The following is a 52777-nucleotide window of genomic DNA, read 5'->3' as shown; positions in this document are numbered from 1 at the left end:
TGGTAGCGGGAGACCGCTGCATCGTAAAACCCACTATTGAAGAAGCGCTTTTTCGCTATCGGCGGCGATCAGTCGGGAGTGGTCACCTCTTCGAGGATCAATAAGTAAGGTAACGAGCGTCCTGGCAGCTTCTGATGAAAAGCCGGAGCCTCAGCCGGATCCAAACAGCCAGTCTTTCAACACAAATCGCCCTAACCCGACCCTTCCACACTGCGCTTCGCCGCCAACGAGATGGTGTCGTCTTTTCGCCGCTGTCACCAATGCTTGCATTGCTTTGGAGCGCAATCAAATCGGCAGCAGAGCGGCGCGCAACAGGGCATCAGGTCGATCGAGGCACTCACTGCGGCGACGCTCAGGATCGCATCATAGGCAACGATCCCCCACATCGAGATATCCGCGTCGCTGTTCTCGGTCGCGACGAAGCTCCTCTCCGGCCTCGCAGCAAAGTGGCTTTGCGCATGCCGGAGTTCGCTCTCCGCCTCGTCAAAGATCGATAAGATGCTTCAAGTCAATATCCCACAGCGTATTTAAGGTGTATTGAATACTCCGCTTGCAATCCTCCGTTTTCCGTCCTATTGTGCTGAAAAAGGGGACTTTGTGCGTGCTGATTGTTATTGGATCAGCAGTGCGCATGTAAAATCCAACTAGATTCGCATGACAACTGTGCGAGAGCAGTTGCGCGCTTCGTTGCGTGGCTCTGTAGAGCATTTCTTTGCGGTGTATTGTTAAGTGGTGAGCGTGACGGTCATGCGACTGGGTCAGTTTCGCTATCTCGGCATTGGATTTATTTTGTCTTTAAGCCTTTCTGGCTGCGTCGGCGCGCAAAATGTGCAAAGCGCGGAAGTCAAGGTATTCGGGTCCCCTGCCATCGATCCAAGGAGTTACGCAGGCAACGTCGAGTATGCGAAACGCCTGGCCGACGAGTATATGCGGCTGTCGGATCGAGCATCTTCGGCGCAAGATGCCGCCGCACTGGGCCTCATCGCGAGTGCAGGCGTGGCAGCTGGCGGATTACTGTATGGGGGAAGCACTGATTTGATCAAGGGCGCCGGGCTCGCTGCAGGGTCACTTGGAGCGACAACAACGTATTTCAGTCCCGGCAAGGCAAGTTCTGATCTATTGGACGCAGCAGAGCAGCTGCTATGTATAAGCAAGGTAAGCGACCCTCCGCCTTACGATCAGGTCACGGGCAGCGAGATCATAAGGCAAGGAGTTATGACGGTACGCTTAAATCTTCGAAAGAAACTTAACCATACCCTGCCAGACTACAAGCAGCTTGTAGAGACTTTGAAGACATCGATTTCTGAACAATCAGCGGCTATGCACATTACCAACCAGAAAGCTGTCACTCTTGAAGATCTTAAGGTTGATGTTAACAAGTGCGTGCTTTGACGAAGTATAGAAATTGAGAGTGTGATTGAAATTGATTAGACCGATGTATTTTGAAATAAAAACGATTGTGTTGTTTTGTGTTTATCGATTGTAACTGGGCTACGCTTTGCGCGGGAGCGAATCAGATGGCAATAACTGCAGCAGGAAGAAGCCTAATCAAGTATTTCGAGGGCCTTAGGCTCGATGCCTATGTCGATCCAGTGGGTGTATGGACGATTGGGTGGGGTCATACGGGTAACGTCACTCCCGGCATGACGATAACCCTCGCTCAAGCTGAAGAGTACCTGACGGCCGATCTAGCAGAATGCGAAGCTGACGTCGCAAACTTGATCGGCGCCCCGATAAACGACGACCAAGTGTCAGCACTCGTCTCATTCGTGTTCAACCTTGGCGCTGGCCGATTAAGCTCCTCCACGCTTCGCAAAAAGATCAATGCAAGGGATTACGACGGCGCGGCGGAGGAGTTTCCGCGCTGGGTATATGGGACTGTCAACGGAAAGAAAACGAAGCTTCCAGGATTGGTCCGCCGACGTGCCGCGGAGAAGGAGCTGTTCCTCAATGGAGACTTCGTCGCACCAAGAGGTCGATCGGATATCTCGGTCTGGTCGGCGTTCGACGACGAGTTGCGCGACATCAAAGGCGCCAGGATGGAGAGCAACGGAGCGCTCTCTGAATTCCTGGACGATGGAGGAGCACCTCTCTCCACGCTGGGCATCGACCGGGCCCTCGTCATCGATATTCAAACCGCCCTTGCCCGTCTTGGACTTCTCGACCCGCCGGCTGACGGCGCATTTGGACCTGTGACGACCTGGGCGCTGGAGGAGTTCTGCAAAATTAAGAACCTGAGCCTGAAGCAGGGGTTCACCCAAGAGATTGCCAACATACTGCTTTCGTCATCCGACATCTTCGCACCGATTTCCCGGAGCGGTACGTGGATCGACAGCGTCGTTGCCTACATGCTGGCGCAGGGTTACTGGATCGCCAGGCATCCTGAACAGAAAAACATCGTCTATGTGGAAGGCGCGAATACGGATGGTACGCTGAACAACGACGCTCCAAACATGTTCAACGATGTGCGTATCGTGTTTTCACTCTCAAACGACGGCGTCCCCCACTACCAGGCGTGGGAAGGTACTACGGAGCCAGGAACATACTGGACGATCCATCCCATGAATAAGAAGGGCGCTGCTCGCATCGCCTTCAACCAGTACAAATCTTGGTCGGTTGGCTACCATCACCCTACCAAGCCCAGCAAGCACGAAGCCCTTATCCAGGTCGCCTCGGTTGACGTCTTTCGCGACCTCAACCAGGACTACGAGCGAACGGGGGACAAGATCGACTCCGGGCTGTTTGCGATCAACCAGCACTGGGGATATGACATGCCAAAGAACGACCTCGGGAACTCCAGCGCGGGTTGTCTCGTCGGCCGTTCCAAAGCCGGACACCGGGATTTCATGGACCTGATCAAGCAGGATCCGCGGTACGGTGCCAGTTCCGCCTACAAGTTCATGACCGCCATTCTCCCAGGCGACCAGCTCGGCTTGCCCGCGCCTAAACGGGTGGCGCGTCGGGCAGCACCGAGAGTTGCTGCTGCAGGGGGTGGGGAAGCGGAAGAGTGAAATTCGTACGAGCCCGCCGAGGGGTAACGGCGGGCTTCAACGTCCGGCCCTCATGCCTCAAGGTCCTGGAAAGGCGCTGTCACAAGTGCATGCATAAGCCATCCGACTCTACTCAGGATCCATGCGCGCATTGCAGAGATCGGCGCCATCAGTAAAGGCCCAAACCCGTGCAGGCATTGGCGTGGGGCTTCGTAGCACTTATGCCAACCGATGCATCGTCGGAAACCGCGATCTGCCAATTGACCGATACCGAGACGCACTCGGACAGGATTCAGTAATGAACACTACGGGTTCAGAGTCAATTTCTCAATCTGGGGGCGAGTGCAGATGGGCGAAACTTTTTTCGGAGATTGTAACCTTATCCAGACGATTACCGCAGGCAGTTCACCGTCGGCTTGTCTAAGGAAGCTGCTGGTAGCATTGTGCGTGGCACTTTGCGCAAATGCTGCGTATGCTTCAAGCTCAACTTGTCCTGCTCTGACGCCCAACGGACATCGTCTACCGGCTCCTCCGGCGATGGAAGGGGTAGATGCAGCCCCAGATTTCTCGAGTCTCCCCGCTGAAGGCGTACCTGTCGAACTCGGTGATCAGGCGCGTGCGGTCGTCGCGATCTACGAGACCGGGAAGAGCGATGGATATGGAAACATCAGCGCCTTAGACATTTTGTCCGTCGGCATCAGCCAGTGGAACATCGGGATAGGCTCATTTTACGACGAGCTTCTCTCAGGAGTTCCTGTTTCGGCGTTCGACCTGGCCAACAGCAATTTGCGCGACGATCTACTAGCGATGAGAAACTTCCCCGCTCAGCGGGCCAGCATTGTCCATCGTTGGCAGAAACGCGCTTCGAACGACCCGTTGGTCGCTGGAATTCGCCGCTCAGTCTATCGAAGTCTTTCCGCGTGGCTTAGTAGTCCTCCAGTTGTAGAGACACAGAGGCGCTTGACCGAGAGAGACCTCAATTGGGCGTGGAAGAGATCCTTGGCATGGAGGAAGGCTGAGAAATCAAGCGCTCCGGTGAGCGCCGCGCTGTTGGCAACATTCTACGATCTGAAAGTATACAATGGCGGAGACCTCTCAGGTTTATGGTACGCGAACGTCGCTGAGTTTCGACAGACTCACGCGGATGCCACCGCTATCCTGTCTGAAGTGGCTAACTGGCTGGCTGTATGCGAAGGCATCTATCATCCGGAAAAAGCTGAGAAACATCGCAGGCTCTATTCAATAAAAGATCTGTCTCAGAGCGTTTCCTTCTGGCAGGCGCTCGCGCGAGACGAGCCGGCCCGATTTACGAACGATGTGAACAATCTCTTAGTATTCGGCTACCTGCGCGCGCAGCGCTCCGTCGGCAGCAACGGGACTGACGGATTTCCGGGAATCTATCAAGCCGACGTACTCCTTCGCAGAGGAACGGAGGCCGTGGGAGAAGGTTTTCGAGGGGAAAAGATTACTCTGTTCAACTAGGATTATGTTGTATGGTCATCTTCCCGTTGGGACTTGATCAGCAATATTCGACGGGGGAAATCGATGGCGAAAAGACAGAATATTTCCAAGGCAATAGCGGTTGGAAAGGCCCTCGCTGCAGCGACGCTCAAACGCCGCGCGAAGGCGGTTGGGAAACGACAGCGTGTGCTGGCAAAAGCAAAATTGAAAGTCGAGCCAACGGCAATGCCCATGCTGGCCAAGGCCCCGGTGACGCATGCCAGCATGGGTGTGCTGATCGCCGAGGGGGATTCGTGGTTTGATTATCCGTTTCACGATGTCCTAAGCGACCTTGAGGATAACTACGGGTTCGATGTGGAGTCGGCAGCCCACCGCGGCGACACAGTCGAGGATATGGCTTATTCGGGCGGACAACTCGACGATTTCTCGCGGCGGGTCGAAAAGGTTCTTCGTACGGGCGTCGAACCACGAGCGATCCTTCTGTCAGGAGGTGGCAATGACGTGGCGGGTGACGAGTTTGCTGTTCTGCTAAACCACGCGACATCAAGCATCGCCGGGCTCAATGAATCGATCGTTGCCGGCGTTATCGATCAGCGCATACGGGAGGCCTACATCACTATCCTGAGCGCAGTCACCGAAATCTGCAAAGGGCACCTTGGTCATCCGGTTCCTATCGTGATCCACGGTTATGACTATCCGGTACCTGACGGCCGGGGCTTCTGGGGCGGGGGTCTGTTTCCAGGTCCTTGGCTCGAGCCTGGCTTCCGCCGCAAAGGTTACATCGAGATGAGCAAGCGAAAGCAGATCTGTGTCAAGCTTATTGACCGTTTCAATGCGATGCTCGCGGCCCTCGCCGGCAAGCCTCCCTTCGAACACGTTAGATTTCTGAACTTGCGGAACACGCTTTTGACAGACGCAACTTACAAGACTTGGTGGGAAAATGAGTTGCACCCAACGCCAAAGGGTTTCGACGCAGTTGCGAAGAAATTTGCCGCCATTATTTGACAGTTCGCCGAAGGCGGTTGGTCAGGTGGGAGAATCACTTTGACACGACGTGTCGTAGCTTTGATGGTCAGCACCATGCTGAGCGCCCTTTCGGTCATTTCGCCGACGCGGTCGCAGGAGCCGGAGAAGATCGGTATGCTGCTTGCCGCCGGTGATATTTCGTGGTGTCCCGGCGAGGGCTGGACACGCGCCAAGGCGACGGGCGACATCATCCGCGACGTAATCAAGCAGGCGAAAGTCCCAGTCCGTGTCTTGGCTCTGGGGGATCTCGCCTACAGGCATGGGGAGAAAAGTCAGCTTGAGTGTTTCACTAAGAACTGGGCTGGCTTTGACGATGTCCTCCTGCCAATTCCAGGCAACCACGAGTATGACACTAAGGATGCGGCGCCGTTCTTCAGTCATTTCAAGGACAACCAGTTCGTGCACCAGAACGACGATCCGGAGCCCAATGAAGGACACAAAGGCGAGAACCCCCGCTGGGATAAGAAGGGCTATTTTTCACTCGACTTTCCAAGACAAGACGGGCCTTGGCTGATTGTAGGCCTGAACGACAACTTTCAGGAACCGGCCTATAAGCAAGACATGGCCGCCCAAATGAAGTGGATGGACAAAAGGCTCGACTCCTCTGCGCTGGGCGGCAAGACCTGCATCCTCGCATTCTGGCATGCGCCACTGTTCAGTTCTGGGCAGCACGGCCACGAGGGCTATAGTCATCCGAAAGCCGAAGCGCCACTCAGCCATGAACGGCCGATGCAAGCGATCTTCCGCGCCCTCTATGAACATGGTGCGTCCGTCGTGCTTTCCGGACACGACCATGACTACGAGCAGTTCGCCCCGCACGACGCCGATGGCAAGCCTGCAGCCGACGGCATTAGGTCGTTCGTCGTCGGCACTGGTGGCTCCAGACTTACCAAGGACTTCTACAAAAAACCGTTCGCCGCCACATCGGAAGGCGGCCCGTTCGGTAACGTGAAAGGAAACCAGGGTGTCCTGAAGATCGATTTATATGAAGATTACTACACCTGGGAATTCTTGCAGATTGCAAGCAACGGCCCGAAAAAAGACATTCCGGCCCTCCCCACAAGGCAGAACTGCAACAAGCCGAGATAACCTTTCGCCTGGGGCCCACGTCCTAAGAGCCCGAGTCGCAGGTCGATTCCCGACTGCAAGGCCACAACGTTGCCGCGCCAAGCGCGTTTTCAAGCGCGGAGGGTGGCCTGGCTGTCCCATCACGGAGTGCTCGATACTCCTGGCTAAATTAGAAACCTTTAGGCTTGCCAGTGGATATTCTTTCTCACGCGAAGATCGGCTGTGGGGTATGGACGTCGCATCATTGATCAATCGGGCCGCGGCGGACTGGACCTCACCGACCTTTAGGTCATAGGCCAAGCGAGCCCCCGAATCATCCGCGATGGTGCCGAGGCCGATGACTCCGTCGATACGGCCTTGGTACAGCGGGCCGAGCGCAAAGGCCACGTGGCTATGAGCCCTGAGCGGCCGAGATTGACCAGCGAGCGCCAATCGCATCGGCTTTGCGCTAAGCTCGTCCCCGCAACCAGTTTCGTCATAATACCCTTACCATCCCGGTCTAACCGGGGCGGTTTTTGCGTTTCAGGACTGGGGGTGTGCCCGCTATCCCCCAAATCCGACATCCAGCGCCAAGGTGTTGTACGTCCCTTATGAGACGGCCAGCGGATGGTCTGTTGAGGGAAGTAAATCCGAGGTCGCTTAGGCCTCCGGCATGCCCCCGTGCTTGCCCCTTCGGGGGCCGTTTTCTTAGAAACGAGAGTTGCGGAACTTCGCCACCTCACCACTGACTAGGGGCGCGTTCGCCGGCGCAAAATTGAAGGCCTCGTAGAGAGGCGTTAGGAGCTGAAGCAGAACCTCGTCGATGTTGTCTTCGAGAACCGAGGCTTGCGTCTTCCCCTGCATCCGCACCGAGTCGACCACGCATTCGCGTTCGTAGCTCAGGTACCGAGATGAAAAGATACTTTTCATCCTCCGGCCTTTGAGCCCGGTATATTCGATGCGGTATGCGACTTCTGGATCTTTTCCGAACAGCCGGCAAATCGTGCCACATAGAGCAGGGTCTCGCCGATGCGCCAGATGGGCATGGTTAGTTCAAAGGCGGTACCAGGTACGGCCTTCTCCGTGTAGTCCTCATCATGAGAGCGGATTTCGTACATGCAGCCAGCTCGGTTCACTCGCCAGAAGTCAGAATGTCTGCCGTCTCTTCCTTGCTCATCAGGATGACCAATCCATGCTTCGATTGCATCGCCGGCGGGCGTCGGGCCAATAGGCGCGCGATCGAGGTAGACGAACGGTCCCCAACCAGTAAGTTTGACCTCGCCAGCTTTGTACAGCCTATCGCGCAGTTCCTTAAGGTTCGCGGTAGGCTCCACGCCGACTAGCTCGAAAGACTGCTCGTAGAAGCCTCTCTTGAAGCGAGCTGGGTCATCCTTCGGCAACGGTTCGATGCGGCTCTGCCAGAGCTCGCGAGACTCATCGGTGAAGCCAAGTAGGCGGTCGATTTGCTCTTGAGCTGCTTGGGTAATCGGCTGCCCCTGCACAATCTGCCGGATGGCATCGAGCAGGTTGTCGCGGTTAGCGCGAACGCACCTGTCAAGCAGGGCTCGCCATTCCTCTGCCGTGAACGGCTCTTCACTCTTCGGCCCGGGCTTGCGGATATCCGGGCGCCGAAGGACCTGCTTAGTCGTCTCGAGCAGGCCGAAGTCGCCCGCGTCGGCCGTATGATGGCGGCCGAGCGCGGGCTGAGCTTCAGTCAGGCTAAACCCGGTGAATATGTCAGTGGTCGGCTTGCCGGTGCCGCTAAGCTCGCCTCCGGACGGTTCGCCATGATTGATGACGGTGTTGGCTTTCAGCTCGTGCCTTGGCAGCCGGCGCTCGACAAGCGCATCGGCCAGCACATCGGCGGGCTCGTCCGCGAAACCGGTGGGATCGAATGGAGCTTTGGCAGAAACGGGGGCTCGGGTTGTGAGGAGCGACAGGCCTATTTCGGGCTGACCGATTGTCGGGAACGCGCCATGGGCGGCCATGGGAATATGTCATTGGACGACAGAAGTGGGCCGTTTGCAGACAGGCGGCTTTTGTGTTCCTATCTGAGCTAGCTGACCTTCAACCGCCGAAAACCGGGTCCTGAATTGATCGAAGCAGATTAGGTTGTCCGGCCAGCTTACCAGGACGGAATCTCGCAGCCAGTCGTGTGTACAGGTTTCCTAAAGCTCGAGAGCGGTCCTGAAGATCGAGAAATCTTCATCTGTGATAGCGACCACGTGCTGCGCCTCGGGGTAGGCGCCGGTCTTGACGTTCGAGATGAACTCGCGATAGGCGGCGACACGCTCCCGCTGCAGCCGTTCATATTCCTCGGCGAAGTTCCGCTAGGTTTTGGCGTTGCGCGGTCTTGAGCCGGGCCGTGACATCCATATAGTCACCCTGACAATACGCGTCTGGCGCGCTTACTGCCGCCGAAGATCGGTGTTCACTCCGTCGACATGGCAGACGTCGGGCACAAGCTTATCGAGGTTTTGGAGAGCCGGATCGCCAATCCGCTCGAGCCGGTCGCGAGGGTCTTGCTGCAAGTCAGATTCGACCCGGCCGAATAAGTCCGCTTGATGACTGGCTAGCTATATGAGCATTACTGGCTGCGCCTCATGAGCGCGAAAGCGTCGGATGCCCCCATCATCCCGGAGCCAGGACGTTCACGGGATATCTCGCCGGACAATGAGATCAGAAAATCTGGCAGTGCATCTGATACACCACCGAAAATCTCGTTGACTTTACGATCTAATAATAAAACTCTCTGGTAGGGGGAACAAAGAATGTCGACGCAAGAGCGACACGACCGCATAGTCGCGAGAGTCGAAAGAGGGTTCATCGGAAGGGTGGCAGCTCTACGGCGAGCTTATAATATGCAACCTCCCTCAGTCTCCCCTAATGAAGGGGGCTACAAGCGGGAAGAGACCTACGTTCTCAACCTCGAATCAATTTCTCGTAGGTATCAACCGTCAAACATGTCCTCACAAGAGTACATGGCCGATATAGATAAACTATTGCCAAGTGAGTTTAGAGACGCGATCATAACATATTTCTACTCGGGATTGAGCGCTGGCGCCTCGGAAGCGTTGATGAACGCAGCCTTCCTTAGCGACACGCAGCTGAGCGTCATCGCGCAGACGCTTGTTTTCTGGGACAAGATGACCGACTCCTCGGTTTCCGATGTTGTGATATCCGGCCACGGAATGATTATCGAAACGCTTCAAGAGATCCTCCGCGATCAAAAATCTTTCTCAGACCCGATCCTTCAGGTGGCGTTCGGATCCACAAGCCACGACAAATACTCTGGCGACTTCCTAGCCTCGATATCCGAGTTCAAGTCCGCCCTTGCCACCTGCAAGGAGTCGTATGTTCATCTTTTAGGTCCGGACATATTCGAAATTTTGCGTAAAGCCCTGGAGCCGGAATTTGTACTGTCGCCTTTAGTTCTCGAACAATCGAGAGCAGTGGCGAAGAAGTGGGATATCGGCGCGCTTTTTCAGCAATGTTTGGAATTGCGTAAGAGTCGCAACCATCCAAATGATCGCAGCCTCATGCTGTCAGACCTCCTTCAAGACGCGTCGCTGCCGGTGTTCTCAGGGTCAATTCAAAAACTGAAGGCAATTCAAGCCAGCTGCGACGACATAGACAGCCGAGCGCTGACGGAGTGCGTGCTTGAGGCATACAATTTCGACGCCGAGGTCGTTGCGTGGATCGATTGGGATACAGTGTATGAATGTGTCGCTATTTCTGAGCGCTCAATCAGTTTGAAGGATGCGGCACTGCATCTTCTAATGGGGCAGCGACAGGTTCAAGAATGCTTTCCCTTAATAGCTTTGGCCGAGGGCGACGGAGCGTTTGCCAGTTCCCTGAGGGCGACAGTCCGCGAACGGCGCATAAAGGATTTGCGCTCGCTGACGGAGACGGTAGGGGAACTCTCTGGACGAAGTCGCGATCTTGTAGCTGGAGCCATCCTGCAGCATGATAACTCGCTCGAATTGACTGGGTTGATAGGTTACGACCCACCATGGGCCAAGCGGCTGATCCAGGCTAAGGCCTTGTCGTTCGACGCACGGGCAACAGCATTCCGGCACGACGCAGCCGATGCCTTTCTGGGAGCTAACATTATTACGAACGATCTCGCTCTCGAGATCAAAGCCGACGCAATCACGTCCCTCCGAGTCGCCTATCTTCGCGGCCGGCAGCAGAACGGTTTGGTGCATCTCAGGCTTGCCAAAATTACGCAGGATGTGGAACTGCTGTTAAGCGAGCCGACAACGCTCGTAAGGAGCATTATCTCCACATCCAATTTGGTGGACACGCGGACCTATAAGGCAAAGGTTATTACCACCCTGTCAAAAATGGTTGCGGATCACGTGTTGCTGCTTGGTCCTGACGCGCTGAAAACAACCATGAGTGACTCCCTCCGACATGGCCAGTTGCGAAATCGCTTTATGCAGGCGTTTGACGAGGCGTTGATGAGTACCAGTTTGTCGGTCACCGACACCCATCCATTCTACACCGAGATCGCTTCGCCATCGCATCCGCAGCATTGGATGCTGCTAGTGCGGCAGAAACTGCGCGATGCAATTCGAGATTTCAACGAGCGGCATCTCTCGGTTGACGAGAAGTCAGTCCTCTACGCCAGCATCCTCCAAGTAACCGCGTCTTTCTTAGAGTCGGTGCTGTTCACACCTGAGGAAAGATCGATTGACGTATGGCAGTCAGATGTGGAACGGGCATGCACGGAATTTCTGAGCAGCGCCCAAAAGGAGTTTGCGAAGGATTTTGCCAAACTTAGCGAAGGCCTGCGTCTAGAACGGGATGAAGCCTTCGTCAGATCCCTACAGAGCCAGAATCGCCGAATCAATGCGACGGCGTTCTACGAGGCACTGGTGCAGAATGTAAGCGTTGCGACTCAGGAATGCAGTGGCTGGATCGCAATTGCACGGGACGAAAACCTGGACATTAGCTTCCAAGACCTCGTGCAGCTATGTCTGGTAACGCATAGTCCAGGCAGCAGTGGGAAGTTTCAGGTGAAGGCGGTAGTATCGGAATATCGCCGTGAGGGTGTTGTGCAGCTCCGTAAAGAGCGTCTTCTGGCGGCAAGTCTATTTGAGCCTCTAGAAACAATTTGTAAAAACTTAATAAGTAATTGCTTCGAGCATAGCGGGCTAGGGCGGAATGTTAACATTGATCTTGAGCTAACTCTCGGAAAAAATCGCATTACAATTCACGCAAGAAATACCATCAGTGTCGCACGTCATCGGGCGTTGTCACAAAAACTTGGCGAGATGCAAGTCACCGCAAACGCCCCTTCGCTCCGTCGTGCCGGCGAGGACAAGTCATCTGGATTGGCGAAGATCGCCTGGGCATGCAATCGTTTTTTTGGGTCCATGCCCAACTTCAAGATTTCCCTTGGTCGAAGTCCATTTACTTTTAACGTTAGAGTCGATGTGAGAACCAAGAATGCCATCAGCGGTAGATAAGTCGGTCCTCCTCATCGAGGATTCTCGGGCTAAAGCACGGGCGATACGTGAGTGCGTGAAGGCGGCTTTCCCGACGGCCGAGATCGTGGAAACAGACACCATTGCTATAGCTGGCCAGCTTTTGGACCGCAGAGTGTACAGTGGAATTGTGTTGGATCTGGCATTCAACAAGTCTCAGCAGACTGTCGATCTTGGGGATCGGCCTTATCTGGCTGGGATTGAAATTTTGCAACAGCTCAATGAGATGCGATTGCCGTATCCGGTGATCGTCGCGACGCAACACTCGTCGTTTCAAAATACGCGATATGGCTCATTCGAAAGTGCCGCGAATCTAGCGACCATGCTGGGCACAGTCTTTCGGCGGAATTTCCGAGCGCTCGTCGAGGTCGATCTGGGTGACACCAAGTGGCGAGAAAATTTGCAGGACCTGATGCTGGAGCATTTTCGATGAAGCAGACCGTTAGAGTGCTATTGGTCGAAGATTTGCAGGCCAAGCGAGATGAGGTGATCGGGCGTCTCAAAGCCTACTGCAAAACTATCGACATAGCGTTCAAAGAGGCGGCGAACTACGAGGACGCTCGGGCGCTTCTGAAAACAGACACTTTCGACATCGTTATATTGGATCTGATGATACCTGCGGGTGACGACGACCCGTCTGAGAAATGGTCTAGAAAGCTTTTGAACGATATCGTCGAGGGGGTGTTGTGTTACCCAATGCACGTGTTTGGTCTCACCCAGCATGCGGAGCTTCTTCCGGAAGCCGAGCAGTATTATACGCGAAATATGTTCGGGTTGTTCCTCTTCGACTGGGATAATGACGCTTGGGCGAAGGGTATTAGTGATAAGATCGTCTACCTGGCTCGAGCCGTGGAAAACGGCTCGTCCTATCGGTTGAATTCGTACGACTTCGACGTTGCAATACTAACTGCGCGTTACGACAGCGAATTTGTGCCCGTGCGTGACTTTCTTTTTGGGGCTCGTGGCTCCGATAGACATCCGCTATGGCCCAGGGAGAACGGGGCTCATTTCGGCAGGCTAAAGGTCGGCAATGACAGGTTCACGCGTTGCGGCCTCATCTGTGTTGGTGAGACGGGTTTGGCACCTGCCGCGGTGGTCTCCACTCAAATGATTCAGACTCTCCGGCCCCGGTTGCTGGTGATGTTGGGAATGTGTGCCGGCTTTGCCTCTAAGGGGATGCGGTTGCTGGATATCATAGTCGCTCGCGAGACGGCCTGCTGGCAGGAAGGAAAGAGCACTGACATTGATGAGACTGAGAAGTTCGACACTAGGCAGAAGATCAGAGGCTGGTCTGGCGAAACGGGTGAGAAGATCGAGCGAGTACTGGAGGTGAGGGCAAAAGAGCTTGCTGCCGAACTTCAGACTCAGAAGGAAACGCTGGCCTATGAAAAGCTCAAGCAAAGGCACTCCGCCAACTTATCGACCAATCTGTCAATCCGCGCAGGGCTTCTGGTCTCCGGGTCTTCCGTTGTCGCCAGCACCAAGACTCAGGACGAGGTCATACGGCGCCACCCATCTGCACTCGGTCTTGAGATGGAGGCTTTCTCAGTTTACACAGCTGGGCACACAGCTATGGGCCTGAAGCCAGAGTTTTTGGTTATCAAAGGTGTCGCTGATCTCGCTGACGGCAACAAAGCTGATGATGCTCAAGCATTGGCGAGCGAGTTGTCAGCTCGCCTCTTCTCAAGCCTACTTTCTACGATTTGACCGCTAGTAATTCCGGATTGGCTGGTGACGAAAGAGAATGAGGCCAAGCGTTCCGGGTGAATGACTGATTCGCGCTTTTGGAGTTTTCAGAGGTAGTGTCTAACGGGTATAACTGGCAATACGTATTGAAGAAGCCGACGGCCCTTTCCGGCTGCTGGAACGGCTGAACCAACCCATTCAGCAGAATGCGGTCTAAACGACGATAATGCCAATAGATGCTGTCCCTTTGGTGCTCGCAGAACGAGTTCATGACCGCCCCCGCCTGCTATACCAGCAGCGGGATAGTAGCGGCTATCCTCGGTCCTTAACCATGGCTTCCCCTTGATATCCAGTGATCTTCGTCGGCCCCCTCGTCACGCTCGGGCGCATGGGATATCAAGGGCGAAGCCCTTGGCTAGTTGGTCTGCAACGGCAGGTGCACGGAGATCGTCGGATCACCCATCAGCTTTGCTGGGAAGTGGCTCCCAACAAAACTTTTGTTGACCGGCTCGACAACGGCGTGGAGCTTGCCGCCCGCGATCGTGGCCAGCGGCAGGTTGAAGTCGAAATGCGCGAATGCGTTGTTCACGCAGGTCTCGCATTTGTCTGGCTCGGCCGGCTGGAACATGAACTTGCTCGCCACCTGCTTTCCGTCCTTGACGAGATGGACCGCGAAGCTGCCCGGTATCTTCAGACGGTTGATGCCGCGGACGGTGACGGTGGCGCGCTGGGGATCGATCGAGCCTCTGCGGCTGATCCCCAGTTCGCGCGAGGTCTTGAGCGCGAAGGACATTGGCCGAGCTCCGGCGGCCGGCGGCCCATAGTCGATGCCGAGCGAGTTCACGGAGTCTATGACCTTGACGGTGTTGAGCGCGATCGCCTGCGTCGTGAACGGCGGCAGCGCCTGGAGCACGGAGACCGTGAAGATCTGATAGCTCGCCGCATCGGTCTGCTTGTTGATGGTCGACAGCAGGCCGTTGAGGTCGGTGGCGCCGAGGCTCTTCTGCCATTCCCACCAGAGACGGTCCCAGTTCGCATGGAAGAACCAGAAAACGGGATCGAAGGCCGCCACCGACTGGTCCGCCACGGTCGGTCCGATCGAGCCGTGGCCACCGTCATGCGCGGCGATGATCGTGTCATAGGGCGCACCGGACCAGAAGCCGTGGAAATCCTCCCAGTCGGTCTTGGTCAGGGCATTGTTGACGTCGTTGGTGACCCCGTACATGACCAGATTGCTCTGGATGGTCGCATAGTCGAAGCGCTGCGTAACGTAGCCTTTGTTGAATCCGCCGCCAACGTCCTTCGGCAGGGTGTATTTGTCGAACGGCGGCGACTTGAGGACGTCCGGGAACGGCGTAGTGATGTCCCAATAGGGCAGCGTGACATCCTCGCAACCGGGAACGGAGCGCATCGCGTTCTCGAAGCTGACCAGATAGGCTCTGTGCCACGGATTATAGGCGGGAACGTGGTGCTGACAGTACAGTGGCGGCGGAAGCCAGTGGTAGCCCGCCTGCACGAAGTAGCTGTTTTGATCGGAGGGATCCTTGGCGATTATCCCCTCGAAGGCCCGCTTCACTTTGTCGAGCTCGGCCGCGCTCAGGCTGTTCACGTCTTTCCTGATCCGCGACGCCGCGCTTGCCGCCAGCGCCGCCGCCGGTTTCGTCATTGACGGGATCCCTTTGGGATAGCCGTCAGTCATCCAGTTTAAGAAGGTCTCGATCATGTCGGTCGACCAGGGACTGCCGGGAGGCATGATCTGAGCCGAGACCTGGCCGTAGATCGCGCCTGCACTTGCCTGAACCTGTTCGTAGCTCGTGAGATCCAGCCCTTGCGGGGACATATGCGCGATGTCCGTCGACGTGAACATGTCACGGATGGTGTCGTACCAGGTCGGGTGCGCCACCGGGTAGGTCGTCGTCATCAAAGCCTCCTCTATCTGTCTTTCTTTTGGCTATCCTAGGTCATTACTCTTCGAGCATGAGGTACACGCTCAGCGAGGGCTGCCCTATCCGTTCGGACAGGGAAGGCTGTCCAGGTGGGATCGGATTGAGCGGCACGATCTCGACGCCCAACTTGCCGTCTCTCACGACATCGATAGGCAATCCAAAATCAAAATGGGCGAGCTGATCCGCGCCGCCGGACGAGGCGGGAACCGAGGGCTGGACGAAGAAGCGCGAAGCGATCCGCTGGCCGTTCTTGAGCAGGTGAACCTCGAATGAGCCGGGGATGCTCGAAGTGTCGACACCCTCGACGACGACATTCACTTCGTTGCTGTTGACCCTGACCGTCGCGGAGATCGGGACGGACCGGCGGACCTTCCCCGTATCGTTCATAGCGGCGAGGCCCGGAGATCGAACCGCTCGATCCGGATGTCGCGCGCACTGGGCGACGATCGACGCACCAGCTGCTCCTTGTTCCCAGATTTTACGCTCTTAGATTGTATCTAATCTCGCTTCGATCTCCAAGGCAATAGCGTCTCGCAAAGCAAAGACGGAACTGGCGCCGATCAACCGGGACTGTCCTAGTAGATATCATCTTTTCAACGTCCGCTTGCGCAGTCCCCCACACGTGCTAATCTTGACGCGTCAAGTTGGAGTGAACGCCATGGATTGGATCGAGAAGCTTATCGGGTCAAGTCCTGACGGAGGCGACGGATCGGCGGAGACCGCGATTATTCTCATATTACTCGCAGCGTCTATTGTCTGGCGGATCCCGTCGCTTCGCACGCAATTGAAATCTCTTTTTGTCGCATGGAAGCCGAAATAGTTGCTTCCAGATAACGGCCGCCGCTGCGCGACCATGCGAACTTGTGTTCTTGTCTGACTCAGCAGGAGAGGGTGCATGGCTCCGGTGACGAAGGAATCCGCGGCTTTCGCGTTTCGCGGAACCGTGAAGCAAAAAGCAGCCGCAAATCTGAAAGGCATCACCGACACCAGCCGGACTGCGGTGGTGACGGTCGATGAAATCGTGCGGTCCCCTCCGGCATTGGCGGGTTTTGCCGGCCATGACGTGACGGTCCAGCTTGCAGCCAACGAACAGGTTAGGAAGGGAGAGAGGGGCGTCTTCTACGCAACCGGCTTTGTCTTCGGGGAGACCCTTGCGGTGCAATCGGTCGGCCATGACACCGTTACGGCTGCTGGGCCGATGGTCGCGGCCAGCCTGAGGGCTGCGGACGGAGATCCGACGCGCGCCTTTCGGCAGACGAAGGCGCGGGAGCGCGCTGAGCAGGCTCCGGTGGTCGTTACCGGCAAGGTCGTCGCCGTCGGGCTGGCTGATTCCGAACCGACCCCGGTTACCGCAGCCGCGGTCACGTCGCGGCGCGTGAGCGAGCACGAGCCGTTCTGGCGGGAGGCCGTCGTCGAGGTCCAGGCCGTCCACAAAGGGGTAGTACCCTCGCAGCAGGTCGTGGTCCGTTTCCCCGGCAGCAGCGATGTCCGTTGGCACCTATCGCCGAAATTTCAGGCCGGCCAGGAAGGCGTGTTCTCCCTCCATACCGATCAGGTCAGCCTACGCCCCCAGTTGGGCCTGGCCGCAGCGACCATGGCGGCAACTGCCACTGCCTTCACGGCACTGAGCAGCGCCGACTTCCAGCCGGCCGACCACGAGGCGGAGGTTGCCGCGGTGCTTTCAGCGGCCGCTGCAACTGGCTGAACAACAGAGGATTTCTGGAATAGGGGAGTCAGCGATGGCTACACGGAAGAACGCCAGGGCCGAGGCAAGAGCCACGACCAAACCCAAGACAAAAGCCACGACCAAGGCCAAGGCGGCCAAGAAGGGGTCCGCCCGCAAGAGGGCGGTGCCGGGCGCGGGGGCAGTGGCGGCCGGCGCTGCCGGCGTTCTCCTGGTCAATGTCATTCCGAAATCGCTGAGTTCGGAGACGAACCAGGACAGCGAACCGATGATCGCGGTCAATCCTGCCAACACCAATCAGATCGTCGCCACAGCTTTCACGCCGGATCCCCTTGAGAGCGGATCGGCGCCGTATTTCTTCTCAAGCGATGGCGGCAACACGTGGACGCTGAATACGGTCGTGCCAGGCGGCGACATGACGGGCGATATCACGGTGGCTTTCAGCGGCACCGGCCCCGCTCTATACGCGGGTATCCTGCGACAGGACAGTCCCGACCAGTCGACGCGCATGGCGATCTTGCGCACCGCCGATTTCAGCGCAACGATACCGATGGACGTGCTCGACGACCGTCAGCAACCCGACCAGCCCTTTGCCCAGGCGGCAACGGTAGCCAACGGCTCGGCGGCCGGGAAGCAACGCGTCTATATCGGGAGCAATGACTTCGCCGGGGGCGGGAGGACGGCCACACTCGACTTCATGCTTGATGCGGCGGCCGCCCAACCTGGGTTTAAGAAAGTCCGGCTTGAACGCCGCTCCACGGGGACGGCGGGACAGGACGGCCCTCAGGTTCGCACCTCGATCCATGAGGACGGCACCGTGTATGCGACGTTCTACGGGTGGAGGTCGCAAACGGGCGACTTCGGCGCCAACACGCTCATGGTGAACGCCGACGTGGTCGTGGTCAGGGACGATGAGTGGGGAGATAGTCCCGCTCCCTTCGAGGATCTCAAGGACGCCGCCGATGGCGTCGTCGGGCAGCGCATCGTCAGGAATGTGACGATCTCGTTCAACCGAAACGGCCTGACGGCCAACGGTCAGCAGCGCATGGGCGGGACGCTGTCGATCGCGGTGGATCCGCGCAGTGGCGAGAGCGGCACCGTCTATATCGCCTGGGGCACGGACGAGGCCGCTACCGGTTTCACAATTCACGTCAGGAAGTCCACCAACCGTGGCGTTTCCTGGTCGGCCAGCGACATCTTGACGGTGCCGCGCGCGACCAATGCCGCGCTCGCGGTGAACTCCGATGGCGTCGTCGGCCTTCTGTATCAGCAGTTGACCGGAACTGGTCCCACTCGGCGATGGGAAACGCATCTACGTCGAAGCGCCAATGGCGGAAATACCTGGTCGGACCTCACGCTCGCAACCACTCCGGCGGCCACCCCAGTCAAGACCTTCGACCCGTATCTCGGCGACTACGACCATATGCTCGCCGTCAGCCGCGATTTCTATGGCATCTTCTCCGCGAGCAACGTGCCCGACATGGCGCATTTCCCCAACGGCGTGACGTTCCAGCGGAACGCGGATTTCAACACGCGCCGGCTGCTCGACGTCAACGGTCAGAATTCGGTCCCGCCCTCGATCGATCCATTCTTTTTCAAGGTGAGCGGGTGAGCGGGCACCCGCGGCGTCCGCAGCGGGGATGGCGGTGCGATCAGTCGTCGGTCGAGGAGCGTTTGACGACCGCGCGCACGCGCGCGGCGTCGCTTACCGGTAGCACGTCATCTTTCCGCGGCAGACTGAATGTGCTGATCGCAGATCCGGCGGCCTTGGCCTCGGCCTTCGGCGCGAGCACGTCCGGCTGCAGGATGAATACGCCGGACTTGCCGACTTCGAGTTTGGGATAGCGAAACCACATCACGTCGGTGGAGGTCGGGAAGCGTACAACGACCTGTTTTCCCGGCGGCTTCCCCTTGATCTCCTCGTCAACGTCGATGACGGCTTCGGCGATGGCGGGATCGTGCTCGGTTATCCGGACAGGGCCGGTTTTCTTTCCGGCGGCGGCTTTGCCCGACGGACGCACTTCGCGCACGTGCCCGACCACCACGACCGACGCGGACCGAATACGTGCAAGCAAGTCAGAATCGGCATCACCCGGCATGTTCGACAGCTTTCAGAAGCGTCCGACGCGGCTTCTCCAAGAGTGAGAAGAGGATAACACCTCGCGGACGGGGAGGGAATCCGCTTCTGTCGAAACAACAGATATGTGATGGGTTGTGAATAGCACCTTCGCCCCTGAGCGAGGCCATTGCATTTTGAGAACGATCCCAATGAAACACTTATGGGAGGACCGGCAAGAGGCACATGCATGAAACGACGAGAATTCTCCCGCGAGGAACTCTTCGCGTTAGTCTGGGAAAGGCCGACAAGCGAGGTCGCAAAGGAACTCGGTATTTCCGATGTGGCACTCGCCAAGCTTTGCAGGCGCCTGCAGGTCCCCAAACCACCTCGAGGCTATTGGGCCAAAATCCAGTCAGGACGAGGTCCTCGGCGCCCACCATTGGGTGCCTTCCGCGAGGAGATCGATCGGCGCCGGCGCGAAACCGCACGCATCGAAGCAGCCGGAACTCTCTCCAGTCTTCAACAGCAATTCTACAGCGCCGCGGTAGCTGACCTGAAGGCGCAAGGTGTCGACGCTGAGGTTACCGGAAACAGACTCGTGAAACTCGATCCGAACCTCGCGGCGCAACTTTTGCTGCTGATCCAGAACCGCGCTCACGAGTGGGTAAAGCAGGGAAAGATCGATGCCCGCTGGAGCCACTCACTGCAGGGAAGCGCTGCGAGTCTAGTCGGAAAGCTGCTTCCATTCGCTCAACCCCAGCTTCTCATGTTCGAGAGCGAGCATAGAAACCGGTGGTCGAGCGGGAACGGTCCCGCCGTTCTTGTCCGCCTGACCGTTCCCTTACAAGAGCGGATTGCCTCTCTGGTGCGCATGGTTCGCGAACACCAGCTCCACTATGTGGTGATGCCGCTGACGTCGGCTGACCATTCCTGGTCTGCCCGCTACATCCACACTCCGGATTCGCGCATGTTTCTAGACAGCACCCTCTGCATCTCAGCCTCGGAAATTTGGGTACAAAGCACGCGACGTGCCTGGCGCGAAGAAGAGCCCCCTGAGTGCATCGGCACCGCAAGGTTGGCGCTGCGTGAAATTATGCCAATCGACTACATGCCCACTCGTGAAGTACCTCTGCCTCCTTCCATCACTAGAGCGACTGTTGCGCCCTACCGCGATCGGCTCCGAGCACTAATAGACGCGGAGCAGGTATGCGAAATGCTGTCTGGAGCCGCGCGCGCGATGGAGCGAAACGTGCCGAACGATACCCTCGCGTTGGCCGACAGAATCTGGTTCGGCGCCGACCGCCCGTTTCGGTCGGCCCGAGATGCCTGGTCGCGGATCGAAGAGGAGCTGGAGCAATGGGAAACGGAGCTCGAGGTCGAGCGCTCGGCGGTGGCAAAATCAATCCTCGGGATCGAAATCGGTGATATCGTTACTGGGCAGGTTCAAGGTCGCAGCGTCCGCATCTCTGTAACGAGCACGGCCGTCTACTCTAGCGAGAAAGGTATCATCTTTGTGGTCGACGGAACTCGCTTCCGGAAGGATGGCACGCTCGGCAGGCAGCAGGACGCGATCAGGCTGTACTTTGCAAATGACGTGTAGATGGCCTTGCATCTTCAAGAAGGCAGCCCACCCGCTGTCGTGCACTGGTCGTGCTGCGGCAGCTGCTGTTATGATTGAAGCTCAGATACTTCTTCGTAGTTGAAGCTACGTCTCCAATGCCTCTTGACTGGTCTGACGAACAGAATGACGCAATCGTCGCGGGCTATTTCGTGATGCTGGGTCACGACGTCACTGGGCAGCCTTACAGTAAGGTCGGGCATAATCGCCTTCTCCAGGCGGCGATCGGCCGCCCGCGCGGTTCGATAGAGTACAAGCACCAGAATATTAGCGCGGTCCTCAAGGGACTCGGTGAAACCTGGATCCCCGGCTACAAGCCGGCCTATAATTTTCAGGCGTCGCTCGTCGACGCCGTGGTGAGATGGCTCGATCGTCACCCGGAGTGGCTTGCGCCCGCCGACCGCATCGAAATGCACCGCTTGCAGTCGGCCTTGCGGCAGGAGACGATGCTGTGGATCGGACCGCCGCCGTCGCGCAGCAATGCTCCGCCACCGGACGAGACCGAGCAGATGGCCGCTATCGCCCGCAAGTACGATGTCGCCCAGCGTGACGCTCAGAACCGGGCGCTCGGCCGCGCAGGAGAGGAGCGCATCCTCGCCCATGAGCGCGCTAGCCTGCTTGCTGCGGGACGCACTGACCTTGCCAATCACATCCGCTGGGTGTCACACGTCGACGGCGATGGGGCGGGCTATGACATTCGGAGCTTCGGCGTAGATGGCAGCGATCGTCTGATTGAGGTCAAGACGACAAATGGCTGGGAGCGCACACCGTTCCACATTACGCGAAACGAACTGGCGGCCTCCGATGGTCATCGCGACGACTGGCTACTGATGAGACTGTGGAACTTCGCTCGGGAGCCCCGGGCATTCGAACTGCGGCCACCGCTTGAAGCCCATGTGACTTTGATGGCGAGCACCTACCGAGCGAGCTTCCCGCCGTGACCGGGAGCAGCCACTCGATCGTTGGGCGGATCGCGCAGCACTTTCCCAGGGGGTGCGCGGTCATTCGGATTCCCTTCAGGGATTTTGACGCCGTTGAAAGAAGTGCCGTGAGTTCCGCAGCAGGCAGGCGAGTTGCCGAGATCCGTGAACGCCACATGGCCCGCTCTGGCGAATTCTTTGGCGGCGCCGAGCGCCCGGCTATCATTTGTCCGCAGCTTGGATGAAGCCGCTTTTGCCTTCGGGCTGTTGGCTCAGGACACCTTCCGGCATCAGCTGGTGCTCGATTTGATTGCGGTTTGAACCGCTCGCCCATAGGCAGCATTGCCAGTTGCTTCTGCCGAGCACACCGTGGGACGAGGAATGGACCACGGCGTTGCGCCGAGTCTCGATAGGCTGATCCGTGGCGCGAGACTAGTAGCGAATCAGGAGCAAGCGCGAGGCTTCAGTGAACAACTTTGCTATCCTCGCGCGAGCTCCGCTGAGAGGTCCAATGTCACGCTTGATTGTATCGTCGCCGAAGACGCTGATTAAAACAATTGCGGCCTGTGTCGAGAATGCCGAGCGTCTGCTTGCTGACGCTGACATGTTCGAGTTCGAGAAGCTGAAATCGACACGGCTCTACCTGATCCTGATCGCACAGGAAGAGCTTGCGAAAGCCTTCATGCTCATTCTGGTAACGATCGGCATCTTTCCGCTTTCGCGGCCGATCCTAAGGGCGATGAACGACCACTCATGCAAGCAGTTGGTCGGCATGCTCATGGACTACATGATCATGCATTGGGAAGACATCGAAGACGCCCGGCGAATGATCGCAGAGGACTTCGACATGGGCGATGATCATTTCCCGATCGACATTGCCAGCGCACTCGAATTGCTACGATATGAGAAAGTCGCTCGATGGGAAACCGGAATGGGCGGCTACGCGGATGGAGACCTTAACTACAGCCAGGCGGCTCGCAAGGTGGCATCTGGCAAGCATGATCGACGGAAACAGGATGCGCTATACGTCCGCGTCAATCCTGACGGGTCGATCGGTTGCACGCCCCACATAATTATGGATGCTGAGGTCAAGGACGAAGCCGAGCGCGCCAGTCGGTATTGCTACTTCGTCAAAGAGTCGATGGCTGGCAAAGCGTCAGGCATGCGGTATGAAAAGACCGTCGCGGCGCTAAGAATGCTCTTCGGCCATCGCCCACCGATCTAGACACGGCTGAATACCCAGATGGCAACACGCGACGAACTCTATGCGAAATTCGGGAAAGCAGCGGAAGCGGCGCAGCTATTCGAGACCGAGCTTGGTTCGCTGCTCCTATGCGCCCGTGGCCTTGAACGCGGTTGGCACCATGAGGTTGACCCCGATGATGCGCGAAAGGTCCTTGACCACATTGACCGCAGCACACTGGGCCAGTTGTTAGGCACATTGAAGAATTGTGTCAGCCTTGACTATGGTTTGGTGGATCGCTTCGCGTGTGCGCTCAAAGCTCGAAACAGGCTGGTCCATCGGTTCTATGAAACCCATGGCTTCAAAATTCAGACCGATGAAGGCCGCGATGCGATGGTGGCTGATCTTGAAGTTTTACATAGCGAACTTTTCAACGCATGGCAGGCCGCTAGCAAAATTACCGCTGTGGCGACAGCATTCCTTTTGGAGGCGAAGCGAGAACAGGAATAGGCTCGGCGTTCGTCAGGCGGCATTGCCGAGCATCCCGGCTCTTCAACGGAGCAAACCGGAGGCGAGGTGGACGACCACAAAAATGCGAGAATATCATTCGGCACCGATCGTGCGCAGCTTGTTTACGGGCTGAGGCCGGACGGCACCTTGGCGCATATCAGCGAGGTTCAGCGCGGCATTGCTTGCGGCTGCGATTGCCCTGCCTGTGGCGGTCGGTTGGTGGCTCGCAAGGGTGATGAGAACGTGCCGCACTTCGGGCACCACGGTGGCGACGCGTGCGGGGGCGGTCCTGAAACCGTTCTACATCTCCTTGCCAAGGAGGTGTTTCGAGCCGACCCGTCGCTACTCCTGCCGAAACGCCTTGGGCTCAATAAGGGCAACGTCGTGACGAAGCCGGGTCAGCAGGTCACGACGCAATTCCTCCGAATCGAGTTCACTGACGCGAAGAAGGTTATCCCGGACCTGTATGTTCGGGCGCTAGGGTATGACCTCTTTGTTGAAGTCGCGGTCACCCACGCGAGCGACGAGACCAAGATTGAACGTCTCCGGGAACACGGCGTCATGGCCGTCGAGATTGACCTGTCAAAGTTGCCCCGAGACTCGACACGTGAGCAGATCGCGGATGCGGTGCTTCGATCCGCGCCACGGTGTTGGCTCTATCATCCCGATATCGACAAAGCGATGGTGAAGAGCCGCGCCGACGAAGAGACATGGCAGGCTGCACAGGAAAAGCGGTTCGCCGACTATCAGGCCAGGCATGAGAACCGGGTTTACGACCTTACGCGCGCATATGTCGACGCAGTGAGACAACTGGCCGGAAAGAAGATTGTCGTTCCGCGTGATGCTGAACTTCAAGCGGTCGGACTAGCCGAACACGTCGGCATCGAGGTCGCCGGCTATGCATGTTTCACCGTCCCACCTGCGGTATGGCAGGCCGCAATCTTGGGGGAGGTCTTTCACGACAAGTGCCTTGGTGGCGCAGTTGCCAAGGCAGTGCCGATTGCCAAGCATTTGGAAAAGAATGCGCTGATACGACCGCAATTTCAGCGTGTCACTACCGAAGTGGCGAACGGTGTCGCTGTCGCCGAACCTCACTTCGCGCCCGCCTGGAAGGCGATCGACAACTATCTGCAAAACCTGCTCGGAAAGGGCGTTCTCGTTCAGCAAGGCTACGGAGTGACGCTGGAGAGGTCCCTTGCGGACAAGTGGACCGCGCGCACGCTGGCAGAAACACAGAGAACCGCTGTCGTGCATGCGGCAGTGCAAGCAGTCGATTGGATATTAGCCGAGCTTCCGGCCGAAGAGCGAGGGGACATGACCGGCGAGTCGTGGCTGGATTCTATCCACGCGGAGTCGAGCATGACATATCGGGCCGCGATCGAGTCTGATATCGAAGCGCCGAAGATCGCTGCCGAAATACACGCCGTTGTCGCGATGTTTGGCAAGAGCGGCGCGATCCCACATACGGCGTTGGGTTTGCCTATTCGAGGCGCAATCGAGCGCTGCAAGGCTCAGAGAGCAAAGCAGGCCGAAGGCCTACGGCAGAAACAGATCCAGGAAGCCAACCGACTTAGGCAATCGCGTCGGGACCGGCTATGCGTTGACGCTGAAACGGAACTGAGCGGCCCTAACCTTGGGGCCTTTCTGGACGCGAAACGCGACGATCTGAGCGGAATGACGCCGTTGGAAGCCGCGGAGGATAGCGAGTCGGGATTGACCAAGGCTCGGGGCGTGCTGTCCGCCGAGGTCCAGCGCAAGCGATATCAGGAGAAAATCACTGCCGATGCCAAGCAGTCTTTGTCAGCGAAGCATGTCGATACTTTCCTGAACGGCCGGGATGACGACTTAGAGCGGACAACGCCGCTCTTGTACGTCCGAGATGACGCCACCTATCGGAAGGCGCTCGGGAAGCTAGCTGAATGGCAGAGGGGGTTCGGCGGACCGTTTTGATCATAGGAGCACCACCGTAAAAAATCATAGCCGGGAGGAGTCCCGGTCACTTTTCTGCGCTCATTTCACCTGTGGGCAGTGACCGGCGCTAGGATTGAGTAGTCCGTCCTCGTACACTGCCGTAAGGCGGCGTAAATCAGCGTCAGCGGCGTGACCTAAAGGCTGTGACCACAGTCTGTATGGCAGCGATTGGATCATGCTGGGGAAGGAAGCTGGCTACGACCACTACATCAAGAGCATCAATGCCTTTCTGCGGATTGATTGTGAACTGTCAGACGACGCTTGTGACAAGATCTTCCGTCGCAACGCTATGCGCTTTCTGCCTCTCGAGCGTGGCAGTCGAGGCCGGAATCGCCTTCTTATGTACTATCGCAAAAATGGGCTTGATGACTTGATGAGTCTCGCTTGCCGACCGCGAGCCCGCGGCTCCTTGAAGAGCTTTTAGGCACTTAACTCGTCAGCTAGAAGGCTGACGCGGGTCGCCCGATCGACCGCTCTACAGCCATTCTTTGCAAACCGCTGCGACTGTCGCGGCTGGCCGGCGATGCACCGGCGATCAATCATCGAAACCTGGGACCACGCCAGCGAAAAGTGGCATCAGCCCGAGTCGCAGTTCCGAGCTCCTCCGCATGCGTGCGTGATAACCGTCGGTCGAGATTGAGCGCGGCAATTCGACTCCGTCCTGGATCCCAGCCATGAACAATGCGGCATCCAAGCCCGACGGCCCTATCTGCAGGCATCGTTCGATCAAAGCGCGCAACACCTCAGGTCGCTGGTCCGGGGGCAATTTTGTCAACTGAAGAAGGCGCTCACCCAACGCTGCATAGAATGCCTCTGCAGGCTGATCTGCGATGGTCGACAGATCGAACGGGGTGCCATCGATACCTACGCGCACCGCACGCCCCGTTAGAATCGCCGGCCGCAAAAGAGAGTTCTGCGCCGCGCGGTCCAATACGGCTTCCATGGCTTCGCGACGGCCAATTGCGCGCGCGAAGGCCAGCGACGCAAAGGTCCAGTTGTGGACGATGACTGGATTTGGTGTGGTCGGCATTGGCAGCGAGAATCCATTGAACAGCTGGGGCGAGGCGGCTGCCTTTTCCCAGAAGCCGTGCAGTGGTGCCTCGATTTCCGCCATGATTGACACCAGCGTCGGAGTTTCAATCCCCGCGTTCTTCGCGATCTCGTCATGTTGGGTACTCAATAACGTCAACGGCCGGTATGCATCGATTGCTGCGAAGCCACTACCGCCGCTCGCGACCGACGCCAAAAGTTTGCCCAATCCCGCTATTGCCGCTTCAACGCCGCGAACTCCCGAGATAGCGGGTGCGATCAGCAACGCCTGGGCGCAGCCGGAGGCCTCACTGGAGGCTACCATACCAGCTTTCTGGATTAGGCTTTCAACGACCTCGTCAAGGCGAGCTTGATCACTGGTGTCTTTCAAGATCCCGGGCTCGACGTCCCGAAGCCAATACATCAAGCGCTGTTGCTCGGCGCCCGTGTCCATAGATAGGCGAATAATTGCTCGAGCCAGCTGGCCGCCTAGCGCATTCGTATTATCCTTAGTCAGAGCAACAATCCGATCATTTCCAAGGAAATTTAGTGCGCTTCGCAAAAGCGGCGAGCCTTCTTGCGAACTGTTGGCGTCGCTGATTTTGTTGAGGACGAGTCCCACAAGCGCCTGGAGCGAGGAATAGCTGAATCGGTCCACATAAGCGTCGGCGGCGTCCAGCGCTTCAGTTATGGAATGCCAGCCCGCATTCCTGAAGCGATCTGCCAACATGTTGCCTACCGCTTCCGCGATGATAACCGAAAGCTCGGGCCGGTCTCTGCCGATAGTGCCTAAGGCTTTGGTCGCTTCAGTGCTTAGGCCGCTAACCGGACGCTTCGTTTGGTTAGGCTGTTGAGCAAAGCGAATGAGCAAATTCAACAAAGCTGTCGCGACGTCGATGCGTTCAGATGGCAGTACCTTCAGCCAGTTGCGAGCGAGGACGAGTATCACGCGCCGACGCTCAATTTCGGCGCCGGCATGCCTATTAGCATGTTGAACAGCGGCCTCGACTAATGGAAGTGTGACATAGGCCGCCACGACCTTAGGTTCCCAAAAAATTGTGTCCGCAGTCCGGTCACGGCCACTTTCAAGCAAGAGGCGAACGGCCATGAGGAATTCTTCCTCTAGAAAGTTCTTGCCGAACGCTGTCGTGAGGAAGTTGATGAGCGAACGCGCGTAGGACGCTTTTGTGTCGCGGCTCACTAGTGCCGAGCCGAGGGCTATCTGCCTACGCAGCACCGCCCAAAACCAGCGGTTGGAATCCTCTTGACGACCCTCTTGAGAGTTCGCGAGACCGTAACCGGGCTGATGTGCATTGATTAGCTGCGGTGCCAAAAGCACAGAACCGCGCTCGCCCTGAAACTCTAGATCACCGGCGGCCAAGTGGGCACCCATCGCGTCGAAACTGGCATTTAGAAGGGGAAGCGGATCGTTGCTCGGATGGCCGTCGATCAATTCGTCTAGCAGAGTGGCGGCGGCGCTGGGGCCGCGCGTTATCTGAACTGCTGCAGCGTACGACTGGCCAACGATTGTGCGCAGGGAAATGCCGAGTGATTCCCAACATGTTCCCGGTTTTATTCCAATTAGCTGACCAGCCCGTTGGTAGATGGCCTCTGAAGCTTCCCACCGGTCGACATCGGCAGCTAGATCGCCGAGATGCTTAAGCAATAGGGCCTTCACGGGCGATCCGTCGAATTCAGCGAGCTGCGCCTCAACGAAACTCAAATTCGCTGCATTGTTAGAAAGGCCAGCCGACAGCGCACTCATGGCGCTCACGATCGATCCGAGTCCTTCAACGCCTGCGATCTGATCGCTCCACTGTTCTATCCGCGCCAGGTCTCGATGACTTAGGACGAGAGCCGCCTTGAGGGCTGCGACGCTCTCGTTGGAGCTATCCTGTTGGTCACTTTCTAGTCCAATCGACTGGTCACCTTGCCAGACGATGCTTTGGAATAGCTGACTTAGTGCACGGGCCAGCGTCCCTCGCTTGGAGTGTGGCCGGTATGCCAGACTGGCCAAGGATGGCTGCCCCTCCGAAAGGTCGAATCGTGCGAGGTCGTCGAGGGTAATTTTGCCGCGGCCCCACCGCCGAACAATGGCTCCGAAGAGCTCAAGTACCAGCCCCGCCGGCAAAAAGTGCCGTACGACCAGCCATGCTGGTGCGTTGCGCTCGAAATCGTGTCGGCGACGGTCGACGTCATTCATGGCTCAACTCTCTCGATAAATTTCACCTTACCTGCTGCGTCATTCACGCCATCCCAGATTTCTATGCTGGTGAGCCGCGTCGCTTGCTCCCAAGGAGACACTTCGCGCAGAAGGCGATGAATGGTGAAGCCGAAAATCCTGCCGGCACCACTATATGAGGGATCTAGTGCAGCGATGAACCCTAGGGGAGACCACTTCGCTGAGATCGCCTCACCCGCCTCGGACCAGCGGTTATTCTTGTATCGTTTGCTCGGACGGCCCCACAGTGACACGGTTGTTTCCGGGCGGAAACTAAGTGGGGTTGGTGCCACTGGTAAGAAGACGCCTGAGAGACCAGCTGCGCTCGAGCGGTACTCGCGGAAGTTAGCGAGGACGATTGCTGCGAAATGATGGCGCGCACATGCCGGATCGCGCGCCGCCTCGAGGAACGCAGTCCGGAACAGGTCGTGCCAAATGCGAGGCTTTGAGCTGCCATTGCGCTGTCTTACGCTTTGCGGCGTACATGTGACGACCGAAACAATATCGATATGGTCGGGAGGCGCTTTTCCCAAACAATCGGCAAACCGATTGACGGCCTTCATAGGCGGATCCCGTCCCGAATCCGTCTCGAGCGGGAGGACATCAGAACATATTAGCGGTTGCAACGTGATCGTGCCGAGTTCCTTTCGCCGCGGCATTAGCGTGATCAAAGTCAGCAGATTTGCTTCCGCCATCGTTTGCCGTCGAGAAGAACTGATCTCGAACTTGGAACGAACGAGCTTGGGATGGAGACAAACTCTGGTGTGTCCATCCGCGTCGTTGAGAAAAAGACAACCAAGATTGAAGTAGTCGCGCGGATCCTGGTTCATCAGCCATAAGGTGAAGGGACGCAGATCTACCTTGGTCGTGGGCAGGATCGACGTGAGGTCGTCGACAAGTGCCTGCATTTCTGACGTGGAGAAAAGGTGGGGCCCGTTTTCATCGACACTCGCACGTAGACCAGTATGGACGCAGCCCGATGCTCCGAAGTTCTTAAACGCTTGAAGGGTATCACAAAGCGTTCCTGGTGTGATGAACGCTTCGGGGAAGGTGATAAGGTCAAAGCGACGGCTATTGAAGGTCGGAGCTCCCGCGTCATAGATGTCAAGCGGTCGACGAACTGGCTCTAGCATTGCGGTCAATGCAGCATTGAAAATTGCGGCATGTGAACTGGGGTGGTAGGCCGTTGGTTCGACCAGACGTACGCTGAACGGCCGCTTATCCCGGTCGAAGGGCCATCGCAGATGGGCGCCGCGGAAGCCAGGTTTTGTCACCGGTCATCCTTAGCTATTTCATCACACAGATCGATAATGGCGGTCAGGTTTGCGGATGACATGGGCCTATCTCGGCGGGCGACAATTGTTTAGACCTGCAGACGCATTAAGCGCATCCGCTAATCTCGCAACGCGTCGGTGCAAAGCGCGGTGCCTGCTAACCCCTCTAGTCCTCAAAGACAGTGACGGCGTTCGCTTCGCGCTGTTCCCTCCAATAACGCTCCGATTGCCTTGGTGGCGGAGGAGTCCCAATCCCGTCAGGGATAGCCTCGTCCCTCAAACCAATCGGCGCTGCGAATTTCCTTGAACCAGACGATGGGCGGTCCGGTGTGACTGAACGCTCAGTCGGCAAAGAGAGGTGAGACAGAAAGGTAGTCTCGCGAAATGGAAGCCCACGGCCGTTCCGTTGTCGACCCAGAGGTCGTATGTGCACGCCGGGGGTTCCTGAAGACGGGAGAGGCTCCAACACCGCCTGCGTCTGGACTTCGGTTTCTGCACTGGCGCTCACGGGGGCTAGGGGCAGCTGGACAGCGGTTCGACCGTAGCGCCCGCGGACCGTGGCAGGTCGCGCATAGACGAGGCGCTGAAGCGGTGTGCCATCGCTGCTCAGACCGAAGCCAGGATTGTCTTCTTGGCCAAAAATTGAGACCCATGTCGGCTCCGCGGGACTCAACCCCCGAAAAGCAAAATACGGGCCCAAAGGGGATGCGGCTCTGACATAAGCTTGCAGCGCCAAGTAAGATTCGTGAAACCTCTTCGTCTCATGGCGCCCGCGGTGAACCGCAGACATTGTGCGGTGAAGAAGTGCTGCGCCGATCGAGAAGATCGGCAGGCCACGGTCGAGAGCAACACCTATGCTTTTACGAATTTCGGTGTCCTTTGCACCTGTTGTCTGTGCCGCCAGCGTCGCTGAAAGGATTGCGCCGTCGGCAATTGCAGGAAACCAGTTCATCAGGTTCCTGACCCAGTCTGTGCGTTGGGCCAGTTTGTTGATTCGCAGAAGGAAATATCCCGCTGCAACCGCCGAGATGGGATCATTGATTTTCTCTTCCAAGAGGCGGTCCGCCATCTCCGGTATGTCAGCAAGCCGGTTCGCCTCAGTGACCGCGCCCCCCGAAAGGTACGCCAGAAGAATCTCATTGTCTGGCTGTTCACGGGATACCGTGACATCAATCGTGTCACCTTTCTCGCGTGCGCTTCGTGTCAACGCAACGCGCACCCGCTGGGCTGGCGGTAGGGTCACCAACCGCCAGCCGAACTCGTCTCCGCCGATTTGAAGCAAATGTGGGTTGTCAGGTACGGCAACAGTGATCTGCTGAACGCCGCTGCGATCACTCAGGCGATTTTCGGCATCAAGTGACCTGCTCTGCCATCGTCCGTCCAACAACGACCATAAGGTCATCCAAACCTTGCCGATCGGGCGGCGGCTCGCAATAACAGCCTGCGTGTTGCTGACCAGGTGATCCAACGGATGAAATGGCGTGACCCATTCAAGCCATTCCGTCGGCACTGTGCTCCTGATGTCGAAATGGACTTCGCCTTTGCCGCTCTTTAGCTCCACAATCTGCTGGGCGGTTTCCCCGCTAGGCGGCGTTATAAAGACGTGCACTCTGTCTAGCGGGCCGCGTTTGCCGTCTGCGAATGTCAAACTGCCAGGCCGGTTTGGCGAGGCAGTTCCCGAAGCGACTAGGTCACCGACGGCAGAATAAACGTCGACCGGGAAGGTTAGAAACCGATCGTCCTGGCTATTGGCGGTGATGTGAACTGTCAGATCTGTCACGTGATCCTCTCAGGACGAGACCGTAAAGCGGCGCCGGAATGCGGCCTGCGTCAGAAATTGCTTACTCAGGACCTGCTCTGGAAACGAAGTGGAATCAGTTGAGTTGGCGCCATAAGTCCACTCTCCTTGCTCCCGAACAAATTGGGCGGGACCGACTGCAAGTGGCTTAATATCGCGAGCTTGCGCGGTATCTTCCATGAAGGCCTGCGCCACGGGCCGAAAACCTAGCGGCACGACGTCCAATTCCAGCAAAATGGAAGGGCGCTTGGCTTGGATGTGCATTGGGACAGTCCAAGTGCCGTCACCCTCGGTGGCTCCAACCTTTTGACGATCGTCGCCGGCGTCCGGCTGCCCAAACTCCAAGAATGCTGAGATAGCTTCTCGCAGACTTGCAATCCCGACACCATAGCCGTTGCCACTTGGATGTTGAAGGCCACAATGCCCTTTAAGTGCCGCAAGAAGAGCTGCCGTAAACTTGGCGACACCGCCTTCGGGTGCGTAGGCTACGCGGTTGGCAGTGGTGGCGCGGAGGATCGCCCATTCATTCGTGGTGGGGGTACCGGTCCTTTTCCCACCTAAAAGAGCTCGTGGTGAGTCGATCTGGTTGATCATCTCTTCGCTGAGTTCCATGCAAGCGTCGATGAAATAGAAAAGACTCGCCCTGGCCTTTCGAATCGAGGCTTGGAGCGTATTCGTCAAGTGGAATACGGCATCCCAGGTATTGTTAAGATCTTCGCCGAGATCGTCTGCCACGAGATATTGTGTTAATCCGTCGCTGATGCCGTGACCGCAATAATAAAATACGCCGCGGCTGTCTGGATTGAGCGCGACCCGTTCTAGCCAGGCTAGGTACGCTGCTCTGATATTGGCGATTGTCGGTCTGGTGGGCGTGATGGAGCTGCCAAACGGCGTCACAAACGCATTGTTTGGTGATGTAAGCATCGCCACGGATCCAAGGGGCGCCTCGCTATTGAAGAATGCCTCGCTCGAATCTTTGGCTTGACCTGCGGGCAAGGCATCAACGCCGGTTAAAAACCAATTCGCGATGGCTTCCACCGAGAGCCTCGGCGACGACAGTGGCTTGAGGCTTCCGTATCCGGCCTTGGCGATGCTTGGGTACTCTCCACAGCCAATCAACAGTACATGCGTTGCGGCGGCAGTAGGGTCACCTTTGATAGCTTGTGATTCAAAAACCAGGCTCATCTAGGTTTCTCTACCGCGCGAGACGCATCCGCAAGCGTTTGTAGAAGCTCGGCCGGGCAAAGTATCCGCCATGGGCCTCGAGCATCCCATAGCCGGTGTCGTACTGAAAATCTTGCACACCCTGATAGATGCCTTCGGCACAGAATGAAAATACATCGTTTGTATCGAAGACGTTCAGCCACACCGCGACATTCGGGTTGGGCGAAATCCGATCTTTCTTCGGTTCTGTGGGCATTCCCGCCGGAAGCGCCCTGCCGAAGAGTGACATTTCTTCGAAAAGGCCGACTTGCGAGCCGACCGTTACGAGGTAGTCGACCTTAAGGTCTGGCGCAAAATAAGTCAGGATGTCGTAGACGATGACACCCCCGAGGCTATGACCTATAATTATCAGCTTGTCATCGCCAGCCTTCTTTGCTGCTTCGGCTGTTCGCAGCGCCCCAAGGACCTCATTGACGATCGGTCCGGGCACAGCAGCCGTGCCGCGGTTTTTGAGGTAGACGAACACATCCCCCAAGAACCGAGAAGCCTTTGTGTGCAGTGACTTCCTTGCGAGCGAGAGGGTGGCAGCCGTGATCGCGTCGCCGGGAGCCGAGCCCAGACGGGCCAATGCTTCCCGTGTCGACTGAAGCCAGCCACTCAAGCTGAGCGTTTCGAGTTTTGGATCGCCGTCGGGAAGTGCTTTTATCCCCTTCATGAGTTCGTCAACAAACTCGGCGTTCGATAGGGGCGGGGTTTTCATCGCCCATGCAGGCGCGGGGTTCGATTGCAGATAGCGCTGCGAGGCTTCATATGCAGCGGCGATCCTTTCGACATTTTGCGAGGCGTTTGATGTGGCAGAAGCAGTGTCCCACACCAAGTCGACTGCCTCCGCGAATCCTTTGGCGCGACTGAGATCGCCGAGATTGACGATGTCAGTTCCAGCCTGTTCACGGGCCTCCTGAAGTCGCAAGTCTATTTCGGCATTCGCTTGTCCGACGGCAAGGGCCTCCACACCACCACCACCAGGAAGGGAGGCCTGGTTCCATAAGAACTTCACCCCGTCGCCTCCCCAATAGGGAAAACTGATCGCAGTTTTTTCGACATCGAGGCCGAGCGGCCCAGCAAGCAGCGTCTTCAAATATTCTTGTTTGCGCGCTCGATCGTCTAGAAAATCGGCGTCCTCTTTGCGGTTGTTGACGCCATGAACAAAGACTATTGGCACCCCTGCATCCCCCTTGCCGTTGCCAGAATCAGCTGTAGGCCGGAGTTTGCCGTCTCACAACTGGAAAATGACAATAAAGTACAAGGAAGGGGAAGCGATTACACCATGTCGCTCTAAGACGGCTGACGAGATGGCGCGTCGGCAGACAATTACCGGCCGCTCACACCTTAACTTGTGATTTCTATGGTCCCGGAAGCTTTTCACCGGCGGCAACAGCTTGGTCCTACAACGAACCTGAATCGTGGCATGGGTTCAGCGATGGCGGTGGTAGTGAGTCAGTTTGAAACTGATGGCCGCATTCGTACCCGGACCTCGTCGGGCCGCGAGCATAGCGGTGGCACAGTGACAACTTCGGCTGGATGTCATAGTACGCCTAGCAATATGGGTCGGTCCAAGGCGAATTTTCGGCTCGATCCGTCGCGAAATTTAGGACCGAGCCAACCGGGCTGCTGCTCCGGCTCGCGCTAATAAAATCCCGAGTGCCGGATCAAAGGCTCGCATCATCAATATCAGCTCAGGCAATTCACTGATGGACGGGGGAGCCGGAATAGCGAAGGCTAGTCGTTCCAGCTTCTCCGCAAGCCAAGCACGGAGCGCGTGCTTGGTTGGCTGCGCACCGGCGCACTCAATGATCCGCCACGCGGCCTCGCTGGGGTGGCTGCTATTGGCCTCATCGGCAGAGAGCTCAATCACCGCATTGGCTATAGATTCGGCAAGGCTCGTGTCATGGTCGCGAGCGGCGATTTGAGAAAGCGTCGACAAGCCGTTGATCACGGGACGTTTGTCCGACGTTAGGCTCCCGCCTCGCAACCCCTCTAGCAACGATTTGATCGCCTCATGCCCCCGACGGGGAATGTTAAAGTGCATAAGCACATCCGTCAGCGGGTGGAACCTTTCCATGCTCGGCTCCTCGCAAAACTGATGGAACTTCTCCCCGATGCCACTTTCCGCGGGCATGTCCATGTAGGCTGCCTTCCGCTCTCCCTCCAGCAGTGAAGGAAGAAACATGGCAAATTCCATCCCTCGCTCCGAAATCGCCGCGCGGGCCTTCTCCGTATGCGGCTTCCATTTTGTGGCCCCATGGTTACGCACAGTGTGAACAGCATTGAGAGTTCGACCGACCATGTCGGCCACGAGGTAGCGTGGATCGATCCACTCTGGCCGCCACAAAGGCTGATCAAAAAAGCCCAAGAATACTGAGACGACAAACTCATTTCCGGACAGCCTCATAGCCCAAGGCACAATTTGATCGTAACGCAACTCCATTTTGGCGAAGGCCACAAAGATCGCGCTCGCATGTGCTGCGGCGGCGATCCTACGCCAATAGGCAGGCCGTTCTCTGAGTATCTCATGCTGCGCCAGGTAGGCAGTGGTGACGACGAACGCTGCCGCATAGACCCGACACGAATTCTCCAACCGGTTCATATCGCCAACCAGCTCGACGAGAAGCCTTTCACTAAGATCGGCAAACCGGCCTTGCGAAGCTGACAGTGAAGCGCAGACCTCAAACATCCCGACCAACGCGTACGGACTCGACCCAGGGATGTTGTCCGTTATGGCGACTGCAACGTCATCCGGGTCGGCGAGACTAAGTAACCCCACCGGCGTCAGTCGCGCAGATGCGCACGTTCCGATCAACGACTGAATGGCTCGACCAGGACTAACGCCAAGACGACGCCGCCACTCGTCTGTCAGTTCCGCTGCAACGTACTCACTCAAATTGCCCGCTTCCCGAGGTGCTGGGATCAGAGCATCCCAATAGCCGCAATGCTCAGGAAAAAAATCTTCTCGGGTAATATCTTCTCTCGCTTCAGCCTTCACCCGCAGTTCTTCCGCAAAAAGCTCCGGGCTTGCCGAGAACAGATCGACCGTTTCGACAAAAGCTTTCTCATCAAGCTTCGAGCGGGATAACCGAGCTCGAGCCTGGGCTTGCCCATCGGCGGGCAGTGAGAATCTCGACGCAAATTCGTCGAAGGCCGCCAGGCGCCGTACCTTTTTTGTCGCAAGAAGACTGGCGAAATTGAAACGGAAGCGATGCTGCGGCAACTCAACGATCATCGCGCCGTCACTCGCAAGGTTGAGTTTCGCGTCGACCTCCGTTCCCGACTGGTTTGTCAGCTTCACGCCCTTCTTCCCGTCCACGATCTTTCGAAACGCGCCAACAAGCTGTTCGAAGCTTACGACTTCCACGTCGCCGAGATGAACAGGCCGCTCAAGGGAAATACCGAAGACGCGGGCGAGTTCGCCATCGGCCAGGACGGCAGAGCGAATTGAGGTTGGAAGCTTTTGAAGGGCGTACATCGCCTTCATGCGCCGAAGCTTACTCGGAGAGATCGATATCACTACTCTCCTCCGAAATGGCCATCACGAATGTCTTAACGTGCTCGACGATGGCGTTATAAGTGCGCGGTGACCTTTCGTGCAGGCCGCCAACAACTTTCTTGTCAACCCATTTGAGATAATTGTTGAGTGCCGTGTCCGACAACTCGACGGGAATCAGGAGCCCGCTCATCATGGCCGTCTCGACAGCCGTGCTCCACCCCGGCGGGGGCTCTTTCCACCTGCCGATCCAATCATCCGGAACCGGCAAGGTCGCCAGCAGAGCGTCCGCGTACGATGAAGCGCGAGTTGGATCTGGCTCCACTTCCCATACCTGGATGATCGCGTGCTTGATCGCTGACCAGCAGCTTGCGAGCCAACGGATCTCGGCAGGGAACTGCGGCAACTCGCGCAGAATGGCAAGGTCAAGGCTTTCCCGGATCGCTCTGAACTCCGCGCCGTGACCAGGCCTGCCGTGCTGGACCGCAATCACCAGCTCCTCGGTATCGACCGGCACGAGACCGACACCTGCCTGGCGAAGTCTGTGTCGGCACAGGCGGCGCTCCCGATCGCTGATCGCGCCCCGCCGTTCCAAATCCGCTAGAATATCGAGCGTCGTCGCGACAGGACTCCTGTTTCCCTGCCTGTCGGCCGCGAATCCCTCTTTGTTTATTGCCCGATCGTCGATTACGACCGCATCGACGTCGCGCAGATCATGCAGCAGGTAGAAGGTGGACGAAGGCATGTCGTCGTCTTGTTCGTGTCGGCCCGGATTTCTCGCGCCGAACACAATTTTCCCTTGCAAATAAGCCCCGCGAATAGCGTGCCGGATCAGATTAATGAATTCGACTATCCGCTGGATGCCTTCTTCGGCATCGATAAGTGACTTGGCTTGCTGTTCAGTGGCAACATCGATGTAGGCTTGGTTGAACGCATCAAGGAAGGGCGCCAGGAGGTCGACGGTCATCAGATACGTCAACGACAGCCCGTCAATGAATATCGCTTTGCCAGTATCAGCCTTCGCGCCATTCGGCCATCGCTGGTCTTGCAGCCGGAAGAACTTGCGCGCGATACTTTCCGTCCCAGTATCAATCTTGCCTTGGTCGACCAACTCATCGAGCACCGAATGAAGGTCAATCAAATTTCGCTCATAGGCTGAAGCATCGAAAACCCGATTGTCTTCAAGCGACACCCGGCGGATCGGCGCCGGATGCAAAAGGACCCCTTCAAGGCGTTGGGCAGCTCGAAGCAGTCGAGCGACCTCTTCGCCCACGTCTTGCGTCAGAGAATCCGACGGATTGAGTCGGTCCTTCATAACTTTTAGCTGGTTTCGCGCGACCGCCTTTTCGATCGCCCGGGCTTCGACAATTCGTGACCGTTGCAGCTTATCGATGCGATTTTTCCCCGCAAACAACTCATGCAGCGCACCGGCCGGGATGATGGTCTGCTCGTAGGTTTCCAACACTTTTGGTAGCAAGCCGACCCATCCGAGAGTCAGCACAGCAGATAGATCGATCGCGATCCGCTTGACGTCTTCGAGGGGCGATGGGGGACGTGAGCCGCTGAAAAGCGGCAGAATTGATTTCCTCCGGCCATCGGGTTGTTCTGAGTTCTGGATCAGTCCACGAAGCGCGACATCTACGAGCGTGGTCCGCAGCCCCGGTGCGGCAATAAACAGCGGAAGATCGCCAGCCACCACCGACCCGGTGATGTTGCTCGTGCGCGCCGTCCATTCTCGCTGAGATGACAACAGCTCTTTGAGTTCAAAGCGCTTTACTGGCCCATCCGTACCGGACAAGTCGATTGCGCGCCGGAACCATTCTTGGGCTTCCGGCTTCTTGTTTTCCAGTCCGTTATCCAACACAAGAGAATACGCGCCGATCAGCACGTGCGCGTCATCAGGCGATCGTTCGATCGCGGCATCGATCAGGGCTTCTAAGTGCAAACCGCCGATCCCCTGCGCAAGATGCGCCGCACGAATGAGCTCCAGGCCACTATATCTGGATGACTGGGCGAGGTAGGCGCTGATCGGCGATGCCAGAGCCTCCCAGTCTCCCATTTCAATTGCTATGGCGACTTCAAGCTGTAAATCGCGTTCGCCTGGCAAGATGTTCACAAGCGAGTCGAGGGTTTGTCGAGCTTCCTTAAGCAAGCCGCCCCGGTATTGCACGATCGCAAAATTTCTTAGGAGTCTTCCGTCTTTGGTGACGATATCAGGATGGAGAACTGCCAGCCGCCTGAAGTTGGCTTCGTCACCGGATGCAGCGTATGCGACGAGAGCATTTCTGAGGTCTGTCGGATCGCCGGAAAGCTCGAACAGCTTCTCGGAAAATTCGCCGACCGCGCGGTCATCACTCTTCGCCATCAGCGCGTGAACAAAAGCACGAAGCGTTTCGCGGTTGGGATCGCGCTCATATGCCTTCTTATGCTCGGTAACCGGATCGGCTCCTTCCGCCTTCGCTATTTCAACTTCCAGCGCCTGCACGGTGGACTGATCCAGCCGTGCGCGCACTTGATCCAAGATCAAGCGAGCCGACGTGGCGTCGCCGGTTTTCGCAAGCGCTTGAATTTCCAGATTGGCAATGATTTCAGGCGAGAACAGCTCACCAAGTTGTTGCCGGAATTTCGCGACGACCTTCACCATTTGCGACGGATCGGCGGTGTGGAAGCTAAGGGTCAGGAGCGCGTTCAGGTCGTCGTCATCAAGTCCGCCAAACGCCTCGCGTTTTTCAAGATATGATCGAATCGGAGTTGGGTCGAAGACCGGATCGAATGCGAGGGCGAACGACAGAAACTGTACGGCAGTCCTGGGCTCTTCCATTTCACGTCGAAGGCGAGCAAGGGCGGCCTCCTTCAGAGTTGGATGCAGCATTTCGGCCCAGTAAATGTATCGATCAGCCACACCCAGGGCGTGCGTTAGTCCGAGGTCATGCAAATCCTTCCGAACAGCGCGGAAATCCGCCAACGCGAGATCGAGCTGCGTTGCGAACCCCGTGTCATCCCGGATCGGCAGCGCACCACGAATATCAAGTGGAACCCCCCTCGCGATGTGGATCTGATCCGCTTTTGGGAAGAGGAGCGCGAACCGAACGCACGCTCTCAAAAACAGGAGGTTCGGATCGAATTCGATTTGGCTGTCAGTTACCTCGGCGAGGTATCGTGCCGACTGTGCGAGGTCATGCTCGTTGATCGCTATCTCGATCAGCGTCTGAGCGCCGCCCGCAGATAACTCGGATACCGAAATCTTGGATCCATCGAACCACTTGCGTGCGTCGGCAGGACCTTGGGATGCAAGCAGAAGGTGGAGCAGGACGCCGCGACACTCAGGGTCAACTTCATCGCGTAGCAAGCGCACGGCTCCCGCAACATCGCCTCGTGCCGCCTGCAACCGCGCCTCCGCCGGCAAGATGGAATCCTCGCCCTTGGCCGTTCGACCTAATTCAAGAAACGTCTCCGCATCGTTTATCGCGCCGCGGACTGCTTGGCTTCGAGCAGCTCGCAGGAATATGCGACGCTTGAGCGCTGTGGACACCCATCGATTGCTCGCTTGCCGAAGATCGGTCGCCAGCAAAGCGAATTCATCGACCGACGCTGCTTCTACAAAGCCGCCCCGCCGGAGGGCGCGCATGTAGCGCGCGAAAAAGTCCCGCTCCAAAGCCTCTGCAAGGCTTGTCTGATTAGCAGCCGGATCAGTGAGAGCAGGTGGGCCAGCTCCTTCACCCGCTTCGGTGGGCGCGACACGGACACTGACGACATTGAGGATGCGATCAACCGAGCGCTGTAGGTCATCAACCTTGCGATCGACCGAAGCGAGAGCGACAAACCCGTAGTGTTTTTCTACTAGTTCGGGATACGTGGTCAGCCGGCGCTGAATTTCCTCCCAGCCCAGAACGTGAACTGAGAACAAACCGGCTTTGCGGTGCTCCTCGGTAATCTTGCGGGCGTGCCCCTGGAGGAGCTGGTCGTTCTCCGCTGTCGTCGCGATTGTGAATTCTGCTAGGGGCGGAGTGAATGACTTAGCCTTCTCGATCTCACTCGTGATCGACTCTTTGGTTAGTGGTGTGGGCGGCCAAACCTTCTTTCCTTTGCACTGCACACCAAGATGCGACCCCTCACGAGCGCCATAGATATCGACGCCATGTTGCCGTTGGCCCTGACGGCCGTGTCGCACTGTGTTGGGATCGTTCCACTCACGCGTAAACACATCCGCGCAGATATCCTCGAACTCGTCCCAGTTCTTTGGCGGTGGCAGTTGTGACGAGGGGATGGTGGGCATGATCTACTTGTCTGGTAAGGTTGCAGCCGTCCGTTCTGCAAGACCCTGCTCCACCAAATCCCCAACAAATCGGCTAAACGATGCAATATTTTGATGAATGTTGGCTTGTTGCGCACGCATTAGACCGGGCCGGGGCCACAGTCATTTCGCCATCGCGCTTGCAGCGAAGTTGCTGTTGTTCTGTCTCCATTCGGGCACCTGACTTGCAGAGATAGCGATACTGTTATCATCAGAAGCGTGGGAATTTAAGGGTGTTAGCATGACGAACCACGTAATTGGCTTGGCCCGCTTACAGTCCCTTGATCAACGGCGCGATGGCACGGTCGTGCTGGAGATGAGCACGCCGACCGACGCCAATGCGATCTTCGGCGTGCTCGAGCCCTATGCGCCGAGGCTGCATCTGGTCGGGTACGAGGCGACCGGATGGTCGGCCTGGCTGCATCGCGAACTCCAGGCGCGTGGCATGCCGATGGTGCTCCTGGAGATGCATCACGCGGCCCGAATGCTGGAGGCGCAGCGCGTGCTGACTCGCTTCAAGGGAAGCGATCTCATCAAGACCTGGGGGCTTAGGCTTGCGAAGACGAAATGCCACGCCAAGGCGCGTGTCGCGGTGGCGCGAAAACTCGCCGTCGTGATGCTGCGATGTGGGGTGACGGCACGTCCTACGTTGGCGACACGACGCGCGAACAGCATGACATCGACGCCCGGAATGCGCGAAAGGGGCGGCGCTTGAGCTACGCTAATTCATGGCGAGGTGATCCACACGGCCGTCCTGGAGACGGCACGAATGAGCTAGGAGCTCCGCGCGAGCGGATGAGAGATGGTACGGGCCTTGGAAACGGGAAGCACGATATTCTGCCTGCGGCCGGCGCTACCGGACCACGCACGAATGGCTGTGATGCTGCTCCGCAAATCCTATAGCGACATGTGCCGCGACGGTTCGAACACTGCTTATGTGCAATCCCACAGCCCCGTCGCAGAGCCCGGAAGAGTGCACGGCGTGCCTGATATCGAATGCTTCGCAGACCCTCGCGGCTCGGCGTGGAAAATCGGGCCTTTTACTGCTATGAAGGAGAAATGGCGATGGCGAATACTCGCACGAAATCGACCACAAATAGTACGGCCAAATAAGACGGCGAGATAAAAGGCCGCGAGGTGCGGCGTTGATCGGTCGTGTTGTTTCAGTGGGTTATCTGGGATTTCCGCGAGGTGCGGGCTTTCCCTGCACCTCCCAATATCGTCGATTTCCGTTCTTCGTCCGTAGCTTAGTGCGATGTGTGGTCCCCCGGCTGGCCGTAGTGGGGGCTGGGGCCGGGAAAGGAGGGCGGGGTCAGAGATTGTTCTTGAGGTGGCCGCTCGTCGTTAGATAACGAGCTGTTGGGTGGACTGCGTTAGCACCTCGCCGACCTAGCCTGAGGTGCCCGCGATCGGAGAACTGCCCGCTGCAGCAGAGAGGCGTCACTTCGGCCCGTGGAGCCGACGTCGCCAGCGCCGGCCGTAGGATGGCGGCCGAGCGCAGGCCTGTCGGCTGGCGCCATCCTCCGCATTGCAGATGCGTAGGCTTCACGCCCAGTGGAAGCGCGCCAGTCGCGACACGTCCGCCCTCAAATCCAAGGTTCCGTCGGAGTGTTCGTCGGGCACGGCATCCTATCCGAGATGCGGGCGCTACGCATCGTCCGGCCGCACTGGCTTTCGACTGCTTGGGTCTGCTGATCCTGACACGAATGCGCAAACCGTCGTGTTACGCTTCGATGGTTTTACGCCACTGGTGTGATGGCCATCAATGCAAATGGGAAAGGTTGCTATGTCTAGGATCAACCGTCGCGCCTTGCTCCTCCACTCCGGCAGCGTAGTCGTCGCCTCGTCGATGACGGCAACGGCGCTCGGTGCAGAGCCGCCGAGCCGAGACCAAGAACTGTCCAATAGTCTTCGAGCGCTGATTGAGGCGCACAAGACAGCCTATGCTGAGTTCGGCAAAGCCCTGCACGAGTTAGGCGGTGTCAGCGGCGACCCCGTCAGAGCCAGCCGGCAAGAGGAGAGGGCGCTGCTCGCCATCTGCGGCTATCCGGCTGTTGGGGAGCGGGATCGCCTGGCCAAGGCCCGATATCTTTTAGAGATCGAGGCACGCGGTGAACTCGACCTCGCAGAGCACATGCAGGCCGTTCTCCGGTCGACGATTTGGAAGGGATGATGCGACCGGCGCACGGACGACCAGGTGATGACTGTCTGGTGTGCGCCCAATCTCGGTCATTGACGTAACCTCTGCCGCGGTCTCAAAGCTGACATCGCGCACGTGGCGAACGACAGCAAACCAAATGGAGTACGGATGCCCAATGTCAAAGATGAGAGCGCTCTCAACAAGGAGCGCGCCAAAACAGAGAAGCTCCTTAAAAAGGTAGGATACACGGCGTTGAAGGAGGCTGGCGTGAAATCCAAGCGACCCGATCTCCCAAACCTAAAAATTGAAAAGCGAGGGAAGTAGCGCGGCCACTCGCGTGCTGACCTACTCGCAAACCTACGGAAGCCCCGGCCATTCTCTCATTTTGAGGAGTCGCCTGCAAATTGGATTTCACGGGGAGCGACGGGCTCGATGATCAGCGTTCGCGAGCGAACTGTCTACTTCCGGAATCAAAATCTCTGGATAGCAATGCGCCGCATGTTCGTCCTTCGATCGGCCGTTCGACAATCTTGAAAGCTGCCGTATATCACGACTGTTCGGCACCCCTACTTGCGCGCCGAGTGGTATTCGGATGGACTGACACTCCAAACTACGCCCAGCTGCCGCGGGACGCGTGTGCGGGTGCGCGAACTGCTGGGGTGCCACGACAGCGACACCCGTCGTGTGTCACTGATAAGATCCGCTGCGGGCGGAAGCAGTTGCTGGCGGCGATCGCACAGTCTCGGCTTGCAATTGGGCCTGTTACTGCAAGTTGCGTTATCACGATCTCGCCCGTAGGATTCGACTTCGATTTGGGTTAGACGAGCGACTATAACTGCTCTTGGGGAGGGAGTGCCATGGATTGCCGTAGCCCGACGAGATTGATGCGCAACGTCTGATGCCGCTTCCTCCTGCCGCAACCATCAGCGTCGTGGACACCCTAGCGATGCTCGACGGCCCCAAGCGCGCCTTGGCGGACGGTATCGCCAACGACCGCTACGTCTTCTGGCTGGGTTCCGGTATCTCCCGCGAGAAGATGCCCGACCTGTCGGATCTGGCGAAGAAGCTCCTGTGCACGTTGCAGGGCAGGATCGAGCAGGCCGATCCCAACTGCCGGTATCGAAAGGCGCTCGAAAGGGTCGTGTCACTGACCACGCCAAGCCCGGAGGAGTGGGTGGTCATAGACTGGGCGATCGCGCCCGACGCTTGGCCGGTCTACGACGCTATCGCTTCGCGACTCGTCAACAACTATGCTCGCATGCTCAACGTCCCTGTCGATGGCGAGGACGAGGATTTCATGCTCTGGGACGTCCTCGACGCCGCAACGATCTATTCCAATCCGGCCGCCGAGCCGGATGCCGAGCATCTCTGCCTCGCCGCGCTTATCTGCGAGGGCGTCGCGTCGCAAATGCCATCCGCGAACTGGGACCCCCTCGTGGAGAGGGCGATAGCTGTCCTTGCCGGCGGCCAACCGGTCTTGCGGGTGGCGATCGCCCCGGACGACGTGCGATCGAACAGTCGACGCGGGAACCTTTACAAGTTCCACGGATGCGCCCAGGCCGCGCACGACGACGGCCCGAATTATCGGCACCTGATGGTCGGCCGGCAGAGTCAGATCAATAGCTGGATCGCCGACAGCCCGGTAATGGCCAGCTTCCTGACCCACCTCATAGTCACCAAGCCCACGCTGATGCTGGGGCTATCGGCGCAGGACGCTAACATCCAGAGCCTGTTCGTCCACGCTCGCGTGCAGATGGCCTGGCCTTGGCCGTCGAGTCCGCCCGCCTATGCCTTTTCCGAGAACGCGCTTGGGGGCGACCAAGCCGGCCTTCTACAGAACGTCTATCGCGGCGCCTACACTGCCGTCACAAGGCCGCAGATCGAGGACGAGGCGCTGGTCAAGGCCTATGCGAAGCCATTGCTGCTATCGCTCTACCTGCACGTTTTCGTCGCCAAGCTCGAAGCCCTGCTGGCCCACTGTCTCGAAGGTCTGCCCGCAGTAGACCGCAACAAGCTTCTTGGCGGTCTTCAACATGCGCGCGATGCCGTCGCCGGCCACATGGCACCGACGCCTGAATTAGTTCGAAAGCTGATTGTGAACGTCGGCAGAACCATCTCAATGCTCCGTGGGGGCAGCCTTCCGACTCCGGCCAAAGGGCTCTATTCACCCTTGACGCCGGAGCCGGTCGACCGGATGCCGGCCGATCCCAACCTCGCCACGAGCGGTCTCGGAGAGTTCGCCGTTGCCTCGTCCTTGATCGGGCTAGGACTTCAGCGGGGCTTGTGGTCTTCAGAGGCTGCCGATCTCTCCGACGACGCGTCCGGCGCATTCGTAGTGCATGGTCGCAGTGGTCCCGCCAGGATCTATTTCGCCGCCGGTCCGCACGCAGCGATACGATTGGGCACGAATGGGCTAATAGCCGACAACGACGACGCTGTGATCGTGCATAGCCACGAGATCGCGCCACAGCAGGCCCGCACCCCCAGGCGGGCGCCCGGGCGGACGGGCCTGGCATCGCTGCGGGAGGTGAGCATCCAGGCACTCCTCGAAGAGGGCACCGAAGTGGAGGACCTGATGGAGCGTTTCCGCAGCAAGATCGCGCTATGACGCCGTCGCCGACGGAGCGCGTGGCCGAGCTACTGACCGGCCGGAGATACCGGAGGCTTTCCCAGCCGCTGCAGGTTGCGGGTTTGACCTTCGACGTCGCCGGCGCCTTCGTGGGCCTCGAGACCGCGGCCGATCTGGTCGTGATGGTCGATACCGCCACTCAGGGCGAGCGCAAGGCCCTGCAGCAGATCGAGGGCATCGCGAGGGCACTCGATGTCGTGCGGTCGCGCCGATCGCTCACGACAGTTATCGTCGGACCTAGGCCCGTCGGAAGATCGATGGAGTTGCTGTCCCAGGTGAGCCGCGTCCTACCCGTGGGGGAAGCGGCAGACGAAGCGGACCTCAAGGACCGGCTCGCGATCCTGCTGCCCCTAGTCGTTCCGGTGAGCAATCCGGCCTCCCACGATCTTGGCACTGCATCCGAAGCCGCACTCGCAAACGACCCCGTCGCCCTGGCGCTGATGAACGCCTCGGCATCGGGCGAGAACGCGGTGCGCGATCTCTTCCACGAGATGCTCGCCCAATCGCTGCGGGTCGCCGACGACGAGGATGCCGCAGATGCGTCTTAAATCGCTACATGTGAAGGATTTTCGGAGCATAGACGGCGAGGTCAGCGTCTCGCTAGACGCGCCGATCGTCCTAATCCATGGCCCGAACGGCGCAGGGAAGACGAGCCTGCTCTCCGCGTTGGAATTGGCGCTGACGGGATCGGTGCCGTCCTTGTCGCGGGCCGAACCGGATTATCTGAGGTTCCTGCCGCACAAGGATAGGCCGCATGGCCTAGTCCGGCTCGAAGTTGATCTTGCGGATGGCTCGACCGCGAACAGCGAGATAAAAGTCACGACAGGAGGCATCAGGGGCACTCCGATCCTCCGGGTGGACGACGCCACCTTCTTTAGCGAGCGCAGCTTCCTCGCGCAGTCTACGCTGGGTCGCCTGCTAGAGATGTATCAGCATTCGGAGAAGAAGTCCGATACGCCACTCACTCGCTTCGTCAAGGAGCTGCTGGGGCTCGACCGCATGGAAGCGGTGATTGAGGGGCTGCATTCTGCGGGCAACATCACTCGGCTCAAAGCGCCGGTGCCCGACTACGGCGCTGTCCGCGAGGAGATCGCCGGCGCCGAGGCCGAGATCGCCGATCTGGTCAGACAGGTTGAGGCCTCCGTAGCTCGCGGCGCCGAGTTGATCAAGCAACTCGAGGAGGTCTTCTCTTCGGCGCAGATTCCCCAGCCGATCTATTCGTCGCGCCATGAGATCGATACGGCGTTGGCCGGAAATTATGGCGAGGACATACTGAGGAATCTACTCGCCTTCTTGCGCGAGGTTGACGTGGCCGGCGCCGGCATTGTCGGCACGAGCGACGCCGACCCGTCTCTCGACAGGTCGGCCATCGAGAGGTCCAACCAGGACGCGCAGGCGGCCTCGAACGCGTGGGCCGCCGAGCATGCCGACGACATCGAGGCCGTGCTGGGCCGCGCGGAGGCCGGCTTCGCCGATGCATCGGCGACCTCCGGCGACTACTCGGAGCGAGGTCGCTTGATCTCCGTCCGACTAGGCCCGGAGTTGCAGAGGATATCGGATCTGCTGAGCAGGCACGAGCAGGCCGAAGCGGAACGGGCGCGGATGGAGCAGGCACTGGCGGAAGCCACGACGCGGTTGAAACGTCTCGACGAGCAGATCAATACGGCGGCCGGTGCCAACGAGGCGATGGCGCGCGCCCTCTCCGAGTTGAGTACTCACATCCACGGAGACATCTGTCCGGTCTGCGATCGCGATTTCTCTGACGTTGGCGAGGTTCCGCTCGCCACCCACATCGCCCACAAGGTCGGGGCTATAATCGACCATGCCGGCAGGCTGCAGGCGCTCACGCGCGATCGGTCGACAACGAACGCGTCAATCGCAGATCTCGAACGACAGCTGTCTGCCTTGGTCACCGCCATCATACCCGAGACCGAACTGTCCCAGCTCAAGTCGCGTGCCGCTGATTTCACTGAAATCAGGCAGCGACTGGAGGATCTGGCGCCGCAGATGCAGGTCGGAAATCGGCTGCGAAGCGCTGCGGCGGAGGCGGCGCGGCGGTTGTTCGTTCTCCAGAACGCCGATCATTCGATCGTGGTCCGGCGTCAGGCTATTGAGGATATTGCCCGGCGGGCGGGAATTTCGTTCGACGAGAATATGGCCACCGAGCCATTGCTGAGCGCGGTGCGCGATCGCATTCAGTTGCAGCACGACCAGGCGCGCCGACTCCAGGAGACACATCTGGGAGGAGCGCGCTTCGCCCAGCGTCTGCTTGCGGAGGACGACGCGCGGGACGCTCTCTTACGCCGACGGCAGGCTCTCGAGAACCGGCTCGCCTCGCTCCGGGAGCGCAAGGGAGCATCCGACAGGATCATCGACACCGCCAAGGATCTCGTCAGGAACACCCGCGAGGCGCGCGGGCAGGTCGTTCGCAAGGTGTTCAACGATGAGCTCAATGCGACGTGGCGGGATTTGTTTGTACGCTTGGCGCCTGAGGAGCCGTTCATCCCTGCATTCGCCATTCCCGACGGTACCAGCGGCGATATTGAGGCGGTGCTGGAGACGCACCACAGGCGAGGGGGTAAAGGCGGCAACCCCAGGGCGATGCTGAGCTCGGGCAATCTCAACACTGCGGCGCTGACCCTGTTTCTGTCTCTCCACCTGTCGGTGAAGGCCAGGCTTCCTTGGTTGGTCATCGACGATCCGGTCCAGAGCATGGACGAGGTCCATATTGCCCAGTTCGCCGCCTTGCTACGGATGGTCTCCAAGCAGATGAAGCGTCAGGTCATCATTGCGGTTCACGAGCGTTCGCTGTTCGATTACCTTGCGTTGGAGCTCAGTCCGGCTTTCGAGGGCGATCGGCTCAATGTGATCGAACTGGGCCGAAATGCCATGGGGCAGACGACGGGCCGATGGGATCCGCGACTGTTCGTCGAGGACAAGGCGGTTGCCGCCTAGCAGGTGCAGGCTGCAAGCGCGGCGCGCTCAAGCGCAGCTGTCTGATGTGCAAGGCGACAGCATGAATGCCGCGGCGGGATGCAGGTCTGCTGTGGACCAATCTAACGACAGACTGCCGGTTGGTTATGTGTCGGTAACGGAACGACCGCTTTCTGCAATATCCGTCGTTAATTAGACGATCTGCTGTCGGCCCCGTTGCGGCCATTTCGCAACTCGTCTGATTGGCCGCCACGCGTCTCGCCACAGTCACGGTCGCCGCAACCTCACGCCCGGATGATTGCCATTCGTAAATTCAACACCCTCGGCCTCAAGAACAGCACGAATTTTGTCTTGGGTTTCATCGGAAACGACGGCGGCGCGCCCACTGTCGCTCTCACAACGTTTTACCGTCGGAATAGAAACACCAGCCCTACGGGCAAGCTCCGATTGTGAGAGAGCTATCAACGCTCGAGCCGCTCGCATTTGTGCTGCTGTCACCAATTTCTATTTGATCCCTTTAGATCATTGCGTTATGATCCAAAGGTATCAGTGGATACCCTTGGCCGTTGGTCTGGGGCGCGGCTAGACGCGGTGTTGACGCACCATGCCTAGCCTGACCACGCCTAAGCTTCTGGGAGCTCGGATCATGGCTGATTCCGACAATAACACGACTTTGCCTTTCGTCACCCGCAGGAAGGTGCTTTCGGGAACAGCAACCGCAATGGCGGCGACGCAGACTACATCGTTTGCTCGCATCGACTTGGAGGGTGATGACGCCATTGATCCTGCGGTGGCGGTGTGGAAACGATGGCAGGCGGCTTGGGAAGAGGCTGAAAGGCTTTGCAATCAGCAGCAGCGGCTGGAGAGGGTACTTATCGAGAGTGTTGGCTTCCCTTGCACGACAGTTACCTTGTCCGACGGAGAGAGCGTGACAGTTCACTCCGTTGAAGCCCTCCAGGAATTGCTCGGTGTTCGTCCGGCTAACACAGTGGCCCGTACCCAGGCTGAAGCTGAAATCGTAGCCAATCAGGCGCGCTGGGATGCCGCCGCTAGGGAGATTGGCTATTCGACAGCCTTACTTGCTGAGCGCGAAGCTGGCGAGCGGGCGAAGGAATTACTCGAAGCCTTATCCCAAGTTCCTGCAACGTCGCTCGCCGGTATAGCCGCCAAGCTAAATGCAGCGCTTAGGGAAGGGGAGTATTCGCTACATGACAGTGAGCCGCCGTGGCCACAGATCCGCTCGGCGTTAGACGATATAACTCGGATTAGAGAGCAGAAAGTCTCGAGCTGAAATTCGGCAATAAGGTACCGAAAACGCGATCATTCGTCGGTTTGGTGATTTTCGCGGGGGCTTACCGAGACAAACTCTCTACACATGGAGCGACTGATGCAGTTCCGAAAAGCATTTGCGGAGCCAGGGCGCCGCAGCGTCTTCAACGCACCGGTAAACGATGGAATCGAGGGTGGTCCGCACCCTGCTGATCAATATGTGGGCAGGCAGATCGCCGCGGTTCGCGTGCAGTCGGACGTATCGCAGGCCCAGCTTGCCCGATCTATAGGCATCAGTTTTCAGCAGCTTCAAAAATATGAGAACGCTAGAAACCGCGTGAGCGCTTCCATGCTCTACGAGATCGCTAGTTCACTAGGTGTTCCGGTCGGCCGCTTCTTCGAAGGCTTGCCGGGCAATGAGACCGATCGTGATCCTCCTCCGCTGCCGGTCGACGAACGCATTAATTTTATTGCCAGCGCGGAAGGTCGACGCCTGATTGAAAGGCTTGTGCATCTCCATCCGCGAGTGCGAGGTCGGGTGTCGTCTTTAATCGCAGCATTAGGAGAGGAACTGGCAGTCATCGACCCAAAGCAGGAGAGCGCAAGGTCCAGCGAACCCATGCCGGTCGAATGCAGGCCGGCTTGACCGGCAGTTATGGCAAAGCTCAACGAGTTCCCTTCGACGGCTGGAATGGCGAAGTTCGCGCTGTCGCTTCGATCCGCACCGCCAAGGAGGGGATGGTCGAGCGAGTGTTTCCCGAAGAGACCTCGACAACGGCTACATCGCCGCAGGCAGGGAAAAAGTGGCCCTGTCGTTGCCTATGGCGATGACGGGAGCGTTGCATGAAAAAGCTTCCGAACGCATCCCAAGTTCCTGCCATAGGCTTCCCAGCAGCACGGCTGCAGCCCGTGCGATCTAGATTCGCCAGTTCGGCGACTATCCGATTTCCGCGACGAAGGGTCCCAAGTGCACGATCGAAGGGGTGTGCCCCTTTTATCGCCGGTCGTGTTAGTGATGCTCGGCTTCGTGAAGTCGGCACGACACAGACGCGATGGTGGATTGCTGCGCGAAACCGCCCCAGCGGTAACGCCGGAGGAGCTTCGCACAGCCATGCTTAAGTTTGTCGAAGCACTCGCCATCGCCGATGCCAGAGGCGATCATCTCAAATCCGTCGGCGCTTCGGCTGGCCGAAATGCTGCCATGGATGCAGATCGCTGCAAGAAGAAGGCTTCCGACACATGAGGCGGGCCGCTGTCTACGCACGCTTTTCGACCGAGCTGCAGAACGAAAAATCCACTGAAGACCAGATTGCTCTGTGCCGTGCTTACGCAGCGCGCAACGGTCTGGCTATCGTTGCGGTCTACGAGGACAAGGCGCGCTCCGGCTCATCTATATTGGGTCGCGACGCGCTGATGCGCCTGATGGAAGCTGCGGGCCAGAACGCGTTCGACATCGTCGTCGTCGAGGCGCTCGATCGCCTATCGCGCGACATGGCGGATCTCGCAGGTCTTCACAAACGTCTTTCTTTTCTCGACATTGAAATCCAGGCTGTTCATGACGGTATCGCCGATGCGGTGCTGATTGGTATTCGTGGACTTGTCGGTCAGATGCAGAGGGAGGATGGCGCAAAGAAAGTCCGTAGGGGTATGGCTGGAGTCGTCCGTGATGGACGTCATGCCGGAGGCCGGGCCTATGGCTATCGACCGGTCTTGGGCCATCCTGGCGAACTCGAGATCGTCCAAGAGGAGGCAGACGTTATCCGGCGTATTTTTGCCGCTTATTCGGCCGGTCGCGCTCCACGTGACCTAGCCGGTGACCTCAACCGGGATGGGATAGCGCCACCGCGGGGGATACGGTGGAACGGTTCCACCATCAACGGAAATGCACAGCGCGGCGTAGGTCTGCTCTTCAACGAGCTCTATGTCGGTCGGATCGTCTGGAACAAGGTCCGAATGGTGAAGAACCCCGATACTGGCAAGCGTGTCTCCAGGCCAAATCCAAAGGACCAATGGCAGACGAAAGAAGTTGCGCATTTGCGCATCATCGAAGACGAAACTTGGCACAAGGCGCAGGCTCGCAAAGCAGCGAGGGTGAACGCAACCTCCCATGTCAAGCGTCGGCCAGCTCACCTGTTGTCCGGTCTGCTCCGCTGCGGCGTTTGCGGTTCAGGTCTGTCGGTTCACGATCGTGATAAGACAGGCAAGACGCGGATTCGGTGCTCGGCAGTTCGAGAAAGCGGGAGCTGCTCCAATCGGCGCATCATCTATCTGCCCGAGATCGAAAAGGCGGTCCTTGATGGCATGCGCGACCAACTGAAAGCCCCCGACCTCATCGAGGCATACATCCGCAGATACAACCAAGAGCGCCGAGAATTGTCCGCACAGGCGAATGCGATGCGCACAACGCTGCAAGGCAAGCGCGATCGGATAGAAGGCGAACGGCAGCGCACGATCGATCTTGTGATCAGGAGCGTCATTGCCGAAGAGGATGCCAAGCGGCGTATTGCAGAACTCAAGACGCAGCTTTCCGAGGTAGAGGCACAGCTCTCCGGTCTCGATGAGCCGCCGTCACCCGTAGCTCTCCACCCTGCGACCTTGCAGCGTTACATCGAAACCGTCGACGGCCTTTCAAAGGCGTTGGCCGACCACGCAACTGCTGCTGACGACCGTGGCCCGCTGATCCAAAACCTTCGAGGACTTGTTCATAGTGTCACCGTGCACCCCAAGCGGGCACGTGAGGGCTTCGAAATCGAGGTCAAGGGCAAGCTTGCCGTCCTTATAGGCGGGGCCGCATTTCCCAATGCACGGTATACTGAAAAGCCCACCGGACTAGGCAGCCGCTTCAACGCCGCCGTTACGTACGATAGTGGGTTGGAAGTGGTAGCGGGAGA

At 58.1% G+C, this 52777-nt stretch carries 37 protein-coding genes; 25 read left to right on the top strand and 12 right to left on the bottom strand.

Features of this window, described 5'->3' with window-relative positions; all coding sequences use genetic code 11:
- Positions 1-738 precede the first annotated feature (738 nt).
- From LB577_RS27480 to LB577_RS27460, 5 genes are all read left to right on the top strand, one after another.
- A complete protein-coding gene (locus tag LB577_RS27480; protein WP_224689710.1) occupies positions 739-1392 on the top strand; it encodes a hypothetical protein in 654 nt (217 codons plus the stop codon).
- A gap of 125 nt (positions 1393-1517) precedes the next feature.
- Complete coding sequence (locus tag LB577_RS27475) at positions 1518-3011, top strand: glycoside hydrolase family protein (RefSeq protein ID WP_224689709.1); 1494 nt, start codon at positions 1518-1520, stop codon at positions 3009-3011.
- A 327-nt stretch (positions 3012-3338) separates the two neighbouring features.
- Positions 3339-4472 (top strand): hypothetical protein, encoded by a 1134-nt coding sequence (locus LB577_RS27470; RefSeq protein ID WP_224689708.1) that lies wholly within the window; start codon positions 3339-3341, stop codon positions 4470-4472.
- Between the two features lie 63 nt (positions 4473-4535).
- Positions 4536-5456, top strand: a complete 921-nt coding sequence (locus LB577_RS27465; protein WP_224689707.1) for an SGNH/GDSL hydrolase family protein — start codon at positions 4536-4538, stop codon at positions 5454-5456.
- A gap of 39 nt (positions 5457-5495) precedes the next feature.
- A complete protein-coding gene (locus tag LB577_RS27460; protein WP_224689706.1) occupies positions 5496-6566 on the top strand; it encodes a metallophosphoesterase family protein in 1071 nt (356 codons plus the stop codon).
- 884 nt (positions 6567-7450) lie between these two features.
- Here LB577_RS27460 and LB577_RS27455 read toward each other — a convergent pair.
- Entirely contained in the window at positions 7451-7924 is a 474-nt protein-coding gene (locus LB577_RS27455; protein ID WP_318013562.1) for a hypothetical protein, read from the bottom strand.
- A gap of 63 nt (positions 7925-7987) precedes the next feature.
- Here LB577_RS27455 and LB577_RS27450 point away from each other — a divergent pair, with 63 nt between their 5' ends.
- The 4 genes from LB577_RS27450 to LB577_RS27435 all read left to right on the top strand — a co-directional run bounded on the left by LB577_RS27450 (position 7988) and on the right by LB577_RS27435 (position 13723).
- Complete coding sequence (locus LB577_RS27450; RefSeq protein WP_318013561.1) at positions 7988-8584, top strand: DUF3363 domain-containing protein; 597 nt, start codon at positions 7988-7990, stop codon at positions 8582-8584.
- Between the two features lie 1017 nt (positions 8585-9601).
- On the top strand, positions 9602-11998 hold the full coding sequence (locus LB577_RS27445; RefSeq protein WP_224689703.1) for a hypothetical protein: 2397 nt from the start codon (positions 9602-9604) through the stop codon (positions 11996-11998).
- On the top strand, positions 11979-12449 hold the full coding sequence (locus LB577_RS27440; protein WP_224689702.1) for a hypothetical protein: 471 nt from the start codon (positions 11979-11981) through the stop codon (positions 12447-12449). Before LB577_RS27445 ends, LB577_RS27440 begins: the two co-directional genes overlap by 20 nt.
- Positions 12446-13723 carry a hypothetical protein gene (locus tag LB577_RS27435; protein WP_224689701.1) on the top strand — a complete coding sequence of 426 codons (1278 nt, stop codon included), beginning with the start codon at positions 12446-12448 and terminating at the stop codon, positions 13721-13723. Before LB577_RS27440 ends, LB577_RS27435 begins: the two co-directional genes overlap by 4 nt.
- 394 nt (positions 13724-14117) lie before the next feature.
- Here the strand turns inward: LB577_RS27435 and LB577_RS27430 are convergent, their stop codons facing one another.
- Together LB577_RS27430 and LB577_RS27425 are read right to left on the bottom strand one after the other, a co-directional pair.
- The gene (locus LB577_RS27430) at positions 14118-15623 is read right to left on the bottom strand and encodes a tyrosinase family protein (RefSeq protein WP_224689700.1); all 1506 of its coding nucleotides are present in this window, start codon (positions 15621-15623) and stop codon (positions 14118-14120) included.
- 43 nt (positions 15624-15666) lie between these two features.
- A complete protein-coding gene (locus LB577_RS27425) occupies positions 15667-15966 on the bottom strand; it encodes a hypothetical protein (protein ID WP_224689699.1) in 300 nt (99 codons plus the stop codon).
- Between the two features lie 577 nt (positions 15967-16543).
- Here LB577_RS27425 and LB577_RS27420 point away from each other — a divergent pair.
- Both LB577_RS27420 and LB577_RS27415 read left to right on the top strand, forming a co-directional pair.
- Entirely contained in the window at positions 16544-17353 is an 810-nt protein-coding gene (locus tag LB577_RS27420) for a hypothetical protein (protein ID WP_224689698.1), read from the top strand.
- Between the two features lie 163 nt (positions 17354-17516).
- Positions 17517-18944: a sialidase family protein gene (locus LB577_RS27415; protein WP_224689697.1), complete on the top strand. Its 1428-nt coding sequence runs from the start codon at positions 17517-17519 to the stop codon at positions 18942-18944.
- A 40-nt stretch (positions 18945-18984) separates the two neighbouring features.
- On the opposite strand, the gene LB577_RS27410 is transcribed toward LB577_RS27415, so the two are convergent.
- On the bottom strand, positions 18985-19431 hold the full coding sequence (locus LB577_RS27410) for a hypothetical protein (RefSeq protein ID WP_224689696.1): 447 nt from the start codon (positions 19429-19431) through the stop codon (positions 18985-18987).
- Positions 19432-19638: 207 nt separating this feature from the next.
- Here LB577_RS27410 and LB577_RS27405 point away from each other — a divergent pair, with 207 nt between their 5' ends.
- The 5 genes from LB577_RS27405 to LB577_RS27385 all read left to right on the top strand — a co-directional run bounded on the left by LB577_RS27405 (position 19639) and on the right by LB577_RS27385 (position 25572).
- Positions 19639-20991 (top strand): RWP-RK domain-containing protein, encoded by a 1353-nt coding sequence (locus tag LB577_RS27405; RefSeq protein ID WP_224689695.1) that lies wholly within the window; start codon positions 19639-19641, stop codon positions 20989-20991.
- A 116-nt stretch (positions 20992-21107) separates the two neighbouring features.
- The gene (locus tag LB577_RS27400) at positions 21108-21950 is read left to right on the top strand and encodes a DUF3883 domain-containing protein (protein WP_224689694.1); all 843 of its coding nucleotides are present in this window, start codon (positions 21108-21110) and stop codon (positions 21948-21950) included.
- 490 nt (positions 21951-22440) lie between these two features.
- Positions 22441-23154 (top strand): hypothetical protein, encoded by a 714-nt coding sequence (locus LB577_RS27395; protein WP_224689693.1) that lies wholly within the window; start codon positions 22441-22443, stop codon positions 23152-23154.
- 18 nt (positions 23155-23172) lie between these two features.
- Positions 23173-23622 (top strand): hypothetical protein, encoded by a 450-nt coding sequence (locus LB577_RS27390; protein WP_224689692.1) that lies wholly within the window; start codon positions 23173-23175, stop codon positions 23620-23622.
- 66 nt (positions 23623-23688) lie between these two features.
- Positions 23689-25572 carry a competence protein CoiA family protein gene (locus LB577_RS27385; RefSeq protein WP_224689691.1) on the top strand — a complete coding sequence of 628 codons (1884 nt, stop codon included), beginning with the start codon at positions 23689-23691 and terminating at the stop codon, positions 25570-25572.
- 556 nt (positions 25573-26128) lie between these two features.
- On the opposite strand, the gene LB577_RS27380 is transcribed toward LB577_RS27385, so the two are convergent.
- The 7 genes from LB577_RS27380 to LB577_RS27350 all read right to left on the bottom strand — a co-directional run bounded on the left by LB577_RS27380 (position 26129) and on the right by LB577_RS27350 (position 40896).
- Complete coding sequence (locus LB577_RS27380; RefSeq protein ID WP_224689690.1) at positions 26129-28825, bottom strand: hypothetical protein; 2697 nt, start codon at positions 28823-28825, stop codon at positions 26129-26131.
- Positions 28822-30117: a hypothetical protein gene (locus LB577_RS27375; RefSeq protein WP_224689689.1), complete on the bottom strand. Its 1296-nt coding sequence runs from the start codon at positions 30115-30117 to the stop codon at positions 28822-28824. Before LB577_RS27375 ends, LB577_RS27380 begins: the two co-directional genes overlap by 4 nt.
- A 166-nt stretch (positions 30118-30283) precedes the next feature.
- Positions 30284-31897 carry a hypothetical protein gene (locus LB577_RS27370; protein ID WP_224689688.1) on the bottom strand — a complete coding sequence of 538 codons (1614 nt, stop codon included), beginning with the start codon at positions 31895-31897 and terminating at the stop codon, positions 30284-30286.
- A gap of 9 nt (positions 31898-31906) precedes the next feature.
- The gene (locus tag LB577_RS27365; protein ID WP_224689687.1) at positions 31907-33100 is read right to left on the bottom strand and encodes a caspase family protein; all 1194 of its coding nucleotides are present in this window, start codon (positions 33098-33100) and stop codon (positions 31907-31909) included.
- 10 nt (positions 33101-33110) lie between these two features.
- On the bottom strand, positions 33111-34301 hold the full coding sequence (locus tag LB577_RS27360) for a hypothetical protein (protein WP_224689686.1): 1191 nt from the start codon (positions 34299-34301) through the stop codon (positions 33111-33113).
- A gap of 426 nt (positions 34302-34727) precedes the next feature.
- Positions 34728-36611: a hypothetical protein gene (locus LB577_RS27355; protein ID WP_224689685.1), complete on the bottom strand. Its 1884-nt coding sequence runs from the start codon at positions 36609-36611 to the stop codon at positions 34728-34730.
- Between the two features lie 10 nt (positions 36612-36621).
- A complete protein-coding gene (locus LB577_RS27350) occupies positions 36622-40896 on the bottom strand; it encodes a hypothetical protein (protein ID WP_224689684.1) in 4275 nt (1424 codons plus the stop codon).
- A gap of 259 nt (positions 40897-41155) precedes the next feature.
- Here LB577_RS27350 and LB577_RS33565 point away from each other — a divergent pair, with 259 nt between their 5' ends.
- The 5 genes from LB577_RS33565 to LB577_RS27325 all read left to right on the top strand — a co-directional run bounded on the left by LB577_RS33565 (position 41156) and on the right by LB577_RS27325 (position 48638).
- Positions 41156-41629, top strand: a complete 474-nt coding sequence (locus tag LB577_RS33565) for a hypothetical protein (protein ID WP_411969343.1) — start codon at positions 41156-41158, stop codon at positions 41627-41629.
- 1071 nt (positions 41630-42700) lie between these two features.
- Positions 42701-43087, top strand: a complete 387-nt coding sequence (locus LB577_RS27340) for a hypothetical protein (protein WP_224689683.1) — start codon at positions 42701-42703, stop codon at positions 43085-43087.
- Positions 43088-44000: 913 nt separating this feature from the next.
- Entirely contained in the window at positions 44001-45662 is a 1662-nt protein-coding gene (locus LB577_RS27335; RefSeq protein ID WP_224689682.1) for an SIR2 family protein, read from the top strand.
- Positions 45659-46231, top strand: coding sequence for a hypothetical protein (locus LB577_RS27330; RefSeq protein ID WP_224689681.1), 573 nt, complete (start codon positions 45659-45661; stop codon positions 46229-46231). The genes LB577_RS27335 and LB577_RS27330 overlap by 4 nt, the downstream gene beginning before the upstream one ends.
- Positions 46221-48638, top strand: coding sequence for an AAA family ATPase (locus LB577_RS27325; RefSeq protein ID WP_224689680.1), 2418 nt, complete (start codon positions 46221-46223; stop codon positions 48636-48638). The genes LB577_RS27330 and LB577_RS27325 overlap by 11 nt, the downstream gene beginning before the upstream one ends.
- 246 nt (positions 48639-48884) lie before the next feature.
- Here the strand turns inward: LB577_RS27325 and LB577_RS27320 are convergent, their stop codons facing one another.
- Positions 48885-49100 (bottom strand): helix-turn-helix domain-containing protein, encoded by a 216-nt coding sequence (locus LB577_RS27320; protein ID WP_224689711.1) that lies wholly within the window; start codon positions 49098-49100, stop codon positions 48885-48887.
- 163 nt (positions 49101-49263) lie between these two features.
- Between LB577_RS27320 and LB577_RS27315 the strand changes: the two genes are divergently transcribed.
- The 4 genes from LB577_RS27315 to LB577_RS27300 all read left to right on the top strand — a co-directional run.
- Positions 49264-49908, top strand: a complete 645-nt coding sequence (locus LB577_RS27315) for a hypothetical protein (RefSeq protein ID WP_224689679.1) — start codon at positions 49264-49266, stop codon at positions 49906-49908.
- 96 nt (positions 49909-50004) lie between these two features.
- Positions 50005-50532 (top strand): helix-turn-helix domain-containing protein, encoded by a 528-nt coding sequence (locus tag LB577_RS27310; RefSeq protein ID WP_224689678.1) that lies wholly within the window; start codon positions 50005-50007, stop codon positions 50530-50532.
- Between the two features lie 369 nt (positions 50533-50901).
- A complete protein-coding gene (locus tag LB577_RS27305) occupies positions 50902-51129 on the top strand; it encodes a hypothetical protein (protein WP_224689677.1) in 228 nt (75 codons plus the stop codon).
- Positions 51126-52777, top strand: a 1652-nt coding sequence (locus tag LB577_RS27300) for a recombinase family protein (RefSeq protein ID WP_224689676.1), incomplete at its 3' end; no start/stop codon positions are given. The genes LB577_RS27305 and LB577_RS27300, both read left to right, overlap by 4 nt.

The organism is Mesorhizobium sp. B283B1A (assembly GCF_020165735.1).
GTDB lineage: Bacteria > Pseudomonadota > Alphaproteobacteria > Rhizobiales > Rhizobiaceae > Mesorhizobium > Mesorhizobium opportunistum.
This window is presented reverse-complemented; position numbering and strand designations above follow the sequence as displayed.

Bases quoted from the DNA above. Each gene is read 5' to 3' on its own strand.
- LB577_RS27410 (WP_224689696.1), bottom strand. From the start codon at position 19,431: ATGCCGGGTGATGCCGATTCTGACTTGCTTGCACGTATTCGGTCCGCG.
- LB577_RS27475 (WP_224689709.1), top strand. From the start codon at position 1,518: ATGGCAATAACTGCAGCAGGAAGAAGCCTAATCAAGTATTTCGAGGGC.
- LB577_RS27330 (WP_224689681.1), top strand. From the start codon at position 45,659: ATGACGCCGTCGCCGACGGAGCGCGTGGCCGAGCTACTGACCGGCCGG.
- LB577_RS27440 (WP_224689702.1), top strand. From the start codon at position 11,979: ATGCCATCAGCGGTAGATAAGTCGGTCCTCCTCATCGAGGATTCTCGG.
- LB577_RS27335 (WP_224689682.1), top strand. From the start codon at position 44,001: ATGCTCGACGGCCCCAAGCGCGCCTTGGCGGACGGTATCGCCAACGAC.
- LB577_RS27405 (WP_224689695.1), top strand. From the start codon at position 19,639: ATGAAACGACGAGAATTCTCCCGCGAGGAACTCTTCGCGTTAGTCTGG.
- LB577_RS27445 (WP_224689703.1), top strand. From the start codon at position 9,602: ATGAACGCAGCCTTCCTTAGCGACACGCAGCTGAGCGTCATCGCGCAG.
- LB577_RS33565 (WP_411969343.1), top strand. From the start codon at position 41,156: ATGACGAACCACGTAATTGGCTTGGCCCGCTTACAGTCCCTTGATCAA.
- LB577_RS27340 (WP_224689683.1), top strand. From the start codon at position 42,701: ATGTCTAGGATCAACCGTCGCGCCTTGCTCCTCCACTCCGGCAGCGTA.
- LB577_RS27380 (WP_224689690.1), bottom strand. From the start codon at position 28,825: ATGAATGACGTCGACCGTCGCCGACACGATTTCGAGCGCAACGCACCA.
- LB577_RS27320 (WP_224689711.1), bottom strand. From the start codon at position 49,100: ATGCGAGCGGCTCGAGCGTTGATAGCTCTCTCACAATCGGAGCTTGCC.
- LB577_RS27420 (WP_224689698.1), top strand. From the start codon at position 16,544: ATGGCTCCGGTGACGAAGGAATCCGCGGCTTTCGCGTTTCGCGGAACC.
- LB577_RS27350 (WP_224689684.1), bottom strand. From the start codon at position 40,896: ATGCCCACCATCCCCTCGTCACAACTGCCACCGCCAAAGAACTGGGAC.
- LB577_RS27395 (WP_224689693.1), top strand. From the start codon at position 22,441: ATGTCACGCTTGATTGTATCGTCGCCGAAGACGCTGATTAAAACAATT.
- LB577_RS27465 (WP_224689707.1), top strand. From the start codon at position 4,536: ATGGCGAAAAGACAGAATATTTCCAAGGCAATAGCGGTTGGAAAGGCC.
- LB577_RS27315 (WP_224689679.1), top strand. From the start codon at position 49,264: ATGGCTGATTCCGACAATAACACGACTTTGCCTTTCGTCACCCGCAGG.
- LB577_RS27325 (WP_224689680.1), top strand. From the start codon at position 46,221: ATGCGTCTTAAATCGCTACATGTGAAGGATTTTCGGAGCATAGACGGC.
- LB577_RS27390 (WP_224689692.1), top strand. From the start codon at position 23,173: ATGGCAACACGCGACGAACTCTATGCGAAATTCGGGAAAGCAGCGGAA.
- LB577_RS27305 (WP_224689677.1), top strand. From the start codon at position 50,902: ATGCTCGGCTTCGTGAAGTCGGCACGACACAGACGCGATGGTGGATTG.
- LB577_RS27355 (WP_224689685.1), bottom strand. From the start codon at position 36,611: ATGAAGGCGATGTACGCCCTTCAAAAGCTTCCAACCTCAATTCGCTCT.
- LB577_RS27310 (WP_224689678.1), top strand. From the start codon at position 50,005: ATGCAGTTCCGAAAAGCATTTGCGGAGCCAGGGCGCCGCAGCGTCTTC.
- LB577_RS27435 (WP_224689701.1), top strand. From the start codon at position 12,446: ATGAAGCAGACCGTTAGAGTGCTATTGGTCGAAGATTTGCAGGCCAAG.
- LB577_RS27365 (WP_224689687.1), bottom strand. From the start codon at position 33,100: ATGAGCCTGGTTTTTGAATCACAAGCTATCAAAGGTGACCCTACTGCC.
- LB577_RS27400 (WP_224689694.1), top strand. From the start codon at position 21,108: ATGCCTCTTGACTGGTCTGACGAACAGAATGACGCAATCGTCGCGGGC.
- LB577_RS27430 (WP_224689700.1), bottom strand. From the start codon at position 15,623: ATGACGACGACCTACCCGGTGGCGCACCCGACCTGGTACGACACCATC.
- LB577_RS27470 (WP_224689708.1), top strand. From the start codon at position 3,339: ATGGGCGAAACTTTTTTCGGAGATTGTAACCTTATCCAGACGATTACC.